Here is a 54508-nt window from a genome sequence, read left to right as displayed (position 1 = left end):
CCGAGCTTGCGCGACGCGGCGTCGTCGTCCCACATGCGCCGCACGGACGCGGTGATGTCAGGCATCGCGCCCCTCCGACCGACGAGCCACCAGCGTCAGCACGTCGTACTTCGCCACCGGCTCGCCGGCCGCGTTGACGACCTCGGCGTCCCAGCGCACCTCGCCGTACGCCGCCGAGGCGCGCGGCGAGATCTGCTTGGCGGTCAGCGTGATCGTCAGCTCGTCGTCGAACTTCACCGGCGTCAGGAAGCGCAGGTTGTCGACGCCGAAGTTGGCGAGCACCGGGCCCGGCGCCGGGTCGACGAACAGGCCCGCGGCGAACGAGACCACGAGGTAGCCGTGGGCCACGCGCTCGCCGAAGAACGGGTTCGCGGCGGCCGCCTCGGCGTCGAGGTGGGCGTAGAACGTGTCGCCGGTGAACTCGGCGAAGTGCTCGACGTCGGCCTCGGTCACCCGGCGCGGACCGCCGACGACCGTGTCGCCCGGCCTGAGGTCCTCCAGGTGCTTGCGGAACGGGTGCTCGTCGGTGACGGTCCGCGCGCTGCCCGGCACCCACCGCCCGGTGATCGTCGAGAGCATGTCCGGGCTGCCCTGGACCGCGGTGCGCTGCATGTGGTGGGCGACGCCGCGCAGCCCGCCCATCTCCTCGCCGCCGCCGGCGCGACCCGGGCCACCGTGCACGAGCTGGGGCATCGGCGAGCCGTGGCCCGTCGACTCCTTCGCGTCGGTGCGGTCGAGGACGAGCAGGCGCCCGTGCCACGGCGCCGTGCCGAGCACGACCTCGCGCGCGAACTCCGGGTCGGCGGTGACCACCGAGCCCGCCAGCGACCCCTGGCCGCGCGCGGCGAGCTCGACGACCTCGGAGGTCGACGAGTACGGGACAACCGTCGACACCGGGCCGAACGCCTCGACCTCGTGCACCGCGGCGCTGTCGGCCGGCGCGCGCAGCAGCACCGGCGAGAGGAACGCGCCCCGCTGGGCGTCGGCGCCGGTGACCTCCACCTGCTCGGGGTCGCCGAACACGACCTCGGCGCCGTCGGTCAGCGACTTCAGCGAGCGGCGGACCTCCTCGCGCTGCTCCAGACCGGCGAGGGCGCCCATCGTGACGGCGGGATCCGACGGGTCCCCGACGACGACGGCCGCGAGCTTCTCCCGCACCGCCTCGACCACGGCGTCGGCCTGCGCCTCCGGAACGAACGCACGCCGGATCGCCGTGCACTTCTGGCCCGCCTTGACCGTCATCTCGGTGACGAGCTGGGACACGTACAGGTCGAACTCCGGCGTCCCCGGCGTCGCGTCCGGACCGAGGATCGAGCAGTTCAGCGAGTCGGCCTCGGCGGTGAACCGCACCGCGCGCGCCGAGAGCACCGGGTGGGTGCGCAGTTGCCGGGCGGTGGACGCCGAGCCGGTGAACGAGACGAGGTCCTGCTCGGTGAGGTGGTCGAACAGGTCGCCGACCGAGCCCGCGAGGAACTGCACCGCGCCGTCGGGCAGCAGCCCCGACTCGGAGATCAGCCGGGCCAGCTCGGCGGTGAGGAACGCGGTCGGCGTCGCCGGCTTGATGATCGACGGGACGCCGGCGAGGAGCGCCGGCGCGAGCTTCTCCAGCGGGCCCCAGACCGGGAAGTTGTAGGCGTTGACCTGCACCGCGACGCCCTGCAGCGGCGTGTACAGGTGCTGGGCGAGGAACGTGCCGCCCTTGCTCAGCGGCACGACGTCGCCGTCGAGCCACGGCCCGGACGCGGGCAGCTCGCGCTTGCCCAGCGACGCGTAGGCCTGCAGCACGCCGATGCCGCCGTCGACGTCGAACTTCGCGTCGCCCTTCGTCGCGCCGGTGCGCGCGGAGACGGCGTAGAGCTCCTCGCGGTGCTCGCGCAGGTGGCCCGCCAGGGCCTTGAGCAGCGACGCGCGCTCGTGGAACGACAGCTCGCGCAGCGCTGCGCCGCCGACGCGGCGCCCGTACCCGGCGACCGCGGCCATGTCGATGCCGTCGGTGGTGAGCCGGCCGATCTCCTCGCCGGTGACGGCGTCGGTCATCGGGCGGCCCTCGGCGTCGGGGGTGACCCGGTCGCCGAGGACGTGGCTGGCAAGGGTGCTCATCAACGAGCTCCTACTCCTACGTGTCGTAGTCGACGGTGATCTCGTCCGAGACCGGCAGAGCCTGGCAGGTCAGCACGAACCCCGCGTCGACCTCCTCGGGCTCGAGCGCGAAGTTGCGGCGCATGGTGACCTCGCCGACGGTGACCTGCGCGCGGCAGGTGCCGCAGACCCCGCCCTTGCAGGCGAACGGCAGGTCCGAGCGGGCGCGCTGGGCGGCGTCGAGCACGGGCTCGTTCCGCGGCAGCGTGAGCACCGACGAGCGCCCGTTGACGATCACCGTCACGGTGGCGCCGGTGCCGTCGTCCTCGAGCGCCTCGTCCTCGGCGCGGTGCACCTCGGGCGGTGGCTCGTCGACGTAGAAGAGTTCGCGGTGCACCGTCCGGCGCTCGACGTCGAAGCCGGTGATGACCTCGGTCGCGGCCTCGACCATGCCCAGCGGCCCGCAGAGCCACCAGTGCGCGACCTCGCCGACGGGCACCAGCGCGCCGACCAGCGTGCGCAGGCGCTCGGCGTCGAGGCGGCCGTTGAACAGGTCGGCGGCGGTGGGCTCGCGGGAGAGCACGTGGACGAGCTGCAGGCGGGGGCCGTAGCGGTCCTTGAGGTCGGCGAGGTCCTCGCCAAACATCACGGTGTCGCTGCGGCGGTTGCCGTAGAGCAGCGTGACCTGGGTGTCGCGGTACGCGGCCAGCACGGTCGCGGCGATCGAGAGCACCGGGGTGATCCCCGAGCCCGCGGCGACGAGGACGTGGTGCTCGCCGGGCGCGACCTCCGGGGTGAACCGGCCCTGCGGCGGCCCGACCTCGAGCTCGTCGCCGGCCGTGAGGCGGTCGACCAGCCACGTCGAGAACAGGCCGTCGTCGACCCGGCGCACCCCGATGCGCGGGGCGGCGCCCTCGGGCGCGCAGATCGAGTACGAGCGGCGCTCCTCGCCCTGCTCGGTCGCCAGCCGCAGGGTCAGGTACTGGCCGGCGCGGAAGGCGTAGTCGTCGCCGAGGTGGTCGGGGACGTCGAAGCGCACCGCGACGGCGTCGTCGCAGAGGCGCTCGACGTCGGCGACGCGCAGGCGGTGGAAGCCCGGGACCGCATCGGCGACGCGGTCGTCGGTCACGGCGGCCGTCATCAGATCTCCTTGACGTGCTCGAACGGCTCGGCGCACGAGCGGCAGCGGCGCAGCGCGGTGCAGGCGGTGGGCCCGAACCGCGAGGTCTCCTCGGTGTCCGGCGCGCCGCAGCGGGGGCAGGCGACGGTGCGGGACGGGGCCACGAGCGTCAACGGGACCGGACCGGCCGCGCGGGGGCCGAGGTGCGCCGGCGGGGCGACGCCGGCCTCGGCGAGCTTGCGGCGGCCCCCGTCCGAGATGAAGTCGGTGGTCCACGGCGGGCTGAACGTCGTCCGCACGTCGACCCGCTCGTGACCGGCGGCGTGCAGCCGGCGACGCAGGTCGGCGCGCATCTCGTCGAGCGCGGGGCAGCCGGAGTAGGTCGGGGTGATGGTCACGACGACCGTGCCGTCCTCGGCGGTGTCGACGCCGCGCAGCACGCCGAGGTCGGCGAGGGTCAGCATCGGCATCTCGGGGTCGACGACGCCCTCGGCGACGGCCCGGGCGTCGGTGATCGCGGCGGTCACCACGTCGCCTCCGGGTGTGCGCGGGCCAGGGACTGCATGACGGCGAGGACGGTGCCGAGCGACTCGGTGTGCACGCCGTCGCGGCCCCCGCGCCCGCCGACGAGGCCCACCGCGGGGCGTTCGGGGCGGGTCAGCGTGGCCGCCGGGAGGACCTGGTCGAGCACGCCGTCGACCTCGGCGCGCAGCTCGGCGGGGTCGACCGCGACGCCGGCGTCGACGAGGCGGCGCTCGGTGGCGTGCGGGAGGAAGAGCTCCTCGACGAACGGCCACACCGCGTCCAGGCCCGCCTGCATCCGCGCGTGCGAGAGCTCGGTGCCGTCGCCGAGGCGCAGCGTCCACTGGGCGGCGTAGTCGCGGTGGTAGGTCAGCTCCTTGACCGCCTTGGCGGCGACGGCGGCGAGCACCGGGTCGCGGCTGCCCGTGAGGCGGTGCATCAGCGCGAGCCGCCAGGAGGAGAGCACGAGGATCCAGGCGATCGTGCGGCCGAAGTCGCCGAGGTCGGTCTCGACGAGCGTGACGTTGCGGAACGCGCGGTCGTCGCGGAAGTAGGTCAGCACGTCCTCGTCGTCCTGCGGGCCGGCGCGGAACGGCTCGGCGGCGCCGAGGTGCCCGGCGCGCGAGAGCAGCACGCGCGCCTGCCCGAGCAGGTCGAGCGCGATGTTCGCGAGCGCCACGTCCTCCTCGAGCTCCGGCGCCTTCGCCGTCCAGCCCGACAGGCGCTGCGAGGCGATGAGCGCGTCGTCGGCGAGCATCAGGCAGTAGGCCGCGAGGTCGTCGCGGTCGACGCCGTCGGGTGCCGGCGCGTCGATCTCGGCGGTGCCTGCGTCGAACCCGGTGCCGAAGGCCCAGCGGCCGTCGTCGTCCGCGGTCGCGAGGGCGTCGTAGACGTTCTCGTCGTGGTGGGCGGGGTCGGTGTCGTCGCTGTGCATCATCGGCGGGGCCATCAGAGGTGGGGGACGTCGTCGGGGATGTCGTAGAACGTGGGGTGCCGGTAGACCTTGTCGCCGGCGGGCGCGAAGAACGGGTCCTTCTCGTCGGGGCTCGAGGCGGTGATCGCGTCGCCGCGCACGACCCAGATGCTCACGCCCTCGTTGCGCCGCGTGTAGAGGTTCCGCGCGTTGTGCAGGGCCATCGTGTCGTCGGGCGCGTGCAGCGACCCGACGTGCACGTGGTTGAGCCCGCGCTTGCCGCGGACGAAGACCTCGTAGAGGGGCCAGACGGCCTTCGGCGTGCCGTCGAAGCGGGGCTCGCCCTCGACGTGGGCGGTGGTGTCGTCGGCCATGCTCATGCTGCCGGCACCTCCGCCCGGGCGGCCTGCTTCGCGGCGTACGCGGCGGCGGCGTCCCGCACCCACTGCCCGCCCTCGTGGGCGGCGCGCCGGTTCTGCAGACGCTGGGCGTTGCACGGCCCGGCACCCTTGACGACCTGCATGAACTCGTCCCAGTCGATGTCGCCGAAGTCGTGCGCCTGGCGCTCGTCGTTCCAGCGCAGCTCGGGGTCCGGGAGCGTCACGCCGAGGGCCTCGGCCTGCGGGACGGTCATGTCGACGTAGCGCTGGCGCAGCTCGTCGTTGGTGTGGCGCTTGATCCGCCAGGCCATCGACTGCTGGGTGTTCGGGGAGTCGCCGTCGGCGGGGCCGAACATCATCAGCGACGGCCACCACCAGCGGTCGACCGCGTCCTGGACCATCGCGCGCTGCGCCTCGGTGCCGGCCATCAGCGTCATCAGCAGCTCGAAGCCCTGGCGCTGGTGGAACGACTCCTCCTTGCAGATGCGCACCATCGCCCGCGCGTAGGGCCCGTAGCTCGAGCGGCACAGCGGCACCTGGTTGACGATCGCGGCGCCGTCGACGAGCCAGCCGATGACGCCGATGTCGGCGAAGGTCAGCGTCGGGTAGTTGAAGATCGACGAGTACTTCTGCTTCGAGTCGATCAGCTTCTCGGTGAGCTCGCCGCGGTCGACCCCGAGCGTCTCGGTGGCCGAGTACAGGTAGAGCCCGTGGCCGGCCTCGTCCTGGACCTTGGCCAGCAGGATGGCCTTCCGCCGCAGGCTGGGGGCGCGCAGGATCCAGTTGCCCTCGGGCTGCATGCCGATGATCTCGGAGTGCGCGTGCTGCGCGATCTGCCGGATCAGCGTCTTGCGGTAGCCCTCGGGCATCCAGTCGCGCGGCTCGACCCGGCCCTCGGAAGCCACGGTGCGCTCGAACTGGGCCTCGAGCTCTTGCTCGGTCACCGTCATCGGTGGCCACCTCCGTACCGAATGTTCGTTCGGTTGTGATGGTGACGCACCGGGCCCCGACTCCGCAACCGGCCCGGGGAGGATCGCCCGCATGGACGTGCTCGCGACGCTGGCGGACGGCACGCTCACGGTGCGGCGGGCGCGGGTCACCGACGTCCCCGCCCTGGTGGGACTCATCGCCGCCGACCCCGTGAGCGCCGGGCGGGGCGACGCCGTCGGCGACCTCGCGCCGTACGAGGCGGCGTTCGCCGAGATCGACGCCGACCCCGCCCACCTGCTGGTCTGCCTCGACGACGCCGACGGCACGGTCGGCACGCTCCAGCTCACCGTGCTGCCGAGCCTGGGGCGGCGGGGGACGCGGCGTGCGCAGCTGGAGTCGGTGCACGTCGACGAGCGCTGCCGGGGGCGGGGCTACGGCGCGCTCCTGGTCGGCTGGGCCGTCGACGAGGCGCGGCGGCGCGGCTGCGGGCTCGTGCAGCTCACGAGCGACGCCTCACGGGCCGACGCGCACCGGTTCTACGAGCGGCTCGGGTTCACCGCGAGCCACGCGGGCTTCAAGCGGGACCTGACGTCCCGTCGATGAGCTCGTCGAGCGTGACGTAGAGGCCCGGCTCGCCGGTGCGCTCGCTGCGCTCCACCGCGGCGCGCGCCCGGGCCGCGATCCGCCCGATCTCGTCGGCCGCGACCACCCGGGTCTGCAGCACGGTGCCGTCGCCGTCGGTCAGGGTGACCGCGACGAGGCCGGTCTCGGGCTGCTCGGAGAACTCCAGCGGCACGCCGTCGAGCCTAGGTCGGCCGGCGGTCGTGCGCAGGGGTCTGGGCGAGCAGACCCTCGAACGCCATCCGGTCCACCTCGGCGACCAGGTCGTCGGCGTCGACGCGTCCGGGGCGGTACCACTCGACGAGCGAGTTCACGAGCCCCGAGAGCAGGCGGGCCCCGACGGCCGGGTCGATGCCGGCGCGCAGCTCCCCGGCCGACGAGGCCTCGCGGACCAGGGCGGCGATGGCGGCGTCGAACTCGCGGCGCCGCGCCAGCGCCCAGCGCTCGGTCTCGGTGTTGCCGCGCAGGCGCAGCAGCAGGGTCACGTGCGGCAGCTCGGCGACCAGCACCTCGACCTGGCGGCGCACGATGTGGCGCAGCCGGGTCAGCGGGCTCCCCGTCGACGCGGCGGGCTCGTCGAGGATGCCGAACAGGCCGTCGAGCGCGCGCTCGAGCGCCGCCCGGAGCAGCGCCTCCTTGCCGCGCACGTGGTGGTAGAAGGACGACTTCGTGATCCCGGCGGCCGCGGAGAGGTCCTCCATGCTCGTGGCGTCGTAGCCGCGCTCGTTGAACACTCGCGCGGCCACCTCGACGAGGCTCGACGGGTCGTAGGTCGGCCGGGACCGCCGCTCCCGCGCGGCCCCCGCCGGTCGCTCGCCCTCGCGGGCGGGGGGTCGCGTGCCGGTCACGCGGGGGAATCTACGTCCCCGACCGGGCTGCGAGGCCAGAGGCGGGCCGGGTCGGGTCGGTTCCGAGCGAAGGGCACCGTCGCTCGGGTAGATCGGCGAGGGGCGCCCCTCGCCGGGACGCCGATGCTGGCGCGCGGGGCCCCGCACCGAGCATCCTCGTCCCTGGCCGGGTGGGGCGGGTCACTGCTACCGTCGAGCCGACCGAACGATCGTTCGACTGCGCATTCACGCAGCGTGTTCCCCGGAGCTGCTCGATGACGACGCCCGAGACCCTCCACGACCTCGCGCCGGCGGGCGACCGGGGCAACGCGACGCGCACGATGGGCGCGCCCCTGCGCCGCGCCCTCGCCACCGCGCGCGAGCGCACGGCCGTGGTGTGCGGGGAGCAGACGGTCACCTACGGCGAGCTCGCCGAGCGCATCGCGCGCCTCGGCGGGCTGCTCACGCGGCTCGGGCTCGCGCCCGGCGACCGGGTCGGCGTCCTCGGCGCCAACTGCCACCGCTACCTGGAGCTCTACCTGGGCCTGCCGAGCCACGGGCTCGTCATCGTCCCGCTCAACGTGCGCCACACCGCCGCCGAGCGGACCTACGCGCTGCGCGACGCCGGGGCCCGCGTGCTGTTCGCCGACCGCGCCCTCGACGGCCTCGACCCCGACCTGCGCGTGGTCGACACGAGCACCGAGTACGAGGCGCTGCTGGCCGACGCCGAGCCCGTCGCCCCGCTGCGCGAGCCCCGGGAGCACGACCTCGCCGGCATCTTCTACACCGGCGGCACCACCGGCGCGGCCAAGGGCGTGATGCTCACGCACGGCAACCTCGTCGCCAACGCGTTCCACTTCATGGCCTGCTGGCCGTTCACCGCCGACACCCGCTGGCTCGTGGTCGCGCCGATGTTCCACGCGGCCGGCACGATCGCCGCGCTCTCCACGGTGTGGGCCGGCGGGACGCAGGTGATGTGCCCGGCGTTCACCCCCGACGGCGTGCTGGACCTCGTCGAGCGCCACGGCGTCACGGCGACGCTGGTGGTCCCGACGATGATGGACGCGCTCGCGCACGAGCAGGCCGCCCGGCCGCGCACGGTGTCGAGCCTGCGCTGGCTCTCGCACGGGTCGTCGCCCGCGGCCGTCGAGCTGCTGCGCCGCACCCACACCGCGTTCCCGGACGCCGAGATGCTGCACATCTACGGGCTCACCGAGACCTCGCCGATCGTCACGCTGCTGCCCGGCGAGCAGCACCTGCTCGACGCCCCGCAGGCGCGCTCGTGCGGGCGCGCGGCGGTCGGCGTCGAGGTGATCGTCGTCGATCCCGCCGACCGCACCCCGCTCCCGCCGGGCACGGTCGGCGAGGTCCTCATCCGCGGCGCCAACGTCACCGCGGGCTACTGGAACAAGCCCGAGGAGACCGCGGCCGCCCTGCGCGACGGCTGGTTCGCGTCCGGGGACCTGGGCCTGCTCGACGACGGCGGACACCTGTTCCTCGTCGACCGCGCCAAGGACATGATCGTCTCGGGCGGCGAGAACGTGTACAGCGCCGAGGTCGAGAACGCGCTGTTCGCGCACCCCTCGGTGGTCGAGGTCGCCGTGTTCGGGGTGCCGCACGAGCGCTTCGGCGAGTCGGTGCACGCCGTCGTCGTGCTGCGCAGCCGGCCTGAGGACGCCGACGCGTTCGCCGAGGAGCTCGTGGCGCACTGCCGCCGCACGATCGCCGGCTACAAGGTCCCGCGCAGCATCGAGACCCGCGTGGAGCCGCTGCCGAAGTCGGGCGCGGGGAAGATCCTGAAGCGGGAACTGCGCGCGGTGTTCTGGACCGAGCGCGAGTCCCAGCTCACCTGAGCGCGGCCAGCGGGTCTCGACTAGGTCCACCACGTCTCGGGGTGGGACACCATCGGGACATGGTTGGACGCGACCTCGACGGTCGTCGCACCTATGCGCCCCGCGAACGCGCGCTCGGCGCCCAGCGGGATGGCCTCGTCGTTCCTGGCGACCATGTGTTGGGGCCGGAGTGCCCTTCAGGCCGGGACGCCTAAGACGTTCTCGAGGGTGCTCGGCGCGAGGGGCTGCTGGGGTGCATACATGACGCGGGACTTGGCCGGACTCGACGTCAGCCGCGAAGTGTCCGGCGAATTCGTCCTGAGGGTAGCCAGGCGTACATGAGGTCGTCGATCTGGAGGTTCGACAGCGACCGGGTCCAACCCGGACAGCGGAGAGCCCTCTTGCGACGTAGGATGACGAGTGGCGCTCAACAGACTGCGACTGAGTGTCGTCGCAGCAGCTCACTCTCCCAACAGTCGAAGTAGACGAAATATTCTGTAGCGTCGCCGGCCGGCTCACGCTAGCCCCGACTGAACTGTACGCGTGCTTCATCTCCGTAGGGAATGACAAGCGTCCCGCTGGTTCCGCCCGCCTCCGGGGACACCAGGTACAACTTCCCCCCACCTTCCACGAGGAGGTAGAGGCCACGGTAGCGGTACCGGTACTCCTGGTCTGGTTCGACCGGTAGCGCAGTCTCGGTAACTCCTTGAATGGTGGGGTAAAGGCGCTCCTTTGTGTCGAGCACTACGGCTGGCCTGTCGCTGCGCATGTTAGCTGCGACGGTGCTCGCGACCCCACGTCCGTACGCCGAGGCAAAGCTATTTGCGGCCCAAAACAACCCCAAGAGAAAGATTGCAGCAAGCAGCGCGACGGCAAACGAATTCTGTTTGCCCAGCCGCCACTTACCGGTTGCGGGGCGACGAAGAAGCCAGATGCCGTAGGCGATGATCGTTGGTCCGAAGCCGAAAGCTATCGCCGTGATCCCAGGGAATTCGGTACGGGAGATGGTCTCGATGACAATGCCGGCGACCCCTCGCGCAAAGACGGCAACACCAGCGACGATGAACGAGGTGGCAAGGATCGTTCGGATGCGCTCGGACCTGCGCCTCAGGAGCGCGCGAACACTACGGTGGACGGCGACGAGGGTTAGCGCGGCAGCCAGTAGACCGCCTGCGGGAACGTAGAGAACTTCCGCGCCTCGGGTGGCGGTCTCAGCGAAATCAAGATCTAGTGCGGCGAGGTCAACGCCGAAGTAGCGGTACCGTGCGTAGGTGGCGACGTAGCCGAAATAAAATAGAAGCGCGGTGATCGCGGTTGTCGGCGCGATGATGGTTGCTAGGCGCTCCAGACGTTCCGACCACAGTGAAGGGGTCACCTCAATTTGGCCCCTCAACTCCGCCGTTCTGGGGTTCGTCGACTTCGCCTTGCGGTGACGAGCCGTTCTCAGCATTATCGTTCTGGTCGCTGTCTGTGGAACCGTCCGGCAGGCCATTACCGTCGGTCACGTCGTCTGCTTCAGTATCGAGTGGTGGCTGTGCTATCGCATCGAGCTCAATCTGTGTAGTCCAGCGGACCTTGACAGGGCTTGATGCGGAGGCGCGGGGTGCGGTTGCAACATTTTGGAGTTGTTGGCACGGCTTGCCTGCATTCGAGCGACATGTGGCCTCCAAGGTCAGGCTAAGCCGCGCAGTGGCACCCACATTTCCCGCTGCGTCCGGGTCAAACTGCAGTAGTGGTGCTTGCACCGATACTAGGCAACCATTTGTGTCGTCGACTGCTCCAGCTTCCAAGACGGCGCCGATACATCCTCGTTCGGCGCTAGCGCTGTATCCTTCGCGTAAGCAGCGTTGCCAGTCTGAGGTGAGCTTGAACCCGGAAGTGCCCCGGAGGTCGACTCGCAGCACCTTTACGGGGATCTGAACTTCAGGGTCGTTGTGCAGCTCGCCGCATCCCGAGCGCCTATTTTCCCCGTACACAAGGATGCTTGGCCAAGCAGTATTTGGGTTCCGGTTCTCGACGCTAGGGCCGCCAAGGAGAATTGTCGGCTCGGAGCCGCCGGGGTTGGAGCTGCCGGGGTTGGAGCTGCCGGGGTTGGAGCTGCCGGGGTTGGAGCTGCCGGGGTTGGAGCTGCCGGGGTTGGAGCTGCCGGGGCTGGAGCCGCCGGGGTTGGAGCCGCCGGGGTTGGACCCACCGGGGCTGGAGCCGCCGGGGTTGGACCCACCGGGGCTGGACCCACCGGGGCTGGACCCACCGGGGCTGGACCCACCGGGGCTGGACCCACCGGGGCTGGACCCACCGGGGCTGGACCCACCGGGCGAACCGGTAGCGGTCGGTACCTCAGCAGGCGGAACTGTAAAGGTGTCGACCTGCGGCGCCGGAGGAATGGGAGACGCTGGAGGGTCGCCGCTAGCCGAGTCGCCGAAGCTGCAGCCTGAGGTCAGGATCAGGAGACAGGCGAGGAGCGCGTGGCCTAGGAAGCGGCTCTTGGGAGGTCTCTTGAGGGGCGAGGCCGAGGAGCTGAGGCTTCCATCTATGGTTAGACGTGCGTCTCGGCTCCCGCGTTGTAGCGAGCCCAGTAGGCAATAGGATTGAAGCTCAGAAAGCCGCAACAAGCCCCTTTTGCTGCTTCGCATCCTATTCCCCCGGTGCACGCGAGCGATAACGCCCAAGGGGAACGCGAAGGGCTCCCCATGCCGAACTCAGCATCGACCCGAGTCTTCGACGCAACCAGGCATGTCGTTCGATTGGCGCAGTATTCGCACTATGAGTAATGGAAAAACCACGCTGCGGTGCTCTCAGGTCGTGATCGATAACTACCCTGCGGCTGCATTTGCCCTCAAGGATTGATCTCGTCAGAGATCGATAACGCAGACGCCGCACGTCCGGCCGTATCCGATCACGAGTGTGACCGAATAGGTCAAACTCTTGGAGGGCGGTGAGTGCTCCCTGAAGAGGGATTGTCGGCCAGGAACACTTCGGCGGCGCGTGCTTGATCACGGAGTTGGCGATCGTGCCGACGCGGGCCCCCGAGAGCCGTGACTGTGCCGCGCGCCCTCGTGCTCAAGCGCGCTCGGCAGCGACGACACGGTCCCGAGTGCGACGGCGACCTTGATCTCGGCGTTGGCTGCGGCCGGTCTCGAGGCGAGCTCGCGGGCCAGGGTGAGCCCCCTGTCGTTGAGCTCCTTGGCGGGGACGACTTCGCGCACGACGCCTCAGTCGCGCGCCGACTCGGCGGGGGAACGTCTCGCCGAGTATGAGCGGGTCGATGTCCCGGGGAGGCGCCGCGTGGGCGAGCGTCCCCGCGCGCCGGGTGTCCGCTCGGCAGCCATGGGGTACCGCCCGCCGTCACGGTCGCCGGGCGGACCCGTCCGTGCCCGATACTTCGGGCCCCCTCACCGAAGGAGGCCCGACACGATGCTCGCCATCGCCGCGGCGGTCCTGTTCCTCATCGCGCTGATCTTCGAGATCTCCGGCTTCGTGATCAGCGTGTTCACCCCGACGGTGCTCCTCACGCTGGGCGCCATCGGCATCGCGCTGCACCTCGCCGGCATCGGGCACCGGAGGGGAGTCGGGCGCCGCTGAGCCGAATGGTTCGTTGAACGGTGACCGACCGCTCCCTAGGCTCGATCCCACAGAGCAACAGTGACCACACACTGCGGGGGGCAGAAGTGCCGGAAGCGACGATCGTCCTGGTCCACGGCGCGTGGGCGGACGGTTCCAGTTGGAATCCGGTCGCGCGGGAGTTGAGGAATCGCGGCTTCTCGGTGCTGACACCGCCGAATCTGTTGCGTGGCGTGACGACGGATGCTCCCTACGTCACCTCGTTCGTCGCCCAGCGCGTGAGCGGTCCCGTGGTGCTCGTGGGCCACTCGTACGGCGGCTTCGTCATCACCAACGCCGCGACCGGGGCCGGTGACGTGCGCGCGCTCGTCTACGTCGACGCGTTCATCCCCGACGCGGGGGAGACGGTCTTCCAGATCCTGGGCGGCTCGGGATCGGCGCTCGACGTCCCGGACCCGACCACCGTGCTCGATCTCGCCGGATATCCCGGGGCGCCCGACGGTGACGTCGAGGCCTTCCTCAAGCCCGACACCGTGCACACGTCGTTCGCCCAGGATCTGCCCGAGGACGACCGCTGGCGGATCGTCGAGAGCCAGCGCCCGATCACCCTGAGTGCGAACCTGACGCCCGGCACCGACGCCGTCTGGAGATCGCTGCCGAGCTGGACCGTGGTCGGCACCGAGGACCTCGTCATCCCGCCCGGCACCCAACGGACCATGGCCGAGCGGGCGGGATCCACGATCACCGAGGTGGCCGGCTCCCACGTCTCGATGGTGTCGAACCCCCAGGCGACGATCGACGCGATCCTCGCCGCCGCGGAAGCCGCCGGCGGCTGAGGTCACGGCGCGGCGGGCGCTACCCGGGCACGAGCCGGTGGCGCCCGTCGCCGTCCACGTCGTGCGAGAGCAGCCAGCCCGCCGGCCAGCGGTGACCGCCCGGGCGCGCGCGTGCTCCATCGAACCGGAGGTCCCCGGTGGAGGTGGCCCCGCGGAACCCGACGTCCCCGGAGAAGGTCGCCTCGCCGAAGTCGGCGCCCTCCGCGAACGCCGCGCCGGTGAACCAGGCGTCGCCGGCGAAGACGGCGGTGTCGAACCGGGCCCGGGCGAAGCGGGCCTCCCGGAAGCGCGCGCCCGCGAGGAACGTCGCCCGGCTGAAGCGGGCGCGGCCGTCGAAGGCGGCCCCGTCGAAACGGGCGGTGGCCCCGAAGCTCGCGTCCGCGAACCAGGCGATGTCGTCGAACCGGGCGTCGACGAACGCGGCGCCGCCCTCGAAGTCGGCGCCGTCGAACTGCGCGGGGCCCTGGAACACGGCGCCCTCGAACCGTGCCCGGCCGGTGAACCGGGCCTCCGCGAACCACGTCTTCCCGCCGAGGACGGCGCCCGCGAGCGTCGTCCGCGCGGGCAGGGCGCAGCGGCTGAGGTCGAGGTCGGCGAGGACGGCGCCGGTGAGGTCGAGCTCGACGACCTCCGGCCAGTACTCGGCGGTGTCGTCGGGACGCAGGTGCGCCGCGAGCAGACGCTGGGCGGTCAGCCGGACCTCGCGCTCCTCGTCACCCGTGTCCGACGGGGTGTGCGGCATGCGCAGGTACGCGCACCACACGTCGACGATCGTGCGCCGGTGCTCGGGGGTGGTCCGGGCGAGGCGCTCGAGGGCGTAGAGCCCGGCGAGGCGCACCGGGGCCTTCTCCGCGCCGAGCTGGTCGGCGGCCGCCGTGTAGAGCTCGGTCACCCGGCGCTCGCGGGCGTCCTCCTCGCGCAGCGCGATGTCCCGGGCGCGGTCCCGCGCCTGGCGTTCGGCCTCGGCGCGCGCGTCGGCCTGCGCCCGGCGCGCCAGCAGCAGGTTCTGTTCGGTCGTGTGCGCGGTCCGGGCGTGGAACAGCAGCGTCAGGACCGCGGCGAGCCCCAGCCCGCCCGCGAGCACCGCCGCGCGCAGGGTCGCGACGCCGCTGGTGCGCGCCGCGCGGGCCTGCTCGCCCGTGCCCTCGGCGGGCACGAGCGCCGGGACGGACCAGAACAGCGCCGCCAGCGCGACGAGCCCCACCCCGCCGATGACGACGAAGACCCACCAGGCGGGGCGGGGGTCGTCCGCGGACTCCACGGCGGGGTCTCAGTGCCCGGTGAAGGTCGGCTTCTCCTTCGCCAGGAACGCCTCGACGGCGTTGCGGTGGTCCTGGGTCTTCGCGAGGCGCGACTGCGCGGCGCCCTCGTGCTCGAGCACGCTCGGCAGCGACGACACGGTCCCCAGCGCGACGGCGACCTTGATCTCGGCGTAGGCCGCGGTCGGCCCCGAGGCGAGCTTGCGGGCCAGGGCGAGCGCCCTGTCGTCGAGCTCCTCGGCGGGGACGACCTCGCGCACGACACCCCAGTCGCGCGCCGACTCGGCGGTGAAGGTGTCGCCGAGCATGAGCAGGTCGGTGGCCCGGGAGGCGCCGACGGCGTGGGCGAGCGTCGCGGAGAGCCCGGAGTCGCCGCCGAAGCCGATGCCGGAGAACGCCGTCGCGAACCGCACGCCGGCCGCGGCCACGCGCAGGTCGCAGGCCAGCGCGAACCCGAGACCGGCGCCGACACAGGTGCCGCCGATCGCGGCGATCGCCGGCTTCGGCATGGTCGCGAGCGCCGAGGTGATGCGGTTGTAGTGCTCGGGCACGGTGCGCATGGCGTCCGGGTCGCCCGAGCGCAGCGTCTCGGCGTGCTCGCCGAGGTCCTGCCCGACGCAGAACGCGGGCCCGGCGGCGGCGAGGACGACGGCGCGCACGCTGTCGTCCGTCGCGACCTCCTCGAGGGCGTCGCGCAGCGCCACCTTGAGCTCGGTGGTGAGGGCGTTGCGACGGTCCGGGCGGTTCATCCGCACGACCGCCACGGCCGCCTGGTCGTCCCGGGTCACCACGACGGCGTCGCTCGTCATCGCACGCACTCCTCTCCTCGGCCGGGCGCTCCGGCGCGCGGGATCATGCTGCCTTCCCACCGGGGACGGTGACAGGGGCAGGGTGGGGCCATGACGACGACGGTGTCGACGCGGATGGCCGCGTTCTGCGAGCGCTACGGGCTCGCCGTCCCGATCCTCCAGGCGCCGATGGCGGGGGCCTGCCCGCCGGAGCTGGCCGTGGCCGTCGCCGAGGCCGGCGGCATGGGGGCGACGGGGGCGGTGCTCGACGCGCCCGCGACGATCGGGGACTGGGTCCGTCGGTTCCGCGAGGGCTCGTCGGGCGCGCTCCAGATGAACCTGTGGATCCCCGACCCCCCGCCCGCCGGGGACGGCGGCGAGGAGGCCGCGCGCGGGTTCCTCGAGCGCTTCGGTGCCCCGGGCGAGGCGGCCGGGCCGTCGCCGGTGTTCGCCGAGCAGGTCGACGCCCTGATCGACGCCCGGCCGACGGTGATCTCGTCGATCATGGGCGTGTACGACCCGCCCACCGTCGAGCGGATCCACGCCGCGGGCATCGCCTGGTTCGCGTGCGCGACCACCCTCGACGAGGCGCTGGCCGCGCAGGACGCCGGCGCCGACGTCGTGGTCGCCCAGGGCATCGAGGCGGGCGGGCACCGCGGGACGTTCGACCCCGTGGCCGCCGAGTCCACGGGCGTCGGGCTGCTCGCGCTCGTCCCGCAGCTCGCGGACGCGCTGGACGTGCCGGTCGTCGCCACCGGCGGGATCACCGACGGGCGCGCCGTCGCGGCGGCGCTGATGCTCGGGGCGAGCGCGGTGCAGGTCGGCACGGCCTACCTGCGCTCGCCGGAGATCGGGATCGCGGCGGCGTGGTCGGAGGCGCTCGGGGTCGCGGCGCCGGAGAGCTCGGTGCTCACGCGGGCCTACTCGGGGCGCCCGGGGCGGGCGCTGCCGACCCCATACGTGCGGGCGTGGGCGGAGGGCGGCGTGGCGCCGGCCCGCTATCCGGTGCAGCGCGCGCTCGTCGGGCAGTGGCGCCGCGGGAAGGCCGAGGGCGTCGACCCCGTCAACCAGTGGGCAGGCCAGGCCGCCCGCCTCGCCCGTCCGGAGTCGGCGCGCACGATCACCGAGGACCTGTGGCGCTCGGCCCGGGAGCTGCTCGGTATCTAGGCGACGCAGGCGACGAGCGTGATCACCGGCGGCCGGTAGGGCTCCATCACCGGGGCCACCGCGGCGATCGCCGCCCGCCGCAGCGCGGCACGTTCGGGCTCGGCGAGCCCCGCCAGCCAGGCGGCGACGTGGGCCTGGCCGAGGCGGTAGTCGACGAGGTCCTCGGCGCGCTCGACCCCGACGTCGGCGACGTGCTCGGTGACGACGACGTCGGCGAGCCCGGCGTCCCGGGCGGCGGCGCGCATCGCGGCCACGTCGCCGAGCAGCGGCGCCTGCACGGTCGTGAGGTGGGCGTACCAGTCCGGCGGCGTGAACCCGGCGTCCGCGGCGACGGCGTCGATCCGGTCGCGCACCGTGCGGTGGGCGCTCGTCGCGCCGGGCGCCGTCGCGAGGAGCGCGCCGCCGGGTCGTGTGACGCGGGCGAGCTCGGCGAGGGCGGCCGTGGGGTCGTCGACGTGGTTGAGGACGAAGGCGGCGACGGCGTCGTCGACGCCCCGGTCGCGCAGCGGCAGCGCCTCCAGCGCGCCGGCGGCCGACGGCGAGCGCGCCGCCGCGTCCCAGGCGAGCATCGCGGGCGACCGGTCGATCGCCACCGGACGCGCCCCGGCGTCCCGCAGCGCCGCCGAAGCGAGGCCCGTCCCGGCGCCGGCGTCGAGCACGCGGCGGCCGGTCAGCGGGTGCGGGGCGGCCGCCACGAGCTGCGCCGCGAGCGGCCCGTACACGCGTGCGGCGCCCGTCGCCCAGCCTCGGGCGGTGTGCGCGTAGCGATCGACGTCCACGGACCTCACTGTTCCCTCAGAGACGCCACAGAGCTGCGTCACCCCCGGTCAGCAGAGTGATCTCCACAGCGGCGGCCGCCCCCGACCGGTCGCCCGGACGCCCGAGGAGATCGATCGATGGACTTCCGCCGCCTGCCGGTCCTCGCCGGATCGGCCCTGGCCGGACTGCTCGTGCTCGGCGGATGCGCCGGTGCACCCGAGACGCCTACCGCGTCGCCCGCGCCCGCCGCCGTCTCCGCTCCCACCGGCGTCGACGGGCAGGCCCCGTGCACCGCCCGGCTGCGCCCCGGTGGCGGTGGCGGCGGCGGGCTGACGCTCACGCCCGAGGTCCAGGCCCAGATCGAGCGGCTGCGGCAGACGCCGGGCCCGGACGCCCGGGCGACGCCGCCCGACCCCGCGCTCGCCTCCCGCCTCGCCGACGTCAGCGCCCGCGTCGAGCGCGCCGCGCAGCCCTGCACGGACCGATGATCGGGGCGAGCACAATCGCGCCATGAGCGACCCGGCCGCGCCCGACCTGCTGGTCGTCGAGGACGACGCCGACGTGCGCGCCTCCCTCGAGCGCGGGCTGGCGCTGTCGGGCTTCGCCGTGCGCTCCGCGCAGGACGGCCCCGGTGCGCTGCGGGCGGTGCACGAGCGCGTCCCGGACGCCGTCGTCCTCGACCTGGGGCTGCCGGGCATGGACGGCGTCGCGGTGGTGACCGCGCTGCGGGCGATGGACCACGACGTCCCGGTGTGCGTGCTCTCGGCCCGCGACACCGTCGACGACCGCGTCGTCGGGCTCGAGGCCGGCGCCGATGACTACATGGTCAAGCCCTTCGCGCTCACCGAGCTCGTCGCGCGGCTGCGGGCGCTCCTGCGGCGCGGCGTCCGCCCGGCGCCGTCGGCCCCGTCGGACGGCGACGTCGTCGCGGCCGGCCCGCTGCGCATCGACCTGGCGCGGCGCACCGTGCACGTCGGCGAGCGGTCGGTGGACCTGACGAAACGGGAGTACGAGCTGCTCGTCGTGCTCGCCCGCAACGCCGACGTCGTGCTGACCCGGGAGCGGCTGCTCGAGCTGGTCTGGGGCTACGACTTCGCCACCGACACCAACGTCGTCGACGTCTTCGTCGGCTACCTGCGGCGCAAGCTCGAGGCCGACGGCACGCCCCGGCTCGTGCACACGGTGCGCGGCGTCGGGTTCGTGCTGCGGGAGGGCGGGTGACGCGCCGCTCCGCGGCTCGTCCCGGGGGTCCGGCTCCGCGGCGCTCCGCGTCCCTGCGCCTGCGCGTCGCCCTCGCCTCGGGCCTCGCCTCCCTGGTCGTCGTGGTGCTCGTCGGCGTCCTGGCGTCGGTGCTGCTCACCCGCGAGCAGACCGACCGGCTGGACCGCAGCCTCGTGCCCGGTTCGCCCGCGGTGCTGGGGACGTTCGCGTCGACCCGCGCCGACCTCGCGGTGACCCTGCGCGGGCCGAGCGCGACACGGCGGGTCAGCGGGCCCGAGCTGCCGCTCTCGCCGGTCGGCATCCCGACCTCGGTGGACGTCGGCGGCGTCGCGTACCGCATCCGCACCGCGCCCGGCCCGACGCCCGGGGTGCTGGTGACGGTCGGGGCGACCGAGGACGACACCCGCGCGCGGGTCGCCGACCGCCAGCGGCTGGTCCTCGGGCTCGGCGTCGTGGCCGTCGCCCTCGCGGCCGGGCTCGGCTGGCTCTTCGCGGGGCGCGCCGTGCGCCCGATGCGCCGACTCACCGCGCAGGCGGCGACGCTCGACGGCGCCGTGGACCCCGACGTCGACCCGCCGGTCGTCCGCGCGGACGGCTCGCGCGAGTCCGAGGAGCTCGCCGACGCGCTGTCCGCGATGCTCGCCCGCCTGCACGCCGAGCAGGAGCGCAGCACGGCGTCGCTGCACGCCGCGCGGGACTTCGCCGCGGCCGCCCGCCACGAGCTGCGGACGCCGCTGACGGCGATGCGCACCGACCTCGAGGTGCTCCAGGCCCACCCCGACCTGCCTGAACGCGAGGCGGTGCTCGCCGATGTCCAGCGCGCCCAGGCCCGGGTCGAGGCGACGCTGACCGCGCTGGGCCAGCTCGCCGCCGGGGACCTGCCCGATTCCGGGGAGCTCGACGCCGTCGGGGTGGCCGACGTGCTGCGACTGGCCGCCGAGGACGCGCGGCGCGCGCACCCCGAGCTCGCGGTGGTCGTGGACGAGCCCCCGGAGCGGACGATCACGGTCTCGCTCGAGGGGCTGCGGATGGCGCTGGCGAACGCGGTCGTCAACGCCGTGCGGCACGGCGGAGCGGGGAGCGTGCGGCTCGGCGCCCATGCGGGCGAGGACGGCGGAGTGGTGCTCACCGTCGACGACGACGGGCGCGGGCTGCCCGCCAGCGAGCGGGAGGCCGTGCTGGGGAGGTTCGTGCGGGGGAGCACCGCGGGTGCGCCGGGCTCGGGGCTGGGCCTGGCGCTCATCGCACAGCAGGCGGCGCGGCACGGGGGAGAGGTGCGCCTGGAGGACGCGCCGAGCGGGGGGCTGCGCGTCAGCCTCGCGATCGGTCCGGATCGAGCTGGGTGACCAGGCGCAGGTCCCACGCCTCGGGCCACGGGGTCGGCCGCCGGACCCGCTCGTAGACCCACGCCGTGAACCCCTCGGCGACGAGGGTGCGCGCCAGCTCGACCAGCGCAGCCAGGTCGTCGGACTCGTGCTGCTCGTGGTCGTTGCGGGCAGGGGTGTGCAGTGGCCCGCGGAACCGCCGGGCGTCCAGCCGGTAGCGCCGGGGACCGCCCGGCCTGGGTAAGTACCTGTCGTCGGTGTCGCGCATGTCGCCGACTGTACGTCGTCGGCGACAACAGCGACAGCAACGCTATAAAAGAAAACGGAGTCATCGGCGCTGTTCACGTCTTTCGGACGACAGCGGCGACATAGGGTGACCGGCATGCCCCCGTCGGATCTGGTGTCGACGCCCGAGGCCGCGAAGGCGCTCGGGGTCAGCCCGCGCACGCTGCAGCGCTACGTGACGCAGGGTCTCGTCACGCCCGAGATCACGCTGCCGTCGGGTCAGTACCGGTGGAACGTGGCCAAGCTGCGCCGCCAGATCGGGATCGCCGACGAGGACTGACCCCGCCGGGGAGCTCGACCCCGACGATGATGCGCCCGGCGTTGTCGGTCCGCCCACGTAGCGTCGGCCCCGTTCGAGACGAGGGGACAGACGCCATGATCGAGCGCGACGCGGTGCCGTGCGGGCCGTTCCAGACCGAGCCGTTCGATCTGGGCCGGGTGCTCTCGGTGGGAAGCTCCGGCGACGAGGTCGTGCGGCGCAGCGAGCGGTGGCTCGTCGGCGTCCTCGACGACGCCGACGTCGAGCTCGGCGCCGCCGACCGGGAGATCGCCGCGCTGCTCGCCGCCGACGGCTGGTCGGTGGCCCAGGTGGTCGGGGGCTGGGTGCGGCGCGCCGGGCGGGAGCCGGCGCCGGTCGCGCGCGAGCTCGTCGCGCCGGGCGTCACGCGGGTGGGCTGAGCAGCGCGAGCACGTCGGCGAGGCCGCGCTCGCGCTCCCGCTGCTCGCCCGCGAGCAGGAACGCCCGCAGGCCGGCGGCCGTCGCCCCGCCGTCGCGCCGCGGGTTGTCGCCGACCATGAGCGTGCGGCGCGGGTCGACGTCCAGCCGAGCGCACGCCGTGCGGAAGAGCTCCGGCGCCGGCTTCTCGCAGCCCTCCTCGCAGGAGAGCACCCAGGTCCCGACGAGGTCGGCGAGCCCGGCCGCGCGGGCGTGGTCGCGGATGTCCCAGCCGATGTCGCTGACCACGCCGACCGGGACGCCGCGGTCGGCGAGCGTCGCCAGGAAGGGGCCGGTGTCGGGGTAGGGCACCCAGGAGTCCTCGGCGACCACACGTGCCTGGGCGGCGTCCTCGATGCCTCGCAGGTAGTCCACGCGCGAGAACCACGCCAGCATCGCCCGGCGGTGGGCGCCGGCGTCGAGGTCGCGGCCCTCCTGCGCGGCGATCACCTCGGGCTCGGCGGCCGCCGCGTCGAGGGCGGCGAGCACGGCCTCGGGATCGTCGAGCGAGCGGCCGGTGTCGTCGGCGATCCGCCGCAGCCACTCGTCGGTCGGGACCATGCGGAAGAGCGTGTTGCTGAAGTCGCAGAGCACCGCCTCGATCGGCGGGACCGGCGCCGCCCGGTCCTCGACGGACGGGCGGTAGGCGGCGGGGAGGTCGAACAGCGCGCGCACGCCACGATGATCGCTCAGTGCGCGTCCTGTTCCGAGCGAAGGGCACCTTCGCTCGGAGAGAGAGGCGAGGGGAACCCCTCGCCGGAACCGCGCCGGGCGTATGGGCCGCGCGGGGTCGTGGGCACGGAAGATCAAGAGCGACGTGGTGCACCGCGGACTCGCCGCGAGGTGCGTGACGTCGCCCGTGATCTCCACGCCCGCCACCCCGAGAGCGCTGTTGAGTGAGCGAAGGGCTCCTTCGCTCGACAAGATCGACCGAAGGAGCCCTTCGCTCAGAACGGCGGGCGCGTCAGAACGGCGGGCGCGTCAGAACGGCGGGCGCGGGCGCGTCGGAACGCTGAGCGCGTCAGGCCTGCGCGGCCGGGGCGTCGTCCTGCTCGACGGTCTTGGGCTCGGCGACGGCGCGGTCGCGGCGGGCGCTGCGCACCGCGACGACGATCGCCGCGACCCAGAGCACCGCCAGCACGACGAGGACCGTGGTGACGACGGCGGTGGGCACGTCGAACGCGTTCAGCAGGGTCCGCGTGTTCGTCAGGATGATCAGGCCGCCGGCCGCGGTGCCCAGGACGCGGGCCGCGAGCAGCCGCACGATGTAGGCCGCGAACGGCGCCGCGATCACGCCGCCGACCATGAGGGCCAGCACGACCGTGTAGTCGATGCCCTCCTGCGAGAGCGTGAACAGGAAGCCGATGCTCGCGGCGAGGGCGACGACGAACTCCGAGGTGTCCACCGACCCGACGACCTTGCGCGGCTCGAGGCGCCCGGACGCGAGCAGGCTGGACGTCGCCACCGGGCCCCAGCCCCCGCCACCGGAGGCGTCGAGGAAGCCCGCGACCAGGCCGAGCGGGCCGAGGAACTTGCCGCCGGGCCGCGGGCCGGAGACCACGCGCTTGGCGACGGCCCGCGAGCTGAAGCGCAGCAGCACATAGACGCCGAGCAGCAGCAGGATGCCGGCCATGTACGGCTCGGCGTCCTCGGTCATGTTGACCAGGACGTAGGCGCCGAGCACCGCACCGATCGCGCCGGGGATCGCGAGGATCCCGACGACGCGCCAGTCGACGTTGCCGAAGCGCCAGTGCGACGCGCCGGAGGCGAGCGTGGTGCCGACCTCGGCGAGGTGGACGGAGGCGGAGGCGACGGCGGGCGCCGTGCCCGCCGCGAGCAGGACCGACGTCGAGGTGACGCCGTAGGCCATGCCCAGGGAGCCGTCGACGAGCTGGGCGATGAGGCCGGCGAGGGCGAAGAGCAGGAACGCGCGCACGTGTTTCCTCGGTGGTGGGGCAGGGGCGAGCCCGAGCACCGGCACACCGGGGCACGTTGCGGCCCGGCCGGGGCGCTGGACCCGCGACCGGACGACAGGGGACGGTCAGCGGCGGGGTGGACGACACCCGGCCGAGGTGACGCGGAGCAGATCCACGTGCGCGCGGCGCACGAGGACCACACCCGCGTCGGACATGTTCGCCATCGTCACACGCCGGCGTGACAACCGACAGCGATCGTGCTCACCGCAGTGACGGCTGCCACACCGAGCGTGCTCGACGGGACGGGTCAGCCCGGGACGCCGGGCTGGGCGGGTGCGGGCTGGACCGGCGCCGGCTGCGCGGGCTGAGCGGGCTGAGCCGGCTGTGTCGGCTGAGCGGGCGCGGGCTGCGCGGGCTGCGCCGCCCCGGGCACGGTCTGCACCGTCGCCCCCGGCGCCACCTGCACCGTCGCGCCGGGCTGGACCTGCACGACGATCGGGCCGGACGCGCCGCCGCGCTCGAACCCCCGCCCGGGCCCCCCCGGACCGCCCGGACCGCCCGGCCCGCCGCCGGGACCCCGCCCCTCGGCGCTCGTGCCCGGCCCGCCCCGCGGCGGCCCGTCGCCGCGCGGCCCGTGGCCGTGCCCACCGCCGCCGACGGTGGCCGCGAGCACCGCGCCCGTGAGCAGCACGCCGATCACGAGGCCGACGACACCGGACACGACGACGGCGGTGCGCCGGGTCCAGCCCGACGGGCGGGTCGTGCGCTGCCAGCGGGTCGGCGGACCGGAGGGGCTCGCGGTGCTCGTCTCGGGGCTCGTCGGACGCGTCGGCGGGTCCTCGCCGGTGGCGCCGGACGGCGTCGTGTCGCTCATCGTGGTGTCTCCACTTCCTGCTCGGGGACCACCGACGATGGGCACGCGGCCTGAACCCGACCTGAACCCGGCCGGGTCTTCAGCGACGGTTCAGGAGCGACGGGCCAGGATCTCGGGCGTGACCGGTACCTGGGGCACGGCGGCCCGCGTGGTCGTCGTCGAGGACGAGGCGGCGATCCGCGAGTCGGTGGTCGACGCGCTCGGCGACGCGGGCTTCCGCGCGGTCGGGCGCGGCGACGGCACGGGGCTCGAGGAGCTGCTCGACGGCTTCCGGCCCGACCTCGTCGTCCTCGACGTCATGCTGCCCGGCCGCGACGGCTTCGCGCTGCTCGAGGTCGTGCGCGCCCGCACCGACGCCGGCCTCGTGCTCCTCACCGCCCGCGACGCGCTCGCCGACCGCCTGCACGGCCTCGACGGCGGCGCCGACGACTACGTCGTTAAGCCGTTCCTGCTCGCCGAGCTGGTGTCGCGGGTGCGCGCGGTGCTGCGCCGGCGGGGGCGGGTGCCGACGGCGATGACGGTCGGCGACCTCGTGGTCGACGACGAGGCGGGCACGGCCACCCGGGCCGGGGCCGTCCTCGACCTCACCGCGACCGAGCTGCGCCTGCTGCGCTACCTCGTCGAGCAGCGCGGGCGGACGGTCACGAAGAACCAGATCCTCACCCAGGTCTGGGGCTACGACGCCTACGACCCGAACCTCGTCGAGGTCCACGTGTCCGCGCTGCGCCGCAAGCTCGAGGCGCACGGGCCGCGGATCGTGCACACCGTCCGCGGCCTCGGGTACGCGCTGCGGCCGGGGGAGGGGGCGTGACCGCGTCCCTGCGCGAGCGATGGACCTCCGGGCGCTCGCTGCGCTTCCGGGTCACCGCGCTCGTGCTGCTCGTGGTGGCGCTGGCGCTGGTCGTCATCGGCGTCGCGGTGGACCTGTCCCTCGACGCCCAGCTGCGCCGCGACCAGCAGAGCAGGCTCGACGACCGCGCGGCCCGCGCCGGCCTGCTCGTCGCGTCGGGGACGACCGGGGCGTCGCTCGTGGACGCCGTCGACGGCCAGGGCATCCGGGCGGTCTTGCTCGACGCCTCGGGGCGGCGGGTCGTCGGGCCGACCGACGACCCCGGCCTGCCCGGACGGCCCCCGCGCGACGGGCACGGCCCGCCCGGCCGGGCCTCCCGCGACCTGGCCCGCGTCGTCGGGGTCCCGGACGGCACGCGGCTCGTGCTCACCGTGGAGCCCGGCGAGAACGTCGCGGTCCTCGCCCGGCTGCGCGTCGTCATGATCGGTGTCGGGGCGCTCGGCCTCGGCGCCGTCGCGGTCGCGCTGCTCGCCGTGGTGCGCGTGGCGCTGCGGCCCCTCGACGACATGACGGTGCTGGCCAACGACATCGCCGCCGGCGACCGGGGCCGTCGCCTGCACCCCGAGCGCACCGACACCGAGCTGGGCCGCACCGCCGCCGCCTTCGACGGGATGCTCGACGCGCTCGAGACCGCCCAGCTCCGCGCCGAGGACGCGGCGGCCGAGGCCCGCAGCTCCGAGGCCCGCACCCGGCGCTTCCTCTCCGACGCCGCCCACGAGCTGCGCACCCCCGTGACCGGCGTGCAGACCCTCGCCGAGTCGCTCGTCCGCCACCCCGACGCCGACCTCGCCCGGCGCGAGCGCATCGCCACCACCCTGGTGCGCGAGACCCGCCGGGCCGGGGCGCTCGTCGCCGACATGCTCGAGCTCGCCCGCATCGAGGACGGCGCCCCGCTCGACCGCCGCGAGGTCGACCTCGCCGAGCTCGCCGCCGCCGAGGCCGAGCGGACCCGGCTGCTCGCGCCGGCGCTGACGGTGCTGGTCGCGGGCCCGCCGACCCGCGTCCTGGGCGACCCGTCACGGATCGCCCAGGTCCTCGCCAACCTCCTCGAGAACGCCCGTCGCCACGGTCCCGCCGACGGGACGGTGCGCCTGGAGGTCGGCACCGACGGCGCGCAGGCGGTGCTCGACGTCGTCGACGAGGGGCCCGGCATCCCGGCGGCGGACCGGGAACGCGTGTTCGACCGGCTCGTGCGCCTCGACGACGCGCGCACCCGCGACGCCGGCGGCGCCGGGCTCGGCCTGCCGATCGCCCGCGCCCTCGCCCGGGCGCACGGCGGGGACCTCCGGGTGGTGGAGAACGAGCCCGGCGCCCGCCTGCGCCTCACGCTCCCCGCGGCGAGGTGACGACCAGCGCCGTCGCGTTGTCGGTCGCGCCGGCCGCCGCGGCGAGCGCGACGATCCGCTCGGCGCGCTCCGCGTCGCTCCCGCCCTCGGCGAGCGCGGCGGCCAGCGCGGGCCCGGCGACGCTGCGGTGCACCCCGTCGCTGACGAGCAGGAGCGTGCCCGGGTCGTCGACGACGGCGATGCCGACCTCCTGCGGGCTCGCGGTGCGCGCGCTGACCGTCAGGACGTGCGCGAGGCGCGGGTGCACGTGCAGACCGCGGGCCCGCAGCGCCGCGGCGACGGTGTGGTCGGCGGTCAGGGTCCGCAGCGAGCGGCCGTCCCAGGCCAGGGCCCGGCAGTCGCCGACCCAGGCGAGGCGCCAGCGCGGGTCGTCGGCGCCGGGCGCGAGGGCGACGACGGCCGCGGCGTCGCCCGGCACGAGATCGCGGGTGCTGGTGAGGAGGTCGTGCGCCGCGAGCAGGGCGGTGTCGGGGCGGCCCTCGAGCGCGGCGACCCGCACGGCGTGGTCGGCGACGAGCCGGGCCGCGAAGCCGGCGGCCTCGGAGTCGCCCACGCCGTCGGCGACGGCGACCGCGAGGCGTCCGGTGGCGTGGCGGTAGGCGGCGGCCGCGTCCGCCTGGTGGCGCCGCGGACCCTGCCGGGAGGCCCACGGCTCGCCGCCGTCGACACAGGAGGCCTCGATGGTGGCGGCGGCGTGCACGGCGTCCTCCTCGCGGCGGGCGACGGGCGGTCCGGCGTCCTGGGACCAGGTTCGGCGCCGATCCTGTTCGCCGGCTGTGAGCCGGGTGAGGACACGAGGTGGGAAGTCGCATCGTGGCGGGACTCTGAGATAACTCTGACGGAGTAGGGATCCCCCTTGCTCGTCGCTCTCCGTGTTCTATGCTGCTCTTTACCCGCCGGAGCTCCGGAGGGGTCCCCGCCGCCCACCGTGTCCCGCGATCCCGAGGAGTTCCCCATGTCGCAGCAGGCTCCGCCGCCTCCCGCCGGCTACCCGTACCCCCCGATGCCGCAGGGTCCGGCCGGTCTGCCCTACGGCGGCCCACCCCCCGTTCCGGGATACGGTGGTTACCCTCCGCCACCGCCCGTGCGCAAGAGCAAGGCACCCAAGATCATCGGGATCGTGGTCGGCGCGTTCGTCGCGGTCGTCGTGGGGCTCTTCGTCCTCGTGATGGCCTTCGGCAACCCCGTGGTGACCGCCGACCAGGTCGAGCAGCAGATCGCCCAGCAGTACGGGGTCGCGCCGAGCCAGGTCAGCTGCCCGTCGTCGCTCGAGGGCGAGGTCGGCGCGACGATCACGTGCACCGGGACCGACGCCGGCCAGACCTCGACGCTCCTGGTGCAGGTCACCGGCGTCGAGGGCGACACCGTGAACTTCAGCATCACCCCGCAGTGATGTCGGAGCAGTGACGCCGCGGTCATCATGACCGCATGACGCCGTCGTCCCCACCGCGCCCGTGAGCGCGGCGGGGACGGCGGCGCTCGTCGTGGGCCCGGTCCTTCTCGGCGCGATCACGCAGCGCACGACGGGGCTGGGGCTCGCGCTCGTCGGCGGGCCGTTCCTCGTGGCGATCCTCGGTCCGCGCGACGGGGTGTCGTTCGGCAACGCCCTGCAGGTCGTGCTGTGCGTGATCGTCCTCGTCCGCACCCACCGCGGGGTCGACGGGCGTGCCGCCGGTCTGCTGCTGGCGGGCGCCGTGGTCGCCGTGCCGCTCGGCGCGCTCGTCGTCGACGCCCTGCCCGAGGGCCCGCTGCTCGTCGTGGTGGGCCTGCTGGCGCTGGCCGCCGTCGCGCTCTCGCTCGTGCCGCGGCTGGGGGCGTGGCTGGACGGGACACCGGGCGCGCTGACGGCGGGCGCGGTCGCCGGCTTCGTCAACGTGACGGCCGGGGTCGGCGGGCCGGCGCTGTCGGCGTTCGCGCTGGCGCGCCGCTGGAGCATCGAGGTCTTCGTCCCGACCGCGCAGGTGGTCCTGCTGGTCATCAATCTCGTCGCGCTCGTCAGCAAGGGCGCCCCGTCGCTCGGCGGCGCGGTGTGGCTCACGGGCCTCGCCGGGATCGCGGTCGGCGTGGTGCTCGGCGACGTCGTGCACCGCCGTCTGTCGGCGGAGACGGCGCGCAAGGCGGTCATCGTGCTCGCCCTCGTCGGGGCCGTCGCGACGGTCGTCCGGGGGCTGACGGTGCTCTGAACGGGTCACCGCGAAGGGTGATCATGCGGTCGCTCGCGGTGGACAGGTCCCGACGACCCGGGCACAGTGACGAGAGCCACCGCACGCTTCACACCTTCGAGGCCCGCGGACGAAGCCTTGCAGGAGAGGTGGCTCCAGCGATGATGGCACCACGCACCGGCGGTCGTGACGCCGCCGAACGATGGTTCCCGGTGGTCGGCGACGACGCCGTCGGCCCGGGCCTGACCGTCGCCCCGACCCAGCCCCGCCGAGGGGTCGTCCTCGTCCGGGTCCTCGGCGAGATCGACATGCTCACGGTCCAGCACCTGCGCGACGTCGTCGAGGGCGCGATCGGTGCCGTCGCCGACGAGCGCGACGGCGAGCTGATGGCCCCGGGCGAGGTCCCGTCGGTGATCTGTGACCTCGAGGGCGTGACGTTCCTCGGGGCCTCCGGCCTCGACGTGTTCGCCGCCGTCCACGAGACCGCGGTGGAGCGCGGCGTGCACCTGGTGCTCGTCGCGGCGCACCGGACGGTGGTGCGCCCGCTCCACCTCACCGCCCTCGACCGCCGCCTGACCGTGACGCCGGCCCATCCGGAGGTCGGTCGGGTGGCTGCGCCCGGGAGGTTCTCGCGGTGACCGTCGCGACCCGTCCCGGCGCCGACTCCACGTCGGGCCAGCCGCCGGACCTCAGCGCGGCGATCCGCGCGGCGCTCGAGCACCTCGCCGACCTCACCCAGCCGCCCCCCGCGGTCCTCGACGGCCGGCTCGACCAGATGCTGCGCGCGGCGCTCGCCGCGCAGGCCGCGCGCCCGACGCGGGGTCCCGGCGACCGCCACCGGCTCGCGATGGACGAGGTCGCCGTCGCGGTCCGGACCGCGTGCGCCCACCTCGCGGCGCGCGAGCTCGAGGACGCCTACCTGGCGCTGCGCGCGGCGGCGGACCGGTTGCCCCGCGTGGCGCACTGAGCAGTCGTGGCAGCCGTGCTCCGCGCGGGCGTCACCACTCGAAGCCCTCGCCGGCGCCCTGTCGGATGAGCTCTGGCTCGTCGCCGGACAGGTCGATGACGGTGGTCGGCTCGGTCCCGCACTCGCCCGAGTCGAGGATCGCGTCGAGCTGGTGCCCGAGGCGCTCGTGGATCTCCCAGCCCGAGGTCATCGGCTCCTCGGTGTCGGGCAGGATCAGGGTCGACGACAGCAGCGGCTCGTCCAGCTCCTCGAGGAGCGCGTCGACGACCGGGTGCTGCGGGATGCGCACGCCGACGGTGCGCTTGCGCGGCTGCAGGAGCCGGCGGGGCACCTCCTTGGTCGCCGGCAGGATGAACGTGTAGCAGCCCGGCGTCGCCGCCTTGACCGCCCGGAACACCGGCGTCGAGATGCGGACGAACTGCCCGAGCTGCGCGAAGTCCCGGCACACGAGCGTGAAGTGGTGCCGGGCGTCGAGCCGGCGGATGGTCCGGATCCGCTCGAGGCCCTCGCGGTTGCCGAGCATCGCGCCGAGCGCGAAGCAGGAGTCGGTGGGGTAGGCGATCAGCCCGCCCTCGCGCAGCAGGTCCACCGTCGCGCGGATCGCGCGGCGCTGGGGGTTGCGCGGGTGCACCTCGACCCAGCGCGCCGTCGTCGTCGCCGCCATCGGCGCAGCGTAGGAGCACGGCGGTCGGCGGCGGAACTCCCCGTACAGATCCGGTGCGGGTCGGGGGATTGAGGCCCGTCGAGGAGGGGCACTCCGAGCTGCGTCGTGACCTGAACGAGACCTAGGGCTGACGGGAACGAGACCCGTTGCGCCGACCGGACCACGGTGGTCACGCTGGAGGAGGAACTCACATGGGTGTCCACCGCATCGACGACGCGCCGACCACCGGCGTCGGTCGCTTCCTCGGCCGCGGAGCCGTCGCCACCTCCGCCGCCCTCGCCCTGGCCGGATCGGGAGCGGGCCTCGCCCTCGCCACGCCGGGGCACGACCACGGCGACGACGGCAGCGGCTCGAGCCACTCCTCGAGCCGGTCCTCGAGCCACGGCTCCTCGCACGGCTCCGACGAGTCCTGCGACACGGGCGACGGCGGCCTCGTCGGCGGCCTGCTCGGCGACCTCGGCCTGGGCGGCGGCAGCAGCAGCAGCAGCCGGAGCACCTGCGACGACTCCGGCAGCTCCTCCGACTCCGCCAGCAACAGCTCGAGCTCCGGCTCGGGGAACCAGCAGGCCAGCTCGTCGAGCTCCTCGAGCTCGGCCCAGCGCACCCCGCAGGCCAACCCGGAGGACGAGCCGCCGGCTCTCGGTGAGACGAAGGTCCTGCGCATCCCGATGTCCTAGGGACCAGACTCCGCCCCGTGGACTCCCCGGAGCTGGTCGACCCCTGGCGGCTCGCCGACACGCGCGGTGCCGAGGCGGCACGACGGCGCATCGCGGCGATCGACGACCGGGTGCGGGCGTGGGTGACGCTCCTGGACGCGGACGAGCCCGGCACCGGCCCGCTCGCGGGCGTCCCGGTCGGCGTCAAGGACATCATCGACGTCGCCGGGGTGCCGACGCGCTGTGGCTCGCCCGTCCGCGCCGACACACCGCCCGCGGCGGCCGACGCCGCGATCGTGCGCCTGCTGCGCGAGGCCGGCGCGGTGGTGGTCGGCAAGACCGTGACCACCGAGTTCGCCTGCTTCGACCCGGGGCCGACGCGCAACCCGCACGACCTCGCCCGCACGCCCGGCGGCTCCTCCAGCGGGTCGGCGGCGGCCGTCGCGGCCGGCATGGTGCCGCTCGCGCTCGGGTCGCAGACCGCGGGCTCCGTCGTCCGCCCCTCCTCGTTCTGCGGGGTCGCGGGGCTCGCCGTGGCGCGCGGGGCGCTCCCGACCGACGGCGTGAACCCGCTCGCGCCGAGCCTGGACACGCTCGGCCTCTTCGCCGCGACCGTCGAGGACCTCGCCCTCGCCCGGGCCGCGCTGACCGGCCGGGAGCCCGCCGGGGCCACGGTGCCGCGCCTGCTCGCCTGGGACGGCACCGAGATCGCCGACGTGTCGCCGGCGATGCGGGCGGCGCACGCCGACGCCGTCGAACGGGCCCGCGCGGCCGGCGCCGACGTCGGGGCGTGGGACGTCGACCTGCGTGCCGCGGCCGCCGACCACCACACGGTGATGGCCGCGGAGGCGTCGGAGGTCGTGCCGTCGGACCCGCGACTGGGCGAGCGGCTCACGGCGATGCTGGACGAGGGCCGGGCGGTGTCCCCGGACGTCCTCGCCGGCGCCCGTTCGCGCGCCGCGGCGACCCGGACGGCCGCACTCGCGCGCCTGGAGACCGCCGACGCCGTGCTCGTCCCCGGCGCCCTGGGCGTCGCCCCGCTCGCCACCGACGGCACCGGCGACCCCGTGATGTCCCGGCCCTGGCACCTGCTCGGGCTGCCGGCGCTCGCCGTCCCCGGCGCGCGCGACGAGGCCGGCCTCCCGCTGGGTCTCGCGCTGATCGGTCACCCCGACCGCGAGGACGCGCTGCTCTCGGCGGGTCGGTGGCTCGAGGCCCGGGTCTAGGCGGAGGGGGCGCCGTAGAACACGGTGTCGAACTCCTCGAGGCTGCGCACCGCCATGGCGTGCCCGGCGTGCTGTCCGGCCCGCTCGCGCACCCCGGCCGTGGCGGCACGGGCCGCCTCCATGGCCGCGCGGTCGGTGTAGATCGAGCCGACGACCGCTCGGCCACGCGCCCGGTCGATGAACAGGGTGCTGCGGCAGAACCCCGGGATGGCGTCGAGCGACGGGATGACCGCGCGGAAGGCCTCGATCCGGGCGTCGGTCTCGGCGGGGTCGAACTCGATGACCAGGCGCCGCATCGCCGAGCCGGGGCCGGGCTCGCGGATCTGGTGCGCCAGCGCCACCTCGAAGATCTCTCTCCCGAGCGTGGCGGCGAACGGGAGCAGCAGCTTCGCCCGCTGCTCGCGGACCGTCTCGTCGCTGGCCCGGCAGGACTCCTCGGTGTCCCAGAACGAGCCGATGAGCAACTTGCCCAGCGCGGCGTCGACGAAGACGGACATCCCGGCGAAGCCGGGCTGCCCGCTCAGCAGTTCGTGGCCCTGGACCCGGGTGGCGGTCACCGCGTCGTCGAGCATGGCCGGATCCCCGGTGGCGAACGTGTGGCGTGCGTACATCACGGTTCCTTCCCTCGCCTGGCTCCCCGGGGCCGTGCAGGGCGGGCGTGGTCCTGAACGCCCGTCGCGAGGTCCGGTCGCCGCCCACCGGCGTTGCCGTGTCCGAGTGCGGGCCCGTGCTGCCCGGAGCGCTCGACCCCGACGAGGTCACCACGGTGAGCCGTTCCGGTCGCGGCGTCCATCACGCAGCGGAACCAACCGCCCGGAGGTGGCGTGGGCCGGACAGGTGCATCGGCCACGCTGCTCCGACGAGACGGGACGGAGCGTGTCCGAGGCCCACGAGGGACAGCGCCGCGCCGTCGTCCCGGCCACAGCACGGAAGATCACGCCGCGATGATCGGTACCGGACGTGTACCGGCTTGCGCGGCGCGGGAAGCTGGGCACCGTGGCGGACGGTGAGACCCGGGCGACGGCTCCGGGCTCGGCGTACCCGGACGCCGACACGGAGCTCGACACCGAGTTCCAGCGGGAGTTCGAGGAGGAGCTCGAGCACCACCACCTCTGGCACCGCGAGGGCGCCCGCCACCACTTCGGCGGCGACTCCCCGCTGCTCCCGCCCCGTCTGGCGCCGCTGGTGCGCTACGTCCCGCGCGCGCACCCGGCGGGCTTCGTCCTCGGGACCGCGTTCGCCCTCATCTCGCTGACGCCGTCGCTGATCCCCCGCGACTACCTCTTCCAGGGCCTCGCCACCGGCATCTCCGGCGGGCTGGGCTACGGCCTCGGCGTCGCCGTCGCGTGGCTGCTCGGGCGCACCGCGCGGTGGACCCGCCTCACCGGCAAGGTGCAGCGGGGAACGCCCGAGTGGTTCACGCCGGGCACCTGGGTCGTCCTCGTGGTGACGGCCGTGGTCGCGCTGCTCTGGATGCTGCTCGCGGGCGCCGCGTGGCAACGCCAGGTCGCCGCCCTCATGGGCATCGCCCAGCCGACCACCGACGGGTGGCTGCGCGCCGGGCCGGTGGCGCTCGTGGTCGCCGGGCTGATCGTCGGGTTCGGTCGTGGCGTGCGATGGCTCGCCGGGCGGGCCGCCGACCTGTTGCGGCGCCGGGCCCACCTGCCCGCGCAGGTCGCGACCGTCGTCGGGACGGTGCTCGTGGTCGTCCTCGTCGCCACCGTGATCGACGCCCTGGTCCTGCGCACCGGCCTGCGGGCCGCGGACGCCGCGTTCAGCGCGACCAACACGCAGACCTACCCCGGCGTGGTCGCGCCGATCTCGCCGCTGCGCTCGGGCTCGCCCGCCTCGCTCGTCCGGTGGGACACCCTGGGCCGCGAGGGGCAGGACTTCGTCGCCGGCGGACGCCCCCTGGCCGACCTCGGCGAAGCCTCCGGCCGGGCGCCGACGCCGCCGATCCGCGCCTACGTCGGGCTGATGTCCGCGCCCGGCCCCGAGGAGCGCGCGGCGCTCGCCGTCGCCGAGCTCGAGCGCACCGGGGCGTTCCAGCGCCAGGTGCTCGCGCTGGTGACCACCACCGGCACCGGCTGGATCGACGACCCGGTGGCCGACTCCCTGGAGATGATCTGGGGCGGGAACACCGCGATCGTCGCCACCCAGTACTCCTACCTGCCGAGCTGGCTGTCGTTCGTCGTCGACCGCTCGCGCGCCGAGGCCGAGGGCCGCGCCCTGTTCGACGCGGTGCACGCCCGGGTCGAGCAGCTGCCGCCCGACCGGCGCCCGCGGCTGCTCGTGTTCGGCGAGAGCCTCGGGTCCCTGGGCTCGGAGGCCGCGTTCTCGAGCATCGACGACGCCCGCGCCCAGGCCGACGGCGTGCTGTGGGTGGGCCCGCCGAACTCCAACCGCCTGCACGCGGCGCTCACCGCGCGCCGCGACCCCGGGTCGCCGGCCGTCCTCCCCGTGGTCGACGGGGGCCGCGAGGTGCGCTTCGGGTCGACCGCGGTGGACCTGACACGCCCACCGGGAGTGTGGTCTCCACCACACGTGGTCTACCTGCAGCACGCCTCCGACCCGATCGTCTGGTGGACGCCGAGCCTGTTGTGGCACCGACCGGACTGGCTCGACGAACCCCGAGGTCGGGACGTGTCCGAGGCCGTCGACTGGTACCCCGTGGTGACGTTCTGGCAGGTCACCATCGACCTGACCAACTCGCTGTCGGTGCCCGACGGGCACGGACACCAGTACCGGGAGGTCATGGTGGGCGGCTGGCTCTCCGTGGGTACGCCCCCGGGGTGGACCGATGCGGACACGCAGAGAGTGGCAGGCATGCTGGGGCTGTGACCGCTCCCCAGGCCACGGCCACGTCCGGCTCCCCGACGGCCGACGGTGTCGACGAACCCGAGAAGCCCGCCCACTGGCGACGCCTCGCGCCGCCCGCGGTGATCGCGGTCCTGCTGCTCGTGTGGAGCAACCTCGCGCTCCCCGCCCTGCCCGCCGACCCCGTGCTCAAGGCCGTCTTCAACGTCGGCGGCGTCGCGGCGATGGTCACCGTGGCGCGCCTGCTCGGGCTGACCTGGCACGACCTCGGCATCGGGCGCGGCACCTGGGGCGCCGGGCTGCGCTGGGGCGGCGCGGCGATCGGCGTCGCGATCCTCGGCTACGGCGCCGTGCTCGTCGTCGCCCCCCATCTGCTCGAGAACCCCCAGCTCGCCGGCGCCTCACCGGGCGCGCTGCTGCTGCGCGGCCTCGTCCTCATCCCGCTGGGCACCGTGCTGGCCGAGGAGCTGGCGTTCCGCGGCGTGCTGCAGGGCCACTCGGTGCGCTCGCTCTCCGCCCGCGTGGCGCTCAGCGTCACCGCCGTGGCGTTCGGCCTCTGGCACCTCACCGTCGCGATGGGCCCCTCCGCGGTGCCGCTCCCGCCGACCCTGCAGTGGACCTCGGCGCTCGCCGTCATCGGCGTCACCGTGCTCGGCGGCCTGGCCCTGGGCTGGCTGCGCCACCGGACGGGCTCGGTGCTCGCCCCGATCGGGTTGCACCTGGGCACGAACGCGGTCGGTCTCGTCGCGGCGGGCGTCGCCCTCGCGCACTAGCGCTGCGCACACGGGAGACTCTCCGGATGACCGTCGTCGACAACGCCGTGTACGTGCGCGGCGCGCGGGAGAGCGAGCCCGACTCCCTCGACCGCACGCTGGCGCTCCTGCACGACCGCGAGGGCACCCCGCAGGACGACGAGGGCTTCGCCTGGATCGGCCTGCTGCGCCCCGACGCCGACGAGCTCGACCGGCTGTCCCGCGAGCTCTCGCTGCCCTCTCTCGCCGTCGAGGACGCGGTGCTCGCCCACCAGCGCCCGAAGCTCGAGCGCTACGACGACGTCGAGTTCGTCGTGCTGCGGCCCGCCTGGTACGTCGACGAGGAGGAGGACGTCCAGGTCGGTGAGATCCACCTGTTCCTGGGCCACGACTTCGTCGTCACCGTCCGGCACGCCGAGACCCCCGAGCTGTCGTCGGTGCGCTCCCGCCTGGAGGCCGACCCCGAGCTGCTCGCCCAGGGGCCGCGCGCGGTGCTCTACGCCGTGCTCGACCGCGTCGTCGACGACTACCGGCCCGTCGTGCTCGGGCTGCGCGACGACATCGACCAGATCGAGACCCAGGTCTTCGGCGGCGACCCGAGCGTCTCGCGGCGCATCTACCAGCTCTCCCGCGAGGTGATCGAGCTCCAGCGGGCCGTCGACCCCCTGCGCGAGGTCCTCGACGGCCTGCTCGCGGAGTACGCCGACGACCCGGAGCGCATCGAGCTGCACCGGGGCCTGCGCGACGTCGCGGACCACACCGCCCAGGTCAGCGAGTCGGCCGACAACTTCCGCCAGCTGCTCGGCAACATCCTGCAGGTCAACGCGGCCCTGGTCGGCCAGCGGCAGAACGAGGAGATGCGCCGGCTCTCCGAGACCAGCCTGGCGCAGGGCGAGGAGGTCAAGAAGATCTCGTCCTGGGCCGCGATCCTGTTCACCCCGTCGCTGATCGGCGCGATCTACGGGATGAACTTCGAGAACATGCCCGAGCTCGGCTGGCACCTCGGCTATCCGTTCGCGCTCGGCCTCATGGTCCTGGTCTCGCTGACGCTCTACCTGGTCTTCCGCAAGCGCGGCTGGTTGTGACCCGTCCGGAGCGGGCCCGCTCGTTCGGCGCCGCCGCGGACGACTACGACCGCCTGCGCCCGGCCCCGGTGCCCGCCGCGCTGCGCTGGCTGCTGCCCTCGACCGACGTGACGGTGCTGGACCTCGGCGCCGGCACGGGGCTCGTGTCCCGATCGCTGGCCGCCACGGGGGTCGCCGACGTCGTCGCCGTGGAGCCCGACGACGCCATGCGCGCGGTGCTCGCCGGGCGCAGCCCGGGCGCCCGCGTGCTGGCCGGCACCGCCGAGGACATCCCGCTGCCCGACGCGTCCGTCGACGCCGTCCTCGCCTCGTCGGCGTGGCACTGGTTCGACCCGGAGCGGGCGACCCCGGAGATCGCACGGGTGCTGCGGCCGGGCGGGGTGCTCGGCCTGATGTGGAGCTTCGCCGACCCGACCACCGACTGGGTCGCCGAGCTGCGGCACATCCAGCGCGCCGACGACAAGGACTCGACGTCGGGGGTGCGCGCCGGGTTCACGATCGACCTGCCCGACGGCGCGCCGTTCGGTTCCGGCTCCTCGGAGGTCTTCCGGCGCCGCACGTGGATGGCCGCGGACGACGTCGCGGCGATGCTGGGGACCTACTCGACCGTGCTCACGCTGTCCGCGGACGAGCGCGCGGCGGTGCAGGAGCAGGCGCGGGAGGTCATCGCGCGGCGGGTCGGCACCGATCCCGTGCGGGTGCCGTTCGCGACGGCGGTGTGGCGCGCGTTCCGGCTCTGATCGGACATCCGGGCGAGTTCCGCGCGAGTGACGCGCGCGGTCTCGACGTCGGCCGCCAGGCGAGGTTAGCCTCCCCTCACTGAGGCGGCACGGAGCGCAGCGGAGCTGCCGCGCCGGAGGCCGACGACTGAGGAGGCCGGTTCTCTGTGACGCTGCGACTGCCCACGGCCGAGGTGACCGTGCTGCTCGGCGAGCCGATCGTGCGTCGGCGTCTGATGGCGATGTTCGACGACTCGTCGTCGGCGATCCGCCGCGTCACGATGGACCCGGCGGCGGGGGTGTCGGAGCGGCGCCGCTGCCTCGAGGAGGCGGGCGACGCCGCGGTCGTGCTGGTGGACCGGGTCACCGAGGGCCTCGACCACACCGGACGGCGCGCCGTGCTCGGGGCGCTCGCCGGGCTGGCCGCCCGCGGGGCGACGGTCCTGGTCGACGACGACGACAGCGTGGCCGCTCTCGCCGTCGCCGACGGGACGCTGCGCGCCGACCCCGTCCGCGGGCTCGTGGTGGAGGCCCTGGCGGATCGAGAGGGGTCGGTCGCGCCGCTCGAGGAGCTCTACCGCGCCTCGTAGGTCAGGCAGTCGGCGACGTCCTTGCCGGCGCCGATGTTCACCGACGAGGCCGTGCACTCGAGCTTGTCGTTGAACTTGCACTCCGAGCGGTGGCAGGCGCCCACGACGCCGTTGGCGTCCACGCCGCCACGGAACGAGATCTCCACGAAGGTGCCGCAGGCGGCGTTGTCGCCGGCGATGGTGATGGCGGCCGCGTGGCAGGCGGAGTCCTGGTTGTAGGCACAGGAGGACGCCGAGCACTTCTGGACCGCGGGCAGGCTCTGGGTCGAGGTCATGGCGTGGATCGTGGCGGGCCGAGCGGACCCCTCGCCAGGCAGTGAAGGCTGCCCTGAGCAGGGTGAACGCCCCCCGCGGCCGGTGGCGACCAGGGATGATGGCAGCGACACCCGCGGCAAACAAGTCGTAATGTGACGACGGTCACAGATCACGGCACCCGTCTGGGCCTGTCGAACCAAGGATGTCCTGTCCTCAGTGCGCCGAGAGATCACGGGGACTTCCCAGAACGGATCAAACGGTCCACGGTGACCCACACCACCGCCGCCGTCGAGGGGAGCGCCCCCGGTGACCGAGACCGTGCCGAGACCGACCACCCACATCGGAACGAGCCTGCCGCGCCGCGAGGACGAAGCCCTCCTCACGGGCCGCGGCACGTGGACCGACGACATCGCCCCGCTCGGCACCGTGCACCTCGCGCTCGTGCGCAGCCCGGTGGCGCACGCCCGCATCTCCGCGATCGACACGACGGCGGCGCGGGAGCACGCCGGCGTGGTCGCCGTGCTCACCGGGGCCGACCTCGCCGGCGAGTTCGTCGCGGGCATCCCCTGCGGCTGGCCCGTCACCGAGGACATCCTCGTCCCCGACCACCAGCCGCTGGCGCTCGAGGAGGTCAACCACGTCGGCGACGCCGTCGCGGTCGTCGTGGCCACCGGTGCGGCGGCGGCCCGGGACGCGGCCGAGCTCGTGGTCGTCGACTACGACGAGCTGCCCGGGGTGTTCGACGTCGAGGCGGCCCTGGCCCCCGACGCCCCGCTGGTGCACGAGGAGTTCGGCACCAACCACTGCTACACCTGGCCGCTCGCGGTCGGCGACGTCGACGCCGCGCTCGCCGAGGCCGACGTCGTGGTCGAGGGCCGCTACCTCCAGCAGCGCGTGATGGCCTCGCCGATGGAGCCGCGCGCCGTCGTCGTCACCCCCGACGCCGTGGGCGGCGGGTTCACGATCCACACGTCGACCCAGGTGCCGCACTTCGTGCGCGACATCCTCGCGGCGATCTGCGGCATCTCCGACACGAAGCTGCGCGTGGTCGCGCCGGACGTCGGCGGCGGCTTCGGGGCGAAGCTCAACGTCTACGCCGAGGAGGCGCTCGCGCTCGTCCTGGCCCGGCGGCTGCGGCGTCCCGTGAAGTGGACCGAGACCCGCTCCGAGCACCACATCGCGACCACCCACGGCCGTGGGCAGGTCCAGTACATGACCGTCGGCGCGACGCGCGACGGGAAGATCCTCGGCATGAAGGTCCGCCTCGTCGCGGACATGGGCGCCTACCTGCAGCTGCTCACCCCCGGCATCGCGGTGTTCGGGGCGTTCACCTACTGCGGGCTCTACGACTTCGGCGCCTACGACTTCTCGTGCCAGGGGGTGTTCACCAACCTCACGCCCACCGACGCCTACCGCGGCGCGGGGCGCTCGGAGGCCGCCTACGCGCACGAGCGGATCCTCGACGACCTCGCCCGCGCCCTCGAGATGGACCCCGCCGAGCTGCGGCTGCGCAACCTGCACCCGCCCTTCGACGAGCCGCGGACCGTCCCGTCCGGCGTGCAGTACGACTCCGGCGACTACGAGCCCTGCATGCGCCGGGCCATGGAGCTCGTCGACTACGACGGACTGCGGGAGGAGCAGCGTCGCCGGCGGGCCGCCGGCGAGCCCGTCGAGATCGGCATCGGCATCGGCAACTTCACCGAGTCCGGCGGACTCTCCCCGTCCAAGGTCGCGGCCGGCGTCCGGCTGCAGAGCGGGGGCTGGGAGGCCGCGACGGTCCGGATGACCACGGCCGGGCGCGCCGAGGTCGTCACGGGCACGAGCCCCCACGGACAGGGCCACGAGACGGCGTGGGCGCAGATCGTCGCCGACAGCCTCGGCATCGCGCCCGCCGACGTGGAGGTCTTCCACGGCGACACCATGATCGCCCCGTTCGGCCGGGACACCTACGGTTCGCGCAGCCTCGCCGTCGGCGGGTCGGCGGTGTACGGGGCGGCGGAGAAGGTCGCCGCGAAGGCCCGGAAGATCGCCGCCCACCTGCTCGAGGCGTCCGAGGACGACCTGCAGTTCACCGGCGGCGAGTTCTCGGTCGCGGGAACGTCGGGGCCGAAGGTCACCATCCAGGAGGTCGCGGGCGCGGCGTCGCTGGCCGCGGACCTGCCCGAGGGCATGGAGCCCAACCTCACCGCCGACCACCACTTCGACCCGCCGAACTTCACCTGGCCGTTCGGCACGCACATCGCGGTCGTCGAGGTCGACACCGAGACCGGCCGGACGACCGTGCGGCGCTTCGTCGCCGTCGACGACTGCGGGCGCATCGTCAACCCGCAGATCGTCGACGGGCAGCTCCACGGCGGCATCGCGCAGGGCATCTCCCAGGCCCTCTACGAGGAGGCCACGTTCGACGAGGCCGGGCAGCCGACCGCGGCGACGCTCGCCGACTACGCGGTGCCCGCGGCGAGCGACCTGCCGGGCTTCGACCTCGACCAGACCGTGACGCTCTCGCCGACCAACCCGCTCGGGGCGAAGGGGATCGGGGAGTCCGGGGCGATCGGGTCGTCGCCCGCGGTGGTCAACGCGGCGATCGACGCGCTGGCCGCCCGCGGGGTCACCCACCTCGACATGCCGCTCACGCCGCAGCGGGTCTGGCGTGCCGTGGCGGACGCGGCCAAGGTGATCCCATGACCGCCACCGACACCGACACCGAGACGCGGTACGACTTCGGCGGCGACGAGTTCGTCTACGTCGAGCTCTCCCCGGCGATGAGCCTGCCGGTGCACTTCACGTCGCTGGCGATCACCCGGCGCCTGGCCGAGGAGGCCATCCCGGGCGTCGAGGAGATCGCCCCGTCGAACGCGTCGTACATGGTCCGCGTCGACCCCGACCGGCTGCATCCGCGCGACCTCGTCCGCGAGCTGCAGCGCATCGAGGGCGAGGTCGGGTCGCTGTCCGACGACCTGACGATCGCGTCGCGGATCATCGACGTGCCGATCATGCTGAACGACCCGTGGACCCACGAGGTCCTCATGAAGTTCCGCGACCGCCACCAGGACCCGACGGGTACCGATCTCGACTACGGCGCCCGGATCAACGGCTACTCGTCGACCGAGGACTTCATCGACGCGCTCGCCGCGTCGCCGTACCTCGTGACGATGATGGGCTTCGTCCCGGGCCTGCCGTGGTGCTTCCAGCTGGTGCCGCGGGAGCGTCAGGTCGAGGTGCCCAAGTACGTCCGCCCGCGCACCGAGACCCCGGAGCGCGCCTTCGGGTTCGGCGGCGCGTTCGCGGTGATCTACCCGGTGAAGGGCGCCGGCGGCTACCAGCTCTTCGGGTCCGCGCCCGCCCCGATCTTCGACGGCGAGCAGCGCCTGCCGGACTTCGCCGAGAACGACTCGGTGGTGTTCTTCAAGCACGGCGACGTGATCAACTACCGGCGCGTCGACCAGGCCGAGTACGACGACGTGCGCGCGCAGGTCGACGCCGGCACGTGGCGGTACTCGTACAAGGACCTGGAGTTCTCGCCGAGCCGGTTCCTGGCCGACCCGGACGGCACCAACGCCGCGATGAAGGAGGTGCTGTACGGGTGACGATCAGGGTGCAGGACCCCGGCCTGGAGACCACCGTCCAGGACACCGGGCGGCTCGGCTACTACAGCATCGGCTTCCCGCCCTCCGGCGCGCTCGACTCGTTCGCCTACCACGTGGGCAACGCGCTGGTCGGCAACGAGCCCGGCGCCGCGGCGCTCGAGGCGGTCTATCTCGGGCCGACGCTGGAGTTCACGCAGGACACGGTGATCGCCGTGACGGGCGCGGACATCCCGGCCTTCGTCGACGGCGAGGAGATCCCGCTCTGGGAGTCGGTCGCCGTGTCCGCGGGCTCGGTGCTGTCGTTCGGGCAGCTGCGCGCCGGCGCCCGCCCGTACGTCGCGGTCGCCGGTGGCATCGACGTCCCGCTGTACTACGGCAGCCGCTCGACCTACACGCTCGTCGGCATCGGCGGCTTCCAGGGCCGCGCGCTGCGGGCGGGCGACGAGCTCGCGATCGGCTCCGACGCGCGGGACCCGAAGGCCGGCCGCAGGCTCAACCCGTCGGACGTGCCGGTGCACCCGTCGACCGCCGAGGTGCACCTGCTGGTCGGCCTGCACAGCTACCGGCTGACCGAGGACAGCCTCGCGCGGTTCACCGACACCGAGTGGAAGGTGACCCCGGACGCCAACCGCGTCGGCTACCGCTTCCGCGGCGCCGAGCTGGAGTTCGTGCCCCGCGAGCAGCCCTTCGGCGCCGGCAGCGACCCCGCCAACGTCACCGACTGCGGCTACCCCGTCGGGTCGGTGCAGGTGCCCGGCGGCGTCGAGCCGATCGTGCTGCTGCAGGACGCCGTTACGGGCGGGGGCTACGCGACGCTCGGCACCGTCGTGTCCGTCGACCGCGACCGTCTGGCCCAGACCAAGACCGGCGACAAGACGCGCTTCGTGCCCGTCGACCTCGACGGCGCGCTGGAGGTCCGCCGCGACCGTCACGCCGCGCTCGACCGCATCCGTTCCGCGCTCTCCTGATCCGACCACTGGGGGTTCCGCTCGTGGGCAGTCACAAGATCACGTCCCGCACGCCCGGCGTCTTCTACCACCGGCCCTCGCCCGACGCCGACCCGTACGTGACGACCGGCGCGTCCGTCGCCGAGGGCGACACGGTGGGCCTGGTCGAGGTCATGAAGACGTTCCACGAGGTCAAGGCGGACGCGGCGGGCACGGTGTCGGCGTTCCTCGTCGAGAACGAGGACGAGGTGACGATCGGCCAGGACCTGGTCGAGCTGGAGACGTGAGCCTGCAGAGTGTCCTCGTCGCCAACCGTGGCGAGATCGCGCTGCGCGTCGTGCGGGCGTGCCGGGAGCTCGGGATCCGCGCGGTCGCCGTCTACTCCGACGCGGACGCGGAGGCCGCGCACGTGCGGATGGCCGACGACGCCGCGCACCTCGGGAAGTCGGCGGCGTCGAAGAGCTACCTGAACGCCGACGCCGTGCTCGAGGCCGCGCGCTCGGCGGGCGTCGACGCGGTGCACCCCGGCTACGGGTTCCTCTCAGAGCGCCCCGCGTTCGCCGCGGCCGTCGAGGAGGCGGGGCTGGTGTTCGTGGGGCCGCCGTCGTCGGTGATCTCGACGATGGGCGACAAGGCGGCGGCGCGGACCGTGGCGCGCCGGGCCGAGGTGCCCGTCGTGCCGGGGTCCGACGAGGTCGCCTCGGTCGACGACGCCGTCGCGGCGGCCGAGGAGGTCGGCTACCCGGTGCTGGTCAAGGCCTCGGCCGGCGGGGGAGGGCGCGGGATCCGGCCGGCCGCGACCGCCGACGAGCTGCGCGACGTGGTGGTCGAGGCGCAGCGGGAGGCGGCGTCGGCGTTCGGGTCGGACGCGGTGTACGTCGAGCGCGCCCTGCAGGGGCCCAAGCACGTCGAGGTGCAGGTCCTCGCCGACACCCACGGCAACGTCGTGCACTGCTTCGAGCGGGAGTGCTCGCTGCAGCGCCGCCGCCAGAAGATCCTCGAGGAGGCCCCGGCGCCGGGGCTCTCGCCGGCGATCCGTGAGTCCCTGTGTGACGCGGCGGTCCGGCTCTCGCGCGAGGTGGGCTACGTGGGCGCGGGGACGGTGGAGTTCCTCGTGGAAGGCGACGAGTTCTTCTTCATCGAGATGAACACCCGCATCCAGGTCGAGCACCCGATCACCGAGTGGGTCACCGGCCTCGACCTCGTCGCCGAGCAGCTGCGCATCGCCGGCGGCGCCGAGCTGTCGGTGGGCCAGGACGACATCGTCTGCCGCGGGGCGTCGATCGAGTTCCGCGTCAACGCGGAGGACCCCGACCAGGACTTCCTGCCGTCGCCGGGGGAGGTCACCGGGCTCGAGCTGCCGGGCGGGCCGGGTGTCCGCGTCGACACCGCGCTCATGGCCGGTGACGTCGTGCCGCCGTTCTACGACTCGCTGGTCGCCAAGCTCTCGGTGTGGGCGCCCACCCGCGCCGAGGCCCTCGCGCGCGGGCGCCGCGCGCTCGCCGAGTACCGCGTCGACGGCCTGCCCACGACGATCGGCCTGCACCGCCGCCTGCTCGACGAGCGCGCGGTCGTCGACGGCACCTACGACATCACGACGCTGGAGACCTGGCTGGCGCAGCGGTGACCCTGCTGGACGGGGTGCGGGCGGCCTGCCTCGCCCTGCCCGAGGTGACGGAGGCGCCGACCCACGGCGCCCCCACGTGGTTCGTCCGGCGCCGGTCGTTCGCGAAGTTCGTCGACCCGGCCGACCACCGGTTCGACGAGCCGCACGTCGCGCTCTGGGCCGCGGCACCGCCGGGAGCCCGTCAGGAGCTCGTCGCCGCGGACCCGGAGCAGTTCTTCGGCCCGCCCTTCGGCGGGCGCGACTGGATCGCGATGCGGCTGGACCTGCGGGCCGAGGGGCCGGCGTGGGACGAGGTGCGGGAGGTCGTCGCCGACGCCTACCGCCAGGTGGCCCGAAGACGCTGATCGCGCGGCTCGGGTCCGGAGCGTGAGCGGAGGCGTACGCGCTGGTCGTTCCGTGGTGACCTGGGTCACGTTAGCGTCGTCGGGATGGGCACGGTGGTGGACGTCCTCGACGCGGGCACGGGCCCGCCCGTCGTCCTCCTGCACAGCTCGGTCAGCGGCAACCGGCAGTGGAAGGCCCTCGTCGCCGATCTCCGAGACCGCCACCGGGTCCTCGCGATCAACCTGCTCGGGTACGGCGGCACCCCGCCGTGGTCGGAGGAACGCCCGCAGCGGCTGACCGACCAGGCGGCGCTGGTGCACGCGGTGCTCCCGGATGCCGACGAGCCGGTCGCCCTCGTCGGCCACTCCTTCGGCGGCGCGGTCGCGATGCGGGCGGCCGTCGAGCTCGGCGAGCGGGTGTCGGCGCTGGTGCTGCTCGAGCCCAACCCCGTCGCGCTGCTCGCCCGCCACGGCCGCGCCGACGCCTTCGCCGAGGCGTGCTCGTTGCGTGATCACATCCAGGGCCACGGCGCGGCCGGGACCTGGGACGCCGCCGCTCCGCGCTTCGCCGACTACTGGCTCGGCGACGGCGCGTGGTCCGCGATGCCGGCGTCCCGACGGGCGGCGTTCGTGGCCGCGCTGCCGCCGAACCGGCACGAGTGGGACGCGGTCACGGACCCCGACCTGACCCTGGACGACGTCGCGCCGACCGGTGTCCCGACGCTCCTCGTGCACGACCCGGCGACCCGCCGCCCGATCCACGAGCTCGTGGCGCTGCTCGCCGAGTTCCGCCCGGCCTGGCGCGTCCACGCCCTCGAGGGCGGCGGGCACATGGCGCCGCTCGTGCGCCCGGACCTCGTGAACCCGGTCGTCGCGTCGTTCCTGGCGGCGCCGTGAGCGGGCTCGGGGTCGCCCTGACGCCGATGGAGACCCGCCACGACGTCGTCCTGCACCTGGCCCGGCGCGCCGAGGAGCTGGGCTACGACACGTTCACCGTCGCCGAGGCGTGGGGGTGGGACGCCGGCGTCCTGCTCGCCGAGGTGGCGGGCGCGACCGGGCGCATCGCCCTCGGCGTCTCGGTGATCAACACCTGGGGCCGGAGCGCCGGCACGATCGCGATGCTCGCCGCGAGCCTCGACGAGGTCTCCGGCGGACGCTTCCGGCTCGGCCTCGGTGCGGGCAGCCCGGCGCTGGCCGAGGGGCTCCACGACGTCCCGTTCGAGCGGCCGGTCGAGCACCTCGCGGCCGTGACCGTGCAGGTCCGCCGGTTGCTGCGCGGCGAGCGCCTGGAACCCACGACCGGTGCGAAAGGGCTGCGGCTGGGTGTCCCGCCGCGGACCGGCGTGCCCCTGCACCTCGCCGCGCTCGGGTCGCGCTCGGTCCGCCTCGCCGGTGAGCTGGCCGACGGCTGGGATCCCTTCTTCCTCCCGCGCTCCGGGCTCGGGCGCATCCGCGAGGACCTGCGCGAGGGCGCCGCGCGCGCGGGCCGCGCCGACCTCCCCGTCGTGTGTCCCGGCATCCCGACCGCCGTCGCCGACGATCCCGTGATCGCCCGCGCCATGGCGTCCTGGTGGGTCGTCTTCTACCTGACCTCGATGGGCCCGCTGTACCCACGGACGCTGCGTGCGCACGGCCTCGGCGGCGCCGTCGACGAGGTCGTCGCCGCCAACCCGACCGGGCGCACCACCGACGTCCCGGAGAGCGCGGAGGTGCTGCTCGACGAGCTGACGATCCACGGCGACACCGAGCAGGCGCGCGCCGCGCTCGAGCGCTGGCGGGCCGCCGGCGCCGAGCGACCCGCGATCGTGCTGCCGCCGGGGCGCCCCGTCGAGGAGCTCGACCACATCCTCGACGCGCTCCGACCGGAGTAGTGGACTAGCGCCGAGGGACCTATCTGCTCAGCGAATCACCCCGCGGTCTGGAGTTTCGCGCACCGTGACCCGCACACTGCGGTGAGTAGTCGTGACCGCGCGCCACGAGGAGAGACCGATGTCGCTCCAAGGTCGAATCGCCGAGTCCGGGCAGCTCGCGGGGCCGATGAGGCCCGAGCACCGCGCCGGTTCCGTCTCCCACCACGGCCCGGGTGTGCAGGCGATCCGCCGCGACATCCTCGAGGGCGAGCAGATCTACGGGATCTTCGGCGACCGGCACGGCCCCACCGCGCTGATCGGCGTCACCAACCGCCGCGTGCTGTTCATGGACGCGGCGTACGACGACGGCCGCGTCGCCCTGACGTCCGTGCCGCTGAAGCAGATCGTCAGCTGCTCGTACATCACGACGGTCGATCAGCCGGTCACCGAGGCGACCGTCGTGGGGATCAAGGTCGGGCGGAACATGTTCGAGGTCAGCTGCGTCTCGCCCGAGGAGGCCCAGGACGTCCACGGCCTGATCATGTGGCACCTGATCGGGCTCTAGCCGCCCTCAGCCCCGCAGCAGGCTCCCGGCCGGGACCCGTTCGACGCCGAGCCCGTCGAGCCGCCGCACCAGGGCCTCGCCGATCTCGACGGCGTTGGGCCGGTCGCCGTGCAGGCAGATCGTGTCGACCTCGACGTCGAGGCGCTTCCCGGTCGTCGACGTCACGTGCCCCTCGAGCAGGTCGACGGCCTGCTGCGCGACGGCGTCGGGGTCCTTCGCCTTCGGTTCGGGCTCGACGATGATGTGGCCCTCGTCGTTGTACTCGAGATCGGCGAAGCCCTCGCGGGCGACGGTGGCGCCCAGCGAGCGGGCGAGCTCCGCGGTCGGCCCGGCGAGCCAGAAGATCATCAGGTCGGGGTCGAGGCGCAGCACCGCCTCGGTGATCGCGCTGGTGATGTCCGGGTCGGTGAGCGCCATCCCGTAGAGCGCGCCGTGCGGCTTGACGTGCACGACCTCGGCGCCCTCCGCGCGCGCCGTCGCCTGCAGCGCCCCGGTCTGGTACAGCACGAGCTGGGCGGCCTCGTCGGGGCGCAGCGCCATCCGCCGGCGCCCGAAGCCGACGAGGTCGGGCAGGCCGGGGTGGGCGCCGATCGCGGTGCCGGTCGCGACGGCGGTGCGCACGGAGTCGCGCATCGTCACCGGATCGCTGGCGTGGTAGCCGCAGGCGACGTTCACCGAGGTCACGTGGGCCATCAGCTCGCTGTCGTGCCCGAGCTTCCAGCGTCCGAGGCTCTCGCCGGCGTCGGCGTTGAGGTCGACACGGGTCTTCATGACCCGACAGTCTCCGCCCGGAACGCGTCGAGGTGAACCTCTGCCCACTCCCGAAATGTCCGGGCGGGGCGGCCGAGGAGATCCGGGACGACGGTGGTGACCCGGCCGTCGTCGTACTCGCCGCCGCGGAAGAAGCGGAAGAACGCGTCGACGTACGCGGCCGGCGTCGCCGCGCCCATCCGGGCCCGCGCCTCGTCGTCGGGCTCCGGCTCGAGGCGCAGGTCGCGGCCGAGCAGCTCCGCGAGCACGGCGAGCCGGTCGGCCGGGAGCGTCGCCGCGGGGCCGGTGAGGCGCAGGTTGTGCCCGGCGAGCCCGTCGTCGGTCAGCGCGCGGGCGGCCACCGCGCCGATGTCGGCGGGGTCGACCACGGCGACCGGCACGTCGGCGAACGGCTCGCGGACGACGTCGGGCAGTGGCGTCCACTGCAGCGCGTTCGACATGAACCCGCTGGGCCGCAGCACCGTCCACGCCGGTCCGGAGTCGCCGACGACCGCGCCAGTGGAGAGCAGCACGACCTGGCGCACCCCGGCGTCGCGCATGTCGGCGAAGAGCTCGACGGGGTGTCCGGCGGGCAGGAAGAGGGCGTCGACGCCGCGCCAGGCGTGCGCGACCGACCTCGGGTCGCCGAGGTCCCCCGCCACGGGGACCGCGTCCCCGACCGCCGTGCCCCGCCGCGAGAGCGCGCGGACCTCGACCCCGCGCAGCGCGCGCACCACCTCGGCCCCCACGTTCCCCGTCGCCCCGGCCACCAGCACGGTCTCGATGCCCATGGCAGCGAGGGTGGACGTCGCGAGGGAACCCCGGGGTTCCCTCAGGCCAGCTCGTCGGCGTGCTCCTCGGCCCACGCCGTCAGGGCGGTGAGCGGGCCGAGCAGCGAGACGCCGAGATCGGTGAGCCGGTACTCGCCGCCGCGCGTCGCGGGCCTCTCGACGAGCCCGGCGCCGGCGAGGCGCCGCAACGTCTGGGTCAGCATCTTCTTGCTGATGCCCCCCGCCCGCTCGAGCAGCGCGGAGTACCGCCGCGGGCCGTGGGCGAGCCCCACGACGACGACCACCGACCACGTGTCGGCGATCAGGTCGAGTGCGGTCCGCGCCGGGCAGTCGGCGAGGAAGACGTCGAGCGCCGGTCCGGTCACGCCCCGGGCGCCGCGGGCACCGGCTTCTCGACGGGCAGGTCGTCGAGCCCCGCGTGGATCGCCTGGGCGAGGAAGTCGATCTCCTCCTGCCCGACGGTCAGCGGCGGCGACACGGCGACGCCCTTGCCGAGGCCGCGGACCAGGACGCCCGCCTTCCGCGCGGCGCGCAGCAGGACGTTCGGGGCGTCGGGGACGCCGTCGAGGACGTCCTGCTCGAGCTCCACCGCGGCGAGGAAGCCGAACCCGGCGCGGACCTCGTGGACGTAGGGGTGCGCGGTGAGCGGGGCGAGCGCCTCGAACAGCGGCATCTCCAGCTCGCCGCCGCGCGCGATGAGGTTCTCGCGCTCGTAGATGTCGAGCGTCGCGAGGCCGGCGGCGCAGGCCGTCGGGTGGCCGGAGTAGGTCGGGCCGTGGCGCAGCGTGCGCTCGCCCGGCGTCGTCCACCACGGCGCGGCGACGTCGCCCGAGACGATCACGCCGCCGAGCGGCAGGTAGCCGCTGGTCACGCCCTTGGCGAAGGTGATCATGTCGGGGCGGATGTCGCCGAAGCGCTCGATGCCGAACCAGGTGCCGAGGCGGCCGAACGCGCAGATCACCGCGTCGATGATGAGCAGCACCCCGTGGCGCCGGCACAGCTCGGCGACGCCCTCGATGTAGCCGTCGACCGGCAGGTGCACGCCGCCGGCGCCCGTGACGGGCTCGATGACGAACGCCGCGATCCGCTCCGGCCCGACCTCGGCGAAGACCTTCTCGACGCCGTCGAGGTCGTGCAGCGGCGCCACCGTGTTCTCGCCGGCGAGCACGCCCCAGTTCTCGCGGTTCGGCGGGATGCCGGTGATCGAGGTCCCGTAGCCGTGGGTGCCGTGGTAGCCGGTCTCGCGGGAGACGACGTGCACGCGCTGGGTCTCGCCGCGCGCCTGCCAGTAGCTGCGGGCGAGCTTCACGGCGGTGTCGATGCCGTCGGCGCCGCCGGACCCGAAGAAGACCTTCGCGTCGTCCACGGGCGCCAGGGCGGCGAGGCGGTCGGCCAGCTCCAGGGCAGGGCGGTTCGCGATGTCGGCGAAGCACGAGTACGACTCGAGCTTCACCATCTGGGCCGTCGCGGCCTCGGCGATCTCACGCCGGCCGTGGCCGACGTTGCAGTACCAGAGGCTCGCGCAGCCGTCGAGATAGCGCTGGCCGGCCTCGTCGTAGATCCAGGGACCCTCGCCCCGGTCGACGACGAACTCGTGGCCGTCCACGGCCGCCATGTCGGAGAACGGATGCCACAGGCGGGTGCTCATAGGTCGGATTCTCCGGGTTCTGGGTTCTCGACGGCACCCCTGAACGACATGATCGGCCCAGGTGCTCCTCCGACCACCTGACACGGGGTCGGAGGAGCACCTGGAGCGATCATGAGGTGCGCCGCCCGTCAGAGCAGGGCCTCGATCCTCGAGGCGATCTCGCCCACATCGTCGACGGCGCCGCTCGCAACGTCCATGACGAGGTGGAACACGGCGTCCTGGTCGAGACGCGGCGGCCGGTGGTTGAGCACCAGGAAGACGGCTGTCGCGGCCCAGGCCAGGCGCTTGTTCCCATCGACCAGAGGGTGATTCCGGCACAGGCTGTGGAGCATTGCGGCGGCCTTCACCGGGACCGTCGGGTAGGCGTCCTCGCCCATGACCGTCGTCGCCGGACGCGACAGAGCCGCTTCGAGCAGCCCGAAGTCCCGGACCTGCGGCTCCTCGCCCAGCGCGCTCTCGAGGAAGCGCAGGACGTCCTCGAGGGTGAGATAGCGGGTCACGCTCGCCCGAGCCGGTCGAGCGCCTCCCGGAAGTTCGCCGCCACCCAGGCCGCCGCGCGGTCGACGTCGTCGTCGTGCTCGTGTCGCTCGACGTACTCCCGCACGGCTGCTCGCGCGACCTCCTGCATCGATCGCTGCTCGGTCTCGGCACGCCGGCGCAGGGACTCCGCCTCGTCATCGCTGAGCCGCAGGGTCATCGCCACGACGTCGATGATACCGCCGGCGGTATCAGACCGCCGTGTCCTCCTTGTGGAACCGGCCGTCCTTCATGATCGCGTTGAGCTTGCCGTGGTCCTGGAGCACGGTGATGTCGGCGAGCGGGTCGCCGTCGACGAGGATCAGGTCGGCGAGGTAGCCGGGCTGGACCTTCCCCAGCTCGTCGGGGCGCAGCATGATCTCGCCGCCCCAGGCGGTCGCCGAGATGATCGCCTCCATCGGCGTGAACCCCAGCCGCTCCACGAAGTGCTCGAGGTCGCGGGCGTAGGTGCCGTGCGGGGTCCAGGCGAAGCCGTAGTCGCCGCCGGGCAGGAGCTTGATGCCGCGCCGGTGCATCTCGCGCAGGCCGTCGGTGGCCATCTCCAGTTCCTTCTTGTAGCCGACGGCCTCGGCGGCCTCCTGCGGGAACCCGAAGGCCTCGGCCTCGTACAGGGTCGCGACGAGCCAGTTGATGCCGGGCGCGACGAACACCCAGTCCTTGTTGGTCTCGAGCATGTCCATGCCCTCGGCGTCGGTGAACGAGGCGTGGTAGACGATGTCGACCTTGTTCCGCACGCACATCTTGACGCTCTCGGCGGAGCGGGCGTGGGCGCAGACGCGCTTGCCGCGGCGGTGGGCCTCGGTGACCGCGGCCGCGACCTCCTCGTCGGAGAAGTACGTGTCCTCCGCGCGCTGGGTGCCGGTGATCTCCTCGCCGGTCATCGACAGCTTGATCTGGTCGACGCCCAGGTCGATCAGCTGGCGCACCGCGAGGCGCATGCCCTCCGGCCCGTCGGCGAACTTCGTGATCGACTTGATCAGTGCGCCGCCCGTCACCGCGATCTCGGGGCCGTTGGCGAGGTAGCGCGGGCCGGGGATGCGCCCGGCGTTGATCGCGTCGCGGCACACCACGTCGAGGCGCTCCTTCGCCGACGCGGCGCCGAGGCACATCGTGTAGCCGGAGTCGATGTAGGTCTTCGCCGACTCCATCGAGAAGAGCAGGTGCTCCTCGACGGGCATGGTGCCGAGGCCGTCGAGGTCGGCGGAGTTGTTCCAGCTGAAGTGGGTGTGCGCGTCGCAGAGACCCGACATCAGCGTGCGGCCGCGCCCCTCGACGACCCGCGCGTTCAGCGTGCGGGCCTCCTCGACGGTGCCGACGGCGGCGATCCGGTCGTCCTCGACGAGCACGTCGCCCGGGTACGGGTCGGCGCCCGTGGAGTCGAGGATCGAGACGTTCCGGAACAGGGTCTTGGCCATGACGGCTCCTCGTCGTCGAGGGTCAGAAGAACTTCAGGAGGTGGTCGGTGACCTCGTGGGGCTTCTCGAGCGCGGTCCAGTGGCCGCAGTCGTCGAAGACCTCCACGACGGCCGAGCCGTGCGCGTCGGCGAGCGCGTGGGTGACGGCCGGGGCGCCGACGCCGTCGTCGGCGCCGGTGAGCAGCAGCAGCGGGAGGGCCGGGTCGATCGGCCCCGGGTCGGAGGCCCCGGCGAGGGCCTCGCAGGACCGGGCGTAGCCCTCGGGGTCCTGGCGCAGGACGAGCTCGCGGACGCAGGCCGCGGTCGCCGGGTGGTCGCGGCGGGTGGCCTCGGCGGTCGCGTTGGTCATCACCGCGTCGGCGACGCCGGCCATGCCCTCGGCGCGGACCTTCGCCGCGCGGTCGTGCTGGCCCTGCTGCCCGGCCTCGGGCAGCGGTGCGGGCACGGCGCCGAGGAGCGCGAGGTGGCTGACGAGCTCCGGACGGCGCGCCGCCAGGCTGCGCGCGGTGATCGTCGCCATCGAGTGCCCGACGACCCGGACCGGGCCGGCGTCGAGACCCTCGATCAGGGCGGCGAGGTCGTTGGCGAAGCCCTCGATCGACAACGTGCCGGCGACGGCCGAGCGCCCGGAGCCCTCCATGTCGGGCCGGACCACGCGGAAGCGCTCGGCGAGCGCCGCGACCTGGGGCTGGAAGAAGTTCGACGTCCCGCCGAGCCCGTGCACGAGCAGGACCGCCGGTCCCTCGCCGTCGACCTCGACGGCCAGTTCCTTGCCGTTGACCTGCAAGGGATCACCTTTCATCGGATGGTGTTGCGGAGCGCGCCGAGCCCCGTGACCGCGCACTCGACGACGTCGCCGGGGCGCAGGAAGCGGGGCGGGTCGAAGCCGATGCCGACCCCGACGGGCGTGCCCGTGGCGATGACGTCGCCGGGCAGCAAAGTGATCCCCGCGGAGATCACGCGGATGAGCTCGGGCACGTCGAAGATCAGGTCGGCGACCGGCGCCTTCTGCCGGGGCTCGCCGTTGACGGTCGACGAGACCTCGAGCGCGCGGACGTCGGGCACCTCGTCGGCGGTGACCGCCCACGGCCCCATCGGGGCGTGGGTGTCGAGCGACTTGCCCAGCAGCCACTGCTTGTGGTCGCGCTGCACGTCGCGGGCCGTGACGTCGTTGACGATCGTGTAGCCCCAGACGTGGTCGAAGGCGTCCTCGCGGGAGATGCCGCGCCCGCCCGGGCCGATGATCACGGCGAGCTCGGCCTCGTAGTCGAGCTCCGCGGTGACCGCCGGGTGCGCCTCGACGTCGTCGAACGGGCCGGTCACGGCCGTGGTCGCCTTGGAGAAGACGATCGGCTTGTCGGGCAGGTCCTCCGAGCGGCCCGGGGTGTCGTAGCCCGAGCGGCCGAACTCGGCGACGTGCTCGCGGTAGTTCTTGCCGACGGCGAACAGGTCGCGCCGCGGGGCGGGAATCGGGGCGCGCAGGCGCGGGGCGTCGACGACCGGCAGGTCGCCGGCCGCGGCGATCGCGGGCCCGACGCGGTGCCAGTCCTCGATGACCGCGAGGAGCGGGACCGTGCCCACGACGGGCGTCAGGTCGCGCACCGTCGTGTCGTCCCCGTCGAGCCGACCGACCGCCTCGCGGCCGTCGTCGACGAACGTCACCAACTTCATGAGACCAATCCCGACCAATCAAGGTGTGTGGTGGACCACCTCGGTCGTCTTCGACGCTAGAACGGGGTGAACGCCGAGCCAAGGCAAGAATTGGTCTAGTATTGGTCGGATGGAGACGCCGGTGGTGAGGCAGCTGCGCGGCCTGCTCGACGACGGCGTCGCCGACGGCACGCTCGGCACCGGCTCGAAGATCCCGACCGAGCGCGCGCTCTGCGACACCCTGCAGGCCTCCCGCACGGCGGTCCGCGGCGCGCTCGCCGAGCTCGAGCGCGAGGGCCGGATCACCCGGCACGTCGGGCGCGGCACGTTCCTCGCCGAGCTCGAGGGCGAGGCGCACCTGCCCGACGTCGCGCGCACCCCGCTGCAGACGAGCCCGGCCGAGATCATGGCGACACGCCTCGTGCTCGAGCCCGAGATCGCCGCGCTGGCCGCCCGCCACGCCACCCAGGGCGACGTCGAGCACGTGGAGCACTGCCTGCGCCGCGGCAACGCCACGACGACCTACGAGGAGTTCGAGGCCTGGGACTCCGCGCTGCACCGGGCGATCGCCGCCGCGGCGCACAACGGGCTGCTCCTGCGGCTGTTCGACACCATGAACGCGGCGCGCGACCTCCCGGTGTGGGGCAGCATCAAGCGCCGCTCGGCGTCACCGGAGCGCCGCCGCGGCTACGAGTGCTCCCACGGCGAGATCGTCGCCGCACTGCTCGAGCGCGACCCCGACGCCGCCCGCGGGCACATGCGCGCCCACCTCGTCGACGTCCGCACGAACCTGCTGGGC

The 54508-nt window shown here is 74.0% G+C and carries 64 protein-coding genes (2 of these 64 cut by a window edge); 33 read left to right on the top strand and 31 right to left on the bottom strand.

The features are described 5' to 3' along the window. The 7 genes in view from paaI to paaA are tightly spaced (at most 22 nt apart) and all read right to left on the bottom strand, a layout consistent with a single transcriptional unit that may run on beyond the window. Positions 1 to 35, bottom strand: partial view of a hydroxyphenylacetyl-CoA thioesterase PaaI gene (gene paaI, locus EV188_RS11020; protein ID WP_208114145.1) — the beginning only. Its footprint begins 343 nt before the window's first position; the window shows 35 of its 378 coding nt (coding positions 1-35); it begins with the start codon at positions 33 to 35; the stop codon falls past the left edge of the window. Between the two features lie 22 nt (positions 36 to 57). Then, positions 58 to 2100, bottom strand: a complete 2043-nt coding sequence (gene paaZ / locus EV188_RS11015; RefSeq protein ID WP_133826228.1) for a phenylacetic acid degradation bifunctional protein PaaZ — start codon at positions 2098 to 2100, stop codon at positions 58 to 60. A 16-nt stretch (positions 2101 to 2116) separates the two neighbouring features. After that, positions 2117 to 3220 (bottom strand): 1,2-phenylacetyl-CoA epoxidase subunit PaaE, encoded by a 1104-nt coding sequence (gene paaE, locus EV188_RS11010; RefSeq protein ID WP_133826227.1) that lies wholly within the window; start codon positions 3218 to 3220, stop codon positions 2117 to 2119. Then, positions 3220 to 3729 (bottom strand): 1,2-phenylacetyl-CoA epoxidase subunit PaaD, encoded by a 510-nt coding sequence (gene paaD / locus EV188_RS11005; protein WP_208114109.1) that lies wholly within the window; start codon positions 3727 to 3729, stop codon positions 3220 to 3222. The genes paaE and paaD overlap by 1 nt, the downstream gene beginning before the upstream one ends. Continuing rightward, positions 3723 to 4670 (bottom strand): 1,2-phenylacetyl-CoA epoxidase subunit PaaC, encoded by a 948-nt coding sequence (gene paaC / locus EV188_RS11000; protein WP_133826225.1) that lies wholly within the window; start codon positions 4668 to 4670, stop codon positions 3723 to 3725. Before paaC ends, paaD begins: the two co-directional genes overlap by 7 nt. Beyond that, positions 4670 to 5008 carry a 1,2-phenylacetyl-CoA epoxidase subunit PaaB gene (paaB, locus tag EV188_RS10995; RefSeq protein ID WP_133826380.1) on the bottom strand — a complete coding sequence of 113 codons (339 nt, stop codon included), beginning with the start codon at positions 5006 to 5008 and terminating at the stop codon, positions 4670 to 4672. The genes paaC and paaB overlap by 1 nt, the downstream gene beginning before the upstream one ends. Positions 5009 to 5010: 2 nt before the next feature. Beyond that, entirely contained in the window at positions 5011 to 5964 is a 954-nt protein-coding gene (paaA, locus tag EV188_RS10990) for a 1,2-phenylacetyl-CoA epoxidase subunit PaaA (protein WP_133826224.1), read from the bottom strand. A 91-nt stretch (positions 5965 to 6055) separates the two neighbouring features. Between paaA and EV188_RS10985 the strand changes: the two genes are divergently transcribed. After that, positions 6056 to 6547, top strand: a complete 492-nt coding sequence (locus EV188_RS10985) for a GNAT family N-acetyltransferase (protein WP_133826223.1) — start codon at positions 6056 to 6058, stop codon at positions 6545 to 6547. Here EV188_RS10985 and EV188_RS10980 read toward each other — a convergent pair. Beyond that, entirely contained in the window at positions 6519 to 6740 is a 222-nt protein-coding gene (locus EV188_RS10980) for a hypothetical protein (protein ID WP_133826222.1), read from the bottom strand. The genes EV188_RS10985 and EV188_RS10980 overlap by 29 nt on opposite strands. Before the next feature lie 10 nt (positions 6741 to 6750). Continuing rightward, the gene (locus EV188_RS10975) at positions 6751 to 7413 is read right to left on the bottom strand and encodes a TetR/AcrR family transcriptional regulator (protein WP_133826221.1); all 663 of its coding nucleotides are present in this window, start codon (positions 7411 to 7413) and stop codon (positions 6751 to 6753) included. Positions 7414 to 7667: 254 nt separating this feature from the next. Between EV188_RS10975 and EV188_RS10970 the strand changes: the two genes are divergently transcribed. Further along, positions 7668 to 9245, top strand: coding sequence for a class I adenylate-forming enzyme family protein (locus EV188_RS10970; RefSeq protein WP_133826220.1), 1578 nt, complete (start codon positions 7668 to 7670; stop codon positions 9243 to 9245). Positions 9246 to 9265: 20 nt separating this feature from the next. Here the strand turns inward: EV188_RS10970 and EV188_RS32955 are convergent, their stop codons facing one another. Further along, positions 9266 to 9400, bottom strand: a complete 135-nt coding sequence (locus EV188_RS32955; RefSeq protein WP_279536715.1) for a hypothetical protein — start codon at positions 9398 to 9400, stop codon at positions 9266 to 9268. A gap of 344 nt (positions 9401 to 9744) precedes the next feature. Then, on the bottom strand, positions 9745 to 10599 hold the full coding sequence (locus tag EV188_RS10965) for a hypothetical protein (protein WP_133826219.1): 855 nt from the start codon (positions 10597 to 10599) through the stop codon (positions 9745 to 9747). A gap of 2039 nt (positions 10600 to 12638) precedes the next feature. On the opposite strand from EV188_RS10965, the gene EV188_RS31510 reads away from it, so the two are divergent. Next, positions 12639 to 12806, top strand: coding sequence for a hypothetical protein (locus tag EV188_RS31510; protein ID WP_166659819.1), 168 nt, complete (start codon positions 12639 to 12641; stop codon positions 12804 to 12806). 20 nt (positions 12807 to 12826) lie between these two features. Then, positions 12827 to 13621: an alpha/beta hydrolase gene (locus tag EV188_RS10955; RefSeq protein WP_208114108.1), complete on the top strand. Its 795-nt coding sequence runs from the start codon at positions 12827 to 12829 to the stop codon at positions 13619 to 13621. 19 nt (positions 13622 to 13640) lie between these two features. On the opposite strand, the gene EV188_RS10950 is transcribed toward EV188_RS10955, so the two are convergent. Then, on the bottom strand, positions 13641 to 14882 hold the full coding sequence (locus EV188_RS10950) for a pentapeptide repeat-containing protein (protein WP_208114107.1): 1242 nt from the start codon (positions 14880 to 14882) through the stop codon (positions 13641 to 13643). Between the two features lie 9 nt (positions 14883 to 14891). Then, positions 14892 to 15689, bottom strand: a complete 798-nt coding sequence (locus EV188_RS10945; RefSeq protein WP_133826218.1) for an enoyl-CoA hydratase/isomerase family protein — start codon at positions 15687 to 15689, stop codon at positions 14892 to 14894. A gap of 90 nt (positions 15690 to 15779) precedes the next feature. Here EV188_RS10945 and EV188_RS10940 point away from each other — a divergent pair, with 90 nt between their 5' ends. Beyond that, on the top strand, positions 15780 to 16835 hold the full coding sequence (locus tag EV188_RS10940; RefSeq protein ID WP_133826217.1) for an NAD(P)H-dependent flavin oxidoreductase: 1056 nt from the start codon (positions 15780 to 15782) through the stop codon (positions 16833 to 16835). On the opposite strand, the gene EV188_RS10935 is transcribed toward EV188_RS10940, so the two are convergent. Then, a complete protein-coding gene (locus EV188_RS10935; protein WP_166659818.1) occupies positions 16832 to 17614 on the bottom strand; it encodes a class I SAM-dependent methyltransferase in 783 nt (260 codons plus the stop codon). The genes EV188_RS10940 and EV188_RS10935 overlap by 4 nt on opposite strands. Positions 17615 to 17731: 117 nt before the next feature. Between EV188_RS10935 and EV188_RS10930 the strand changes: the two genes are divergently transcribed. From EV188_RS10930 to EV188_RS10920, 3 genes are read left to right on the top strand one after another with little or no spacing between them, the layout of a single operon-like run. Next, positions 17732 to 18082 carry a hypothetical protein gene (locus EV188_RS10930; protein ID WP_133826215.1) on the top strand — a complete coding sequence of 117 codons (351 nt, stop codon included), beginning with the start codon at positions 17732 to 17734 and terminating at the stop codon, positions 18080 to 18082. 22 nt (positions 18083 to 18104) lie between these two features. Then, on the top strand, positions 18105 to 18815 hold the full coding sequence (locus tag EV188_RS10925; protein WP_133826214.1) for a response regulator transcription factor: 711 nt from the start codon (positions 18105 to 18107) through the stop codon (positions 18813 to 18815). Next, complete coding sequence (locus tag EV188_RS10920; protein ID WP_133826213.1) at positions 18812 to 20161, top strand: sensor histidine kinase; 1350 nt, start codon at positions 18812 to 18814, stop codon at positions 20159 to 20161. Before EV188_RS10925 ends, EV188_RS10920 begins: the two co-directional genes overlap by 4 nt. Here the strand turns inward: EV188_RS10920 and EV188_RS10915 are convergent. Then, positions 20127 to 20408 carry a hypothetical protein gene (locus tag EV188_RS10915; RefSeq protein ID WP_133826212.1) on the bottom strand — a complete coding sequence of 94 codons (282 nt, stop codon included), beginning with the start codon at positions 20406 to 20408 and terminating at the stop codon, positions 20127 to 20129. The two genes, EV188_RS10920 and EV188_RS10915, sit on opposite strands and share 35 nt — an antisense overlap. A 114-nt stretch (positions 20409 to 20522) precedes the next feature. Here EV188_RS10915 and EV188_RS10910 point away from each other — a divergent pair, with 114 nt between their 5' ends. Then, the gene (locus EV188_RS10910; protein ID WP_133826211.1) at positions 20523 to 20705 is read left to right on the top strand and encodes a MerR family DNA-binding transcriptional regulator; all 183 of its coding nucleotides are present in this window, start codon (positions 20523 to 20525) and stop codon (positions 20703 to 20705) included. Between the two features lie 95 nt (positions 20706 to 20800). Then, positions 20801 to 21103: a hypothetical protein gene (locus EV188_RS10905; protein ID WP_133826210.1), complete on the top strand. Its 303-nt coding sequence runs from the start codon at positions 20801 to 20803 to the stop codon at positions 21101 to 21103. Here EV188_RS10905 and EV188_RS10900 read toward each other — a convergent pair. The 3 genes from EV188_RS10900 to EV188_RS10890 all read right to left on the bottom strand — a co-directional run bounded on the left by EV188_RS10900 (position 21087) and on the right by EV188_RS10890 (position 23930). Continuing rightward, complete coding sequence (locus tag EV188_RS10900) at positions 21087 to 21815, bottom strand: HAD family hydrolase (RefSeq protein ID WP_133826209.1); 729 nt, start codon at positions 21813 to 21815, stop codon at positions 21087 to 21089. The genes EV188_RS10905 and EV188_RS10900 overlap by 17 nt on opposite strands. A gap of 346 nt (positions 21816 to 22161) precedes the next feature. After that, positions 22162 to 23076, bottom strand: a complete 915-nt coding sequence (locus EV188_RS10895) for a sulfite exporter TauE/SafE family protein (RefSeq protein ID WP_133826208.1) — start codon at positions 23074 to 23076, stop codon at positions 22162 to 22164. Between the two features lie 287 nt (positions 23077 to 23363). Beyond that, positions 23364 to 23930, bottom strand: coding sequence for a hypothetical protein (locus EV188_RS10890; RefSeq protein ID WP_133826207.1), 567 nt, complete (start codon positions 23928 to 23930; stop codon positions 23364 to 23366). A 118-nt stretch (positions 23931 to 24048) separates the two neighbouring features. On the opposite strand from EV188_RS10890, the gene EV188_RS10885 reads away from it, so the two are divergent. Both EV188_RS10885 and EV188_RS10880 read left to right on the top strand, forming a co-directional pair. Beyond that, positions 24049 to 24741, top strand: a complete 693-nt coding sequence (locus EV188_RS10885; RefSeq protein WP_243741596.1) for a response regulator transcription factor — start codon at positions 24049 to 24051, stop codon at positions 24739 to 24741. Beyond that, entirely contained in the window at positions 24738 to 26126 is a 1389-nt protein-coding gene (locus tag EV188_RS10880; protein WP_208114106.1) for a sensor histidine kinase, read from the top strand. Before EV188_RS10885 ends, EV188_RS10880 begins: the two co-directional genes overlap by 4 nt. Here EV188_RS10880 and EV188_RS10875 read toward each other — a convergent pair. Continuing rightward, positions 26104 to 26826: a protein phosphatase 2C domain-containing protein gene (locus EV188_RS10875; RefSeq protein ID WP_133826205.1), complete on the bottom strand. Its 723-nt coding sequence runs from the start codon at positions 26824 to 26826 to the stop codon at positions 26104 to 26106. The two genes, EV188_RS10880 and EV188_RS10875, sit on opposite strands and share 23 nt — an antisense overlap. A 384-nt stretch (positions 26827 to 27210) precedes the next feature. Here EV188_RS10875 and EV188_RS10870 point away from each other — a divergent pair, with 384 nt between their 5' ends. From EV188_RS10870 to EV188_RS10855, 4 genes are all read left to right on the top strand, one after another. Continuing rightward, positions 27211 to 27519: a DUF4333 domain-containing protein gene (locus tag EV188_RS10870; RefSeq protein WP_166659817.1), complete on the top strand. Its 309-nt coding sequence runs from the start codon at positions 27211 to 27213 to the stop codon at positions 27517 to 27519. A 61-nt stretch (positions 27520 to 27580) separates the two neighbouring features. Then, positions 27581 to 28309 (top strand): sulfite exporter TauE/SafE family protein, encoded by a 729-nt coding sequence (locus EV188_RS10865; RefSeq protein WP_133826203.1) that lies wholly within the window; start codon positions 27581 to 27583, stop codon positions 28307 to 28309. A 140-nt stretch (positions 28310 to 28449) separates the two neighbouring features. Then, complete coding sequence (locus EV188_RS10860) at positions 28450 to 28926, top strand: STAS domain-containing protein (protein WP_166659816.1); 477 nt, start codon at positions 28450 to 28452, stop codon at positions 28924 to 28926. Next, positions 28923 to 29255 (top strand): hypothetical protein, encoded by a 333-nt coding sequence (locus EV188_RS10855; protein ID WP_133826201.1) that lies wholly within the window; start codon positions 28923 to 28925, stop codon positions 29253 to 29255. The genes EV188_RS10860 and EV188_RS10855 overlap by 4 nt, the downstream gene beginning before the upstream one ends. 31 nt (positions 29256 to 29286) lie before the next feature. Here the strand turns inward: EV188_RS10855 and EV188_RS10850 are convergent, their stop codons facing one another. Continuing rightward, a complete protein-coding gene (locus EV188_RS10850) occupies positions 29287 to 29919 on the bottom strand; it encodes an L-threonylcarbamoyladenylate synthase (protein ID WP_133826200.1) in 633 nt (210 codons plus the stop codon). Positions 29920 to 30110: 191 nt separating this feature from the next. Here EV188_RS10850 and EV188_RS10845 point away from each other — a divergent pair, with 191 nt between their 5' ends. Together EV188_RS10845 and EV188_RS10840 are read left to right on the top strand one after the other, a co-directional pair. After that, positions 30111 to 30596: a hypothetical protein gene (locus EV188_RS10845; RefSeq protein WP_133826199.1), complete on the top strand. Its 486-nt coding sequence runs from the start codon at positions 30111 to 30113 to the stop codon at positions 30594 to 30596. Positions 30597 to 30613: 17 nt separating this feature from the next. Next, on the top strand, positions 30614 to 31801 hold the full coding sequence (locus EV188_RS10840; RefSeq protein WP_243741595.1) for an amidase family protein: 1188 nt from the start codon (positions 30614 to 30616) through the stop codon (positions 31799 to 31801). Here the strand turns inward: EV188_RS10840 and EV188_RS10835 are convergent. Next, positions 31798 to 32412 carry an antibiotic biosynthesis monooxygenase gene (locus EV188_RS10835; protein WP_133826198.1) on the bottom strand — a complete coding sequence of 205 codons (615 nt, stop codon included), beginning with the start codon at positions 32410 to 32412 and terminating at the stop codon, positions 31798 to 31800. The genes EV188_RS10840 and EV188_RS10835 overlap by 4 nt on opposite strands. 385 nt (positions 32413 to 32797) lie before the next feature. Here EV188_RS10835 and EV188_RS10830 point away from each other — a divergent pair, with 385 nt between their 5' ends. The 5 genes from EV188_RS10830 (at position 32798) to EV188_RS31505 (ending at position 37764) form a co-directional block, all read left to right on the top strand. Further along, positions 32798 to 34642 (top strand): alpha/beta hydrolase, encoded by a 1845-nt coding sequence (locus EV188_RS10830; RefSeq protein WP_166659815.1) that lies wholly within the window; start codon positions 32798 to 32800, stop codon positions 34640 to 34642. After that, positions 34639 to 35391, top strand: a complete 753-nt coding sequence (locus EV188_RS10825) for a CPBP family intramembrane glutamic endopeptidase (protein WP_133826196.1) — start codon at positions 34639 to 34641, stop codon at positions 35389 to 35391. Before EV188_RS10830 ends, EV188_RS10825 begins: the two co-directional genes overlap by 4 nt. A 26-nt stretch (positions 35392 to 35417) precedes the next feature. Beyond that, positions 35418 to 36455: a magnesium/cobalt transporter CorA gene (gene corA / locus EV188_RS10820; RefSeq protein ID WP_133826195.1), complete on the top strand. Its 1038-nt coding sequence runs from the start codon at positions 35418 to 35420 to the stop codon at positions 36453 to 36455. After that, the gene (locus EV188_RS10815; RefSeq protein WP_133826194.1) at positions 36452 to 37195 is read left to right on the top strand and encodes a class I SAM-dependent methyltransferase; all 744 of its coding nucleotides are present in this window, start codon (positions 36452 to 36454) and stop codon (positions 37193 to 37195) included. The genes corA and EV188_RS10815 overlap by 4 nt, the downstream gene beginning before the upstream one ends. 146 nt (positions 37196 to 37341) lie before the next feature. Further along, positions 37342 to 37764: a hypothetical protein gene (locus tag EV188_RS31505; RefSeq protein WP_166659814.1), complete on the top strand. Its 423-nt coding sequence runs from the start codon at positions 37342 to 37344 to the stop codon at positions 37762 to 37764. Here EV188_RS31505 and EV188_RS10805 read toward each other — a convergent pair. Then, the gene (locus EV188_RS10805) at positions 37749 to 38039 is read right to left on the bottom strand and encodes a DUF1540 domain-containing protein (protein WP_133826193.1); all 291 of its coding nucleotides are present in this window, start codon (positions 38037 to 38039) and stop codon (positions 37749 to 37751) included. The two genes, EV188_RS31505 and EV188_RS10805, sit on opposite strands and share 16 nt — an antisense overlap. A gap of 286 nt (positions 38040 to 38325) precedes the next feature. Between EV188_RS10805 and EV188_RS10800 the strand changes: the two genes are divergently transcribed. The 9 genes from EV188_RS10800 to EV188_RS10760 all read left to right on the top strand — a co-directional run bounded on the left by EV188_RS10800 (position 38326) and on the right by EV188_RS10760 (position 46918). Next, positions 38326 to 40704 carry a xanthine dehydrogenase family protein molybdopterin-binding subunit gene (locus EV188_RS10800; protein ID WP_133826192.1) on the top strand — a complete coding sequence of 793 codons (2379 nt, stop codon included), beginning with the start codon at positions 38326 to 38328 and terminating at the stop codon, positions 40702 to 40704. Next, positions 40701 to 41606: a 5-oxoprolinase subunit B family protein gene (locus tag EV188_RS10795; RefSeq protein ID WP_133826191.1), complete on the top strand. Its 906-nt coding sequence runs from the start codon at positions 40701 to 40703 to the stop codon at positions 41604 to 41606. The genes EV188_RS10800 and EV188_RS10795 overlap by 4 nt, the downstream gene beginning before the upstream one ends. Further along, positions 41603 to 42574: a 5-oxoprolinase subunit C family protein gene (locus tag EV188_RS10790; protein ID WP_133826190.1), complete on the top strand. Its 972-nt coding sequence runs from the start codon at positions 41603 to 41605 to the stop codon at positions 42572 to 42574. Before EV188_RS10795 ends, EV188_RS10790 begins: the two co-directional genes overlap by 4 nt. 23 nt (positions 42575 to 42597) lie before the next feature. Continuing rightward, positions 42598 to 42840, top strand: coding sequence for an acetyl-CoA carboxylase (locus EV188_RS10785; protein ID WP_133826189.1), 243 nt, complete (start codon positions 42598 to 42600; stop codon positions 42838 to 42840). Beyond that, positions 42837 to 44180, top strand: coding sequence for an acetyl-CoA carboxylase biotin carboxylase subunit (locus EV188_RS10780; protein ID WP_243741594.1), 1344 nt, complete (start codon positions 42837 to 42839; stop codon positions 44178 to 44180). Before EV188_RS10785 ends, EV188_RS10780 begins: the two co-directional genes overlap by 4 nt. After that, positions 44177 to 44524 carry an MmcQ/YjbR family DNA-binding protein gene (locus EV188_RS10775; RefSeq protein ID WP_133826188.1) on the top strand — a complete coding sequence of 116 codons (348 nt, stop codon included), beginning with the start codon at positions 44177 to 44179 and terminating at the stop codon, positions 44522 to 44524. Before EV188_RS10780 ends, EV188_RS10775 begins: the two co-directional genes overlap by 4 nt. Positions 44525 to 44608: 84 nt before the next feature. Beyond that, the gene (locus EV188_RS10770) at positions 44609 to 45400 is read left to right on the top strand and encodes an alpha/beta fold hydrolase (RefSeq protein ID WP_133826187.1); all 792 of its coding nucleotides are present in this window, start codon (positions 44609 to 44611) and stop codon (positions 45398 to 45400) included. Beyond that, complete coding sequence (locus EV188_RS10765) at positions 45397 to 46374, top strand: LLM class flavin-dependent oxidoreductase (RefSeq protein WP_208114105.1); 978 nt, start codon at positions 45397 to 45399, stop codon at positions 46372 to 46374. Before EV188_RS10770 ends, EV188_RS10765 begins: the two co-directional genes overlap by 4 nt. Before the next feature lie 118 nt (positions 46375 to 46492). Beyond that, positions 46493 to 46918: a PH domain-containing protein gene (locus tag EV188_RS10760; RefSeq protein ID WP_133826186.1), complete on the top strand. Its 426-nt coding sequence runs from the start codon at positions 46493 to 46495 to the stop codon at positions 46916 to 46918. Between the two features lie 6 nt (positions 46919 to 46924). Here EV188_RS10760 and EV188_RS10755 read toward each other — a convergent pair whose 3' ends face one another. The 9 genes from EV188_RS10755 to EV188_RS10715 all read right to left on the bottom strand — a co-directional run bounded on the left by EV188_RS10755 (position 46925) and on the right by EV188_RS10715 (position 53730). Continuing rightward, positions 46925 to 47689, bottom strand: a complete 765-nt coding sequence (locus tag EV188_RS10755; RefSeq protein WP_133826185.1) for a LamB/YcsF family protein — start codon at positions 47687 to 47689, stop codon at positions 46925 to 46927. Continuing rightward, on the bottom strand, positions 47686 to 48459 hold the full coding sequence (locus tag EV188_RS10750; RefSeq protein ID WP_133826184.1) for an NAD(P)H-binding protein: 774 nt from the start codon (positions 48457 to 48459) through the stop codon (positions 47686 to 47688). The genes EV188_RS10755 and EV188_RS10750 overlap by 4 nt, the downstream gene beginning before the upstream one ends. Positions 48460 to 48500: 41 nt before the next feature. After that, positions 48501 to 48824, bottom strand: coding sequence for a winged helix-turn-helix transcriptional regulator (locus tag EV188_RS10745; protein WP_133826183.1), 324 nt, complete (start codon positions 48822 to 48824; stop codon positions 48501 to 48503). Next, on the bottom strand, positions 48821 to 50107 hold the full coding sequence (locus tag EV188_RS10740) for an aminotransferase family protein (protein WP_133826182.1): 1287 nt from the start codon (positions 50105 to 50107) through the stop codon (positions 48821 to 48823). The genes EV188_RS10745 and EV188_RS10740 overlap by 4 nt, the downstream gene beginning before the upstream one ends. A gap of 128 nt (positions 50108 to 50235) precedes the next feature. After that, complete coding sequence (locus EV188_RS10735) at positions 50236 to 50607, bottom strand: type II toxin-antitoxin system death-on-curing family toxin (protein ID WP_133826181.1); 372 nt, start codon at positions 50605 to 50607, stop codon at positions 50236 to 50238. Then, entirely contained in the window at positions 50604 to 50804 is a 201-nt protein-coding gene (locus tag EV188_RS10730; RefSeq protein WP_133826373.1) for a ribbon-helix-helix protein, CopG family, read from the bottom strand. The genes EV188_RS10735 and EV188_RS10730 overlap by 4 nt, the downstream gene beginning before the upstream one ends. A gap of 31 nt (positions 50805 to 50835) precedes the next feature. Beyond that, positions 50836 to 52059: a metal-dependent hydrolase family protein gene (locus tag EV188_RS10725; RefSeq protein ID WP_133826180.1), complete on the bottom strand. Its 1224-nt coding sequence runs from the start codon at positions 52057 to 52059 to the stop codon at positions 50836 to 50838. Positions 52060 to 52081: 22 nt separating this feature from the next. Continuing rightward, a complete protein-coding gene (locus tag EV188_RS10720; RefSeq protein ID WP_208114103.1) occupies positions 52082 to 52846 on the bottom strand; it encodes an alpha/beta fold hydrolase in 765 nt (254 codons plus the stop codon). A gap of 11 nt (positions 52847 to 52857) precedes the next feature. Further along, positions 52858 to 53730, bottom strand: coding sequence for a fumarylacetoacetate hydrolase family protein (locus EV188_RS10715; protein WP_133826178.1), 873 nt, complete (start codon positions 53728 to 53730; stop codon positions 52858 to 52860). A gap of 109 nt (positions 53731 to 53839) precedes the next feature. Here EV188_RS10715 and EV188_RS10710 point away from each other — a divergent pair, with 109 nt between their 5' ends. After that, on the top strand, positions 53840 to 54508 hold the 5' portion of the coding sequence (locus EV188_RS10710) for a FadR/GntR family transcriptional regulator (protein WP_133826177.1). 9 nt of this gene lie beyond the right edge of the window; only the first 669 of its 678 coding nucleotides appear in the window; it begins with the start codon at positions 53840 to 53842; the stop codon falls past the right edge of the window.

It is taken from the genome of Actinomycetospora succinea (assembly GCF_004363095.1).
GTDB lineage: Bacteria > Actinomycetota > Actinomycetes > Mycobacteriales > Pseudonocardiaceae > Actinomycetospora > Actinomycetospora succinea.
Note: the sequence above shows the minus strand (reverse complement) of the source record. Positions and strands in the feature narration are given on the sequence as shown.

Coding starts and splice junctions, on each gene's coding strand:
- paaA (WP_133826224.1), bottom strand. CDS start 5,964: ATGACGGTGACCGAGCAAGAGCTCGAGGCCCAGTTCGAGCGCACCGTG.
- EV188_RS10715 (WP_133826178.1), bottom strand. CDS start 53,730: ATGAAGTTGGTGACGTTCGTCGACGACGGCCGCGAGGCGGTCGGTCGG.
- EV188_RS10915 (WP_133826212.1), bottom strand. CDS start 20,408: ATGCGCGACACCGACGACAGGTACTTACCCAGGCCGGGCGGTCCCCGG.
- EV188_RS10910 (WP_133826211.1), top strand. CDS start 20,523: ATGCCCCCGTCGGATCTGGTGTCGACGCCCGAGGCCGCGAAGGCGCTC.
- EV188_RS10860 (WP_166659816.1), top strand. CDS start 28,450: ATGATGGCACCACGCACCGGCGGTCGTGACGCCGCCGAACGATGGTTC.
- corA (WP_133826195.1), top strand. CDS start 35,418: ATGACCGTCGTCGACAACGCCGTGTACGTGCGCGGCGCGCGGGAGAGC.
- EV188_RS10890 (WP_133826207.1), bottom strand. CDS start 23,930: ATGAGCGACACGACGCCGTCCGGCGCCACCGGCGAGGACCCGCCGACG.
- EV188_RS10795 (WP_133826191.1), top strand. CDS start 40,701: ATGACCGCCACCGACACCGACACCGAGACGCGGTACGACTTCGGCGGC.
- EV188_RS10835 (WP_133826198.1), bottom strand. CDS start 32,412: ATGTACGCACGCCACACGTTCGCCACCGGGGATCCGGCCATGCTCGAC.
- paaE (WP_133826227.1), bottom strand. CDS start 3,220: ATGACGGCCGCCGTGACCGACGACCGCGTCGCCGATGCGGTCCCGGGC.
- EV188_RS10750 (WP_133826184.1), bottom strand. CDS start 48,459: ATGGGCATCGAGACCGTGCTGGTGGCCGGGGCGACGGGGAACGTGGGG.
- EV188_RS10805 (WP_133826193.1), bottom strand. CDS start 38,039: ATGACCTCGACCCAGAGCCTGCCCGCGGTCCAGAAGTGCTCGGCGTCC.
- EV188_RS10845 (WP_133826199.1), top strand. CDS start 30,111: ATGGGTGTCCACCGCATCGACGACGCGCCGACCACCGGCGTCGGTCGC.
- EV188_RS10725 (WP_133826180.1), bottom strand. CDS start 52,059: ATGGCCAAGACCCTGTTCCGGAACGTCTCGATCCTCGACTCCACGGGC.
- EV188_RS32955 (WP_279536715.1), bottom strand. CDS start 9,400: ATGGTCGCCAGGAACGACGAGGCCATCCCGCTGGGCGCCGAGCGCGCG.
- EV188_RS10850 (WP_133826200.1), bottom strand. CDS start 29,919: ATGGCGGCGACGACGACGGCGCGCTGGGTCGAGGTGCACCCGCGCAAC.
- paaZ (WP_133826228.1), bottom strand. CDS start 2,100: ATGAGCACCCTTGCCAGCCACGTCCTCGGCGACCGGGTCACCCCCGAC.
- EV188_RS10905 (WP_133826210.1), top strand. CDS start 20,801: ATGATCGAGCGCGACGCGGTGCCGTGCGGGCCGTTCCAGACCGAGCCG.
- EV188_RS10740 (WP_133826182.1), bottom strand. CDS start 50,107: ATGAGCACCCGCCTGTGGCATCCGTTCTCCGACATGGCGGCCGTGGAC.
- EV188_RS10985 (WP_133826223.1), top strand. CDS start 6,056: ATGGACGTGCTCGCGACGCTGGCGGACGGCACGCTCACGGTGCGGCGG.
- paaC (WP_133826225.1), bottom strand. CDS start 4,670: ATGGCCCCGCCGATGATGCACAGCGACGACACCGACCCCGCCCACCAC.
- EV188_RS10760 (WP_133826186.1), top strand. CDS start 46,493: ATGTCGCTCCAAGGTCGAATCGCCGAGTCCGGGCAGCTCGCGGGGCCG.
- EV188_RS10930 (WP_133826215.1), top strand. CDS start 17,732: ATGGACTTCCGCCGCCTGCCGGTCCTCGCCGGATCGGCCCTGGCCGGA.
- EV188_RS10770 (WP_133826187.1), top strand. CDS start 44,609: ATGGGCACGGTGGTGGACGTCCTCGACGCGGGCACGGGCCCGCCCGTC.
- EV188_RS10755 (WP_133826185.1), bottom strand. CDS start 47,689: ATGAAGACCCGTGTCGACCTCAACGCCGACGCCGGCGAGAGCCTCGGA.
- EV188_RS10730 (WP_133826373.1), bottom strand. CDS start 50,804: ATGACCCTGCGGCTCAGCGATGACGAGGCGGAGTCCCTGCGCCGGCGT.
- paaB (WP_133826380.1), bottom strand. CDS start 5,008: ATGGCCGACGACACCACCGCCCACGTCGAGGGCGAGCCCCGCTTCGAC.
- EV188_RS10940 (WP_133826217.1), top strand. CDS start 15,780: ATGACGACGACGGTGTCGACGCGGATGGCCGCGTTCTGCGAGCGCTAC.
- EV188_RS31510 (WP_166659819.1), top strand. CDS start 12,639: ATGCTCGCCATCGCCGCGGCGGTCCTGTTCCTCATCGCGCTGATCTTC.
- EV188_RS10925 (WP_133826214.1), top strand. CDS start 18,105: ATGAGCGACCCGGCCGCGCCCGACCTGCTGGTCGTCGAGGACGACGCC.
- EV188_RS10970 (WP_133826220.1), top strand. CDS start 7,668: ATGACGACGCCCGAGACCCTCCACGACCTCGCGCCGGCGGGCGACCGG.
- EV188_RS10945 (WP_133826218.1), bottom strand. CDS start 15,689: ATGACGAGCGACGCCGTCGTGGTGACCCGGGACGACCAGGCGGCCGTG.